The 57,671-nt window shown below is 56.7% G+C and carries 56 protein-coding genes (1 of these 56 running past the window's edge); 31 read left to right on the forward strand and 25 right to left on the reverse strand.

Annotated features, from left to right (window positions below; genetic code table 11):
* Positions 1-230: 230 nt before the first annotated feature.
* Positions 231-1,328, reverse strand: coding sequence for an RNA polymerase sigma factor RpoD/SigA (locus tag PKC29_11025; GenBank protein HML95950.1), 1,098 nt, complete (start codon positions 1,326-1,328; stop codon positions 231-233).
* A gap of 575 nt (positions 1,329-1,903) precedes the next feature.
* On the opposite strand from PKC29_11025, the gene PKC29_11030 reads away from it, so the two are divergent.
* The 3 genes from PKC29_11030 (at position 1,904) to PKC29_11040 (ending at position 3,348) form a co-directional block, all read left to right on the forward strand.
* On the forward strand, positions 1,904-2,830 hold the full coding sequence (locus PKC29_11030) for an NAD-dependent epimerase/dehydratase family protein (GenBank protein ID HML95951.1): 927 nt from the start codon (positions 1,904-1,906) through the stop codon (positions 2,828-2,830).
* A gap of 75 nt (positions 2,831-2,905) precedes the next feature.
* Positions 2,906-3,133 (forward strand): hypothetical protein, encoded by a 228-nt coding sequence (locus PKC29_11035; protein ID HML95952.1) that lies wholly within the window; start codon positions 2,906-2,908, stop codon positions 3,131-3,133.
* The gene (locus PKC29_11040; GenBank protein ID HML95953.1) at positions 3,133-3,348 is read left to right on the forward strand and encodes a hypothetical protein; all 216 of its coding nucleotides are present in this window, start codon (positions 3,133-3,135) and stop codon (positions 3,346-3,348) included. Before PKC29_11035 ends, PKC29_11040 begins: the two co-directional genes overlap by 1 nt.
* Before the next feature lie 12 nt (positions 3,349-3,360).
* Here PKC29_11040 and guaA read toward each other — a convergent pair whose 3' ends face one another.
* The 5 genes from guaA to PKC29_11065 all read right to left on the reverse strand — a co-directional run bounded on the left by guaA (position 3,361) and on the right by PKC29_11065 (position 8,657).
* Positions 3,361-4,893, reverse strand: a complete 1,533-nt coding sequence (guaA, locus tag PKC29_11045; protein HML95954.1) for a glutamine-hydrolyzing GMP synthase — start codon at positions 4,891-4,893, stop codon at positions 3,361-3,363.
* Positions 4,894-4,967: 74 nt separating this feature from the next.
* Positions 4,968-6,446: an IMP dehydrogenase gene (gene guaB, locus PKC29_11050; protein ID HML95955.1), complete on the reverse strand. Its 1,479-nt coding sequence runs from the start codon at positions 6,444-6,446 to the stop codon at positions 4,968-4,970.
* 11 nt (positions 6,447-6,457) lie between these two features.
* Positions 6,458-6,853 carry a hypothetical protein gene (locus tag PKC29_11055; protein ID HML95956.1) on the reverse strand — a complete coding sequence of 132 codons (396 nt, stop codon included), beginning with the start codon at positions 6,851-6,853 and terminating at the stop codon, positions 6,458-6,460.
* Between the two features lie 218 nt (positions 6,854-7,071).
* Complete coding sequence (locus PKC29_11060; GenBank protein ID HML95957.1) at positions 7,072-8,298, reverse strand: hypothetical protein; 1,227 nt, start codon at positions 8,296-8,298, stop codon at positions 7,072-7,074.
* 206 nt (positions 8,299-8,504) lie between these two features.
* Positions 8,505-8,657, reverse strand: coding sequence for a hypothetical protein (locus PKC29_11065; protein ID HML95958.1), 153 nt, complete (start codon positions 8,655-8,657; stop codon positions 8,505-8,507).
* A 167-nt stretch (positions 8,658-8,824) separates the two neighbouring features.
* Between PKC29_11065 and PKC29_11070 the strand changes: the two genes are divergently transcribed.
* The 9 genes from PKC29_11070 (at position 8,825) to PKC29_11110 (ending at position 19,249) form a co-directional block, all read left to right on the forward strand.
* On the forward strand, positions 8,825-10,033 hold the full coding sequence (locus PKC29_11070; protein HML95959.1) for a bifunctional 3,4-dihydroxy-2-butanone-4-phosphate synthase/GTP cyclohydrolase II: 1,209 nt from the start codon (positions 8,825-8,827) through the stop codon (positions 10,031-10,033).
* Between the two features lie 10 nt (positions 10,034-10,043).
* Complete coding sequence (ribE, locus tag PKC29_11075) at positions 10,044-10,523, forward strand: 6,7-dimethyl-8-ribityllumazine synthase (GenBank protein HML95960.1); 480 nt, start codon at positions 10,044-10,046, stop codon at positions 10,521-10,523.
* A gap of 8 nt (positions 10,524-10,531) precedes the next feature.
* On the forward strand, positions 10,532-10,999 hold the full coding sequence (nusB, locus tag PKC29_11080; protein ID HML95961.1) for a transcription antitermination factor NusB: 468 nt from the start codon (positions 10,532-10,534) through the stop codon (positions 10,997-10,999).
* A complete protein-coding gene (gene trpD / locus PKC29_11085; protein HML95962.1) occupies positions 10,996-12,012 on the forward strand; it encodes an anthranilate phosphoribosyltransferase in 1,017 nt (338 codons plus the stop codon). The genes nusB and trpD overlap by 4 nt, the downstream gene beginning before the upstream one ends.
* Positions 12,013-12,037: 25 nt before the next feature.
* The gene (trpC, locus tag PKC29_11090) at positions 12,038-12,832 is read left to right on the forward strand and encodes an indole-3-glycerol phosphate synthase TrpC (protein HML95963.1); all 795 of its coding nucleotides are present in this window, start codon (positions 12,038-12,040) and stop codon (positions 12,830-12,832) included.
* Between the two features lie 113 nt (positions 12,833-12,945).
* A complete protein-coding gene (locus PKC29_11095; GenBank protein HML95964.1) occupies positions 12,946-13,269 on the forward strand; it encodes a hypothetical protein in 324 nt (107 codons plus the stop codon).
* 147 nt (positions 13,270-13,416) lie between these two features.
* The gene (locus PKC29_11100) at positions 13,417-14,910 is read left to right on the forward strand and encodes a TolC family protein (protein HML95965.1); all 1,494 of its coding nucleotides are present in this window, start codon (positions 13,417-13,419) and stop codon (positions 14,908-14,910) included.
* Entirely contained in the window at positions 14,907-16,094 is a 1,188-nt protein-coding gene (locus tag PKC29_11105) for an efflux RND transporter periplasmic adaptor subunit (GenBank protein ID HML95966.1), read from the forward strand. Before PKC29_11100 ends, PKC29_11105 begins: the two co-directional genes overlap by 4 nt.
* A gap of 35 nt (positions 16,095-16,129) precedes the next feature.
* Positions 16,130-19,249 (forward strand): efflux RND transporter permease subunit, encoded by a 3,120-nt coding sequence (locus PKC29_11110; GenBank protein HML95967.1) that lies wholly within the window; start codon positions 16,130-16,132, stop codon positions 19,247-19,249.
* A gap of 283 nt (positions 19,250-19,532) precedes the next feature.
* On the opposite strand, the gene PKC29_11115 is transcribed toward PKC29_11110, so the two are convergent.
* The 4 genes from PKC29_11115 to PKC29_11130 form a co-directional block, all read right to left on the reverse strand.
* Positions 19,533-20,183, reverse strand: a complete 651-nt coding sequence (locus tag PKC29_11115) for an N-glycosylase/DNA lyase (GenBank protein HML95968.1) — start codon at positions 20,181-20,183, stop codon at positions 19,533-19,535.
* 55 nt (positions 20,184-20,238) lie between these two features.
* The gene (locus PKC29_11120) at positions 20,239-22,575 is read right to left on the reverse strand and encodes a LysM peptidoglycan-binding domain-containing protein (protein ID HML95969.1); all 2,337 of its coding nucleotides are present in this window, start codon (positions 22,573-22,575) and stop codon (positions 20,239-20,241) included.
* Positions 22,576-22,854: 279 nt separating this feature from the next.
* Entirely contained in the window at positions 22,855-24,117 is a 1,263-nt protein-coding gene (gene pfp / locus PKC29_11125) for a diphosphate--fructose-6-phosphate 1-phosphotransferase (protein HML95970.1), read from the reverse strand.
* 74 nt (positions 24,118-24,191) lie between these two features.
* The gene (locus PKC29_11130) at positions 24,192-24,887 is read right to left on the reverse strand and encodes a rhomboid family intramembrane serine protease (GenBank protein HML95971.1); all 696 of its coding nucleotides are present in this window, start codon (positions 24,885-24,887) and stop codon (positions 24,192-24,194) included.
* Positions 24,888-24,999: 112 nt separating this feature from the next.
* Here PKC29_11130 and PKC29_11135 point away from each other — a divergent pair, with 112 nt between their 5' ends.
* The 3 genes from PKC29_11135 (at position 25,000) to PKC29_11145 (ending at position 27,209) form a co-directional block, all read left to right on the forward strand.
* Positions 25,000-25,494 carry a hypothetical protein gene (locus PKC29_11135; GenBank protein HML95972.1) on the forward strand — a complete coding sequence of 165 codons (495 nt, stop codon included), beginning with the start codon at positions 25,000-25,002 and terminating at the stop codon, positions 25,492-25,494.
* Between the two features lie 51 nt (positions 25,495-25,545).
* Positions 25,546-26,703: a tRNA epoxyqueuosine(34) reductase QueG gene (queG, locus tag PKC29_11140; protein ID HML95973.1), complete on the forward strand. Its 1,158-nt coding sequence runs from the start codon at positions 25,546-25,548 to the stop codon at positions 26,701-26,703.
* A gap of 65 nt (positions 26,704-26,768) precedes the next feature.
* Positions 26,769-27,209 (forward strand): nuclear transport factor 2 family protein, encoded by a 441-nt coding sequence (locus tag PKC29_11145; GenBank protein ID HML95974.1) that lies wholly within the window; start codon positions 26,769-26,771, stop codon positions 27,207-27,209.
* A 17-nt stretch (positions 27,210-27,226) separates the two neighbouring features.
* On the opposite strand, the gene PKC29_11150 is transcribed toward PKC29_11145, so the two are convergent.
* Positions 27,227-31,066, reverse strand: coding sequence for a translocation/assembly module TamB domain-containing protein (locus PKC29_11150; protein ID HML95975.1), 3,840 nt, complete (start codon positions 31,064-31,066; stop codon positions 27,227-27,229).
* A gap of 143 nt (positions 31,067-31,209) precedes the next feature.
* Entirely contained in the window at positions 31,210-32,085 is an 876-nt protein-coding gene (locus PKC29_11155; GenBank protein HML95976.1) for a DMT family transporter, read from the reverse strand.
* A 318-nt stretch (positions 32,086-32,403) separates the two neighbouring features.
* Between PKC29_11155 and PKC29_11160 the strand changes: the two genes are divergently transcribed.
* Both PKC29_11160 and PKC29_11165 read left to right on the forward strand, forming a co-directional pair.
* Positions 32,404-33,243 carry an electron transfer flavoprotein subunit beta/FixA family protein gene (locus PKC29_11160; GenBank protein HML95977.1) on the forward strand — a complete coding sequence of 280 codons (840 nt, stop codon included), beginning with the start codon at positions 32,404-32,406 and terminating at the stop codon, positions 33,241-33,243.
* 30 nt (positions 33,244-33,273) lie between these two features.
* A complete protein-coding gene (locus tag PKC29_11165) occupies positions 33,274-34,269 on the forward strand; it encodes an electron transfer flavoprotein subunit alpha/FixB family protein (GenBank protein ID HML95978.1) in 996 nt (331 codons plus the stop codon).
* 28 nt (positions 34,270-34,297) lie between these two features.
* Here PKC29_11165 and murI read toward each other — a convergent pair whose 3' ends face one another.
* Both murI and radA read right to left on the reverse strand, forming a co-directional pair.
* A complete protein-coding gene (murI, locus tag PKC29_11170; protein ID HML95979.1) occupies positions 34,298-35,122 on the reverse strand; it encodes a glutamate racemase in 825 nt (274 codons plus the stop codon).
* A gap of 30 nt (positions 35,123-35,152) precedes the next feature.
* A complete protein-coding gene (gene radA / locus PKC29_11175; protein ID HML95980.1) occupies positions 35,153-36,535 on the reverse strand; it encodes a DNA repair protein RadA in 1,383 nt (460 codons plus the stop codon).
* A gap of 129 nt (positions 36,536-36,664) precedes the next feature.
* Between radA and PKC29_11180 the strand changes: the two genes are divergently transcribed.
* The 7 genes from PKC29_11180 to PKC29_11210 all read left to right on the forward strand — a co-directional run bounded on the left by PKC29_11180 (position 36,665) and on the right by PKC29_11210 (position 43,022).
* Complete coding sequence (locus PKC29_11180) at positions 36,665-37,420, forward strand: carbonic anhydrase (GenBank protein HML95981.1); 756 nt, start codon at positions 36,665-36,667, stop codon at positions 37,418-37,420.
* A gap of 134 nt (positions 37,421-37,554) precedes the next feature.
* The gene (htpG, locus tag PKC29_11185) at positions 37,555-39,405 is read left to right on the forward strand and encodes a molecular chaperone HtpG (GenBank protein ID HML95982.1); all 1,851 of its coding nucleotides are present in this window, start codon (positions 37,555-37,557) and stop codon (positions 39,403-39,405) included.
* Positions 39,406-39,468: 63 nt separating this feature from the next.
* Positions 39,469-39,840, forward strand: a complete 372-nt coding sequence (locus PKC29_11190; protein HML95983.1) for a hypothetical protein — start codon at positions 39,469-39,471, stop codon at positions 39,838-39,840.
* A gap of 165 nt (positions 39,841-40,005) precedes the next feature.
* Entirely contained in the window at positions 40,006-40,842 is an 837-nt protein-coding gene (locus PKC29_11195; protein ID HML95984.1) for a MoxR family ATPase, read from the forward strand.
* A 46-nt stretch (positions 40,843-40,888) separates the two neighbouring features.
* A complete protein-coding gene (locus PKC29_11200; GenBank protein ID HML95985.1) occupies positions 40,889-42,091 on the forward strand; it encodes a VWA domain-containing protein in 1,203 nt (400 codons plus the stop codon).
* Positions 42,092-42,093: 2 nt separating this feature from the next.
* Complete coding sequence (locus tag PKC29_11205) at positions 42,094-42,519, forward strand: hypothetical protein (protein ID HML95986.1); 426 nt, start codon at positions 42,094-42,096, stop codon at positions 42,517-42,519.
* Between the two features lie 44 nt (positions 42,520-42,563).
* On the forward strand, positions 42,564-43,022 hold the full coding sequence (locus tag PKC29_11210; protein HML95987.1) for a VOC family protein: 459 nt from the start codon (positions 42,564-42,566) through the stop codon (positions 43,020-43,022).
* Between the two features lie 273 nt (positions 43,023-43,295).
* On the opposite strand, the gene purU is transcribed toward PKC29_11210, so the two are convergent.
* The 4 genes from purU to PKC29_11230 form a co-directional block, all read right to left on the reverse strand.
* Complete coding sequence (gene purU, locus PKC29_11215) at positions 43,296-44,174, reverse strand: formyltetrahydrofolate deformylase (protein HML95988.1); 879 nt, start codon at positions 44,172-44,174, stop codon at positions 43,296-43,298.
* Between the two features lie 33 nt (positions 44,175-44,207).
* Positions 44,208-44,579 carry a metallopeptidase family protein gene (locus tag PKC29_11220; protein ID HML95989.1) on the reverse strand — a complete coding sequence of 124 codons (372 nt, stop codon included), beginning with the start codon at positions 44,577-44,579 and terminating at the stop codon, positions 44,208-44,210.
* A gap of 270 nt (positions 44,580-44,849) precedes the next feature.
* Entirely contained in the window at positions 44,850-45,461 is a 612-nt protein-coding gene (locus PKC29_11225; GenBank protein ID HML95990.1) for an ACP phosphodiesterase, read from the reverse strand.
* Between the two features lie 61 nt (positions 45,462-45,522).
* Positions 45,523-45,990 carry an FKBP-type peptidyl-prolyl cis-trans isomerase gene (locus tag PKC29_11230; GenBank protein HML95991.1) on the reverse strand — a complete coding sequence of 156 codons (468 nt, stop codon included), beginning with the start codon at positions 45,988-45,990 and terminating at the stop codon, positions 45,523-45,525.
* Between the two features lie 452 nt (positions 45,991-46,442).
* Here PKC29_11230 and PKC29_11235 point away from each other — a divergent pair, with 452 nt between their 5' ends.
* Positions 46,443-47,228 carry an enoyl-CoA hydratase-related protein gene (locus PKC29_11235; GenBank protein ID HML95992.1) on the forward strand — a complete coding sequence of 262 codons (786 nt, stop codon included), beginning with the start codon at positions 46,443-46,445 and terminating at the stop codon, positions 47,226-47,228.
* A gap of 212 nt (positions 47,229-47,440) precedes the next feature.
* Positions 47,441-48,196, forward strand: coding sequence for a 3-oxoacyl-ACP reductase family protein (locus tag PKC29_11240; protein ID HML95993.1), 756 nt, complete (start codon positions 47,441-47,443; stop codon positions 48,194-48,196).
* Positions 48,197-48,282: 86 nt separating this feature from the next.
* Here the strand turns inward: PKC29_11240 and phaC are convergent, their stop codons facing one another.
* The 4 genes from phaC to PKC29_11260 form a co-directional block, all read right to left on the reverse strand.
* Positions 48,283-49,356, reverse strand: a complete 1,074-nt coding sequence (gene phaC / locus PKC29_11245) for a class III poly(R)-hydroxyalkanoic acid synthase subunit PhaC (GenBank protein HML95994.1) — start codon at positions 49,354-49,356, stop codon at positions 48,283-48,285.
* 80 nt (positions 49,357-49,436) lie between these two features.
* A complete protein-coding gene (locus tag PKC29_11250) occupies positions 49,437-49,889 on the reverse strand; it encodes a poly(R)-hydroxyalkanoic acid synthase subunit PhaE (protein ID HML95995.1) in 453 nt (150 codons plus the stop codon).
* Complete coding sequence (locus PKC29_11255; protein HML95996.1) at positions 49,889-50,257, reverse strand: hypothetical protein; 369 nt, start codon at positions 50,255-50,257, stop codon at positions 49,889-49,891. The genes PKC29_11250 and PKC29_11255 overlap by 1 nt, the downstream gene beginning before the upstream one ends.
* 101 nt (positions 50,258-50,358) lie before the next feature.
* Positions 50,359-50,781 carry a hypothetical protein gene (locus tag PKC29_11260; protein ID HML95997.1) on the reverse strand — a complete coding sequence of 141 codons (423 nt, stop codon included), beginning with the start codon at positions 50,779-50,781 and terminating at the stop codon, positions 50,359-50,361.
* A gap of 250 nt (positions 50,782-51,031) precedes the next feature.
* On the opposite strand from PKC29_11260, the gene PKC29_11265 reads away from it, so the two are divergent.
* Positions 51,032-52,183 (forward strand): ABC transporter substrate-binding protein, encoded by a 1,152-nt coding sequence (locus PKC29_11265; GenBank protein HML95998.1) that lies wholly within the window; start codon positions 51,032-51,034, stop codon positions 52,181-52,183.
* Between the two features lie 26 nt (positions 52,184-52,209).
* Here PKC29_11265 and ccsA read toward each other — a convergent pair whose 3' ends face one another.
* Both ccsA and prfA read right to left on the reverse strand, forming a co-directional pair.
* On the reverse strand, positions 52,210-53,022 hold the full coding sequence (gene ccsA, locus PKC29_11270) for a cytochrome c biogenesis protein CcsA (GenBank protein HML95999.1): 813 nt from the start codon (positions 53,020-53,022) through the stop codon (positions 52,210-52,212).
* A 116-nt stretch (positions 53,023-53,138) separates the two neighbouring features.
* Positions 53,139-54,197, reverse strand: a complete 1,059-nt coding sequence (gene prfA / locus PKC29_11275) for a peptide chain release factor 1 (protein ID HML96000.1) — start codon at positions 54,195-54,197, stop codon at positions 53,139-53,141.
* 84 nt (positions 54,198-54,281) lie between these two features.
* Between prfA and PKC29_11280 the strand changes: the two genes are divergently transcribed.
* The 4 genes from PKC29_11280 to rny all read left to right on the forward strand — a co-directional run bounded on the left by PKC29_11280 (position 54,282) and on the right by rny (position 57,052).
* Entirely contained in the window at positions 54,282-54,491 is a 210-nt protein-coding gene (locus tag PKC29_11280) for a hypothetical protein (GenBank protein ID HML96001.1), read from the forward strand.
* Between the two features lies 1 nt (position 54,492).
* Positions 54,493-54,855 carry a cell division protein ZapA gene (locus tag PKC29_11285; protein ID HML96002.1) on the forward strand — a complete coding sequence of 121 codons (363 nt, stop codon included), beginning with the start codon at positions 54,493-54,495 and terminating at the stop codon, positions 54,853-54,855.
* A gap of 100 nt (positions 54,856-54,955) precedes the next feature.
* Positions 54,956-55,474: a 5-formyltetrahydrofolate cyclo-ligase gene (locus tag PKC29_11290; protein HML96003.1), complete on the forward strand. Its 519-nt coding sequence runs from the start codon at positions 54,956-54,958 to the stop codon at positions 55,472-55,474.
* Between the two features lie 15 nt (positions 55,475-55,489).
* Entirely contained in the window at positions 55,490-57,052 is a 1,563-nt protein-coding gene (rny, locus tag PKC29_11295; GenBank protein ID HML96004.1) for a ribonuclease Y, read from the forward strand.
* Positions 57,053-57,183: 131 nt separating this feature from the next.
* On the opposite strand, the gene ppdK is transcribed toward rny, so the two are convergent.
* On the reverse strand, positions 57,184-57,671 hold the 3' end of the coding sequence (gene ppdK, locus PKC29_11300; protein ID HML96005.1) for a pyruvate, phosphate dikinase. Its footprint extends 2,242 nt past the window's final position; 488 of the gene's 2,730 nt are visible here — the last part of the coding sequence; its start codon lies off the right edge, out of view; the stop codon is at positions 57,184-57,186.

The raw sequence follows: 57,671 nt of genomic DNA on the forward strand, positions 1-57,671 counted from the left end.
GCCAGTATATTCAAAAAAGTGTTACCTATGTCCCCGAACGTTTGTTACCACTCTCTCCGGTCTGTACAAAAGGGGGGGGTAAGGGGGGATTTATTATGCAGCTTTACTTCCCCCCGATGGAACAATTGCCTGCAGAACGCTGAGATCTTTTGTCCGGACCGCCCCAAACAAAAAAAGCCGCTCACGACGTTTCCGGCGCAAGCGGCTCCGATTTATATTCAGTTCAGTTTTTAAGCGCTTATAAAGTCTTTGAGAATCCCTCCGGTGCTGAGCTGCCGGAGCTTCTTGAGCGCGCGCCTCTCTATCTGCCTTATGCGCTCGCGGGTGAGGCTGTACCTGTTCCCTATCTCGTCGAGCGTGTACGACTCGTCGTACCCGATCCCGAACCTCATCCTCAATATATCCTCCTCCCTGTCGGTCAGGTTCTTGAGCGCTTCCTCTATCTTCTCGGACATCGAAACGGTCGCGAGGAGCGTGTCGGTCGCGGGCCTCGTGTCGGGTATGAAGTCGATGAAGCTGTTCTTCCCGTCTCCTGATGCCGTGTTCACGGCGTCGAGATAAACGACGTTCGTAGAGGTTGCCTTAATGACCTTCGATACTTTCTTCACGCTGAGCCCGGTTTCCTCGGCGACATCTTCTATGGCCGGGGCCTCACCGTTCTCGTTCCTCAGCATGTTGGCCGTCCTCGTGATCTTGTTGGCCTGCTCCAGCACCCTTACCGGGATCCTGATTACCCTCGTCTGGTCGAAGAGCGACCTCGTTATGCTCTGTATGATCCACCACGAGGCGTAGGTCGAGAATCTGTATCCTTTCGACGGGTCGAACTTCTCGACCGCTTTAATAAGACCTATATTTCCTTCCTGTATTATGTCGGCCAGTGGAAGCCCTCTCCCCATGTAGTTCTTCGCGATGCTTATCACGAGCCTGAGGTTCGATTTTATGAATTTGTCCTTGTTCTCTATTTCCTTGTTTCTGTACGCCCTGTAAAGAGCGGACATCCTGTTCAGCTTTACATCGAGCGGCATATACACGCCCGCGGCCTTGGCTTTCCTCTCTTCAAGGCTGCATCTGCAAACGCCCGAATTCTCCTTCTTCAAAATCTCTTCGGTGAGGGCGCTCACATCTTCGGCGAGCTTGTCTGCCTTGGCGTTATATTTCTTTATTTTGGTGGCTATGCGAACCTCTTGCGAGGCGGTCAGGAGCGACTCGGTGCCGACTTCCTTGAAGTAGGACTGTAAGAGCTGATAATCCTCGTCCGGAATTACCCTGTTCTTTCCGTTCATCTTGCCGCCCGACGCCCCGTTCATCAGGCCCTGATCGTACGACATCTCGTTGGCGTGCGTACTTTGTTTCTCAAAGTCCTTCCCCGAGATGCTTCCAGCTACCGAACTATCAAAAGATTCTTTCAAGTCCTGTCGACCCATGGTAGTACCCTCCAGTTTAGTCCTCCGATATTTTTGACCCGTAAACCCCATGAAACTCGCATGATATAAGCGATGCAATGTTTATGCCACCAGCTATGTATTCGCCCTAATATGCTGTATTTATTCATTTAAATCGTTATTTGATACCTGAAGTGTTTCTTAAATTGATATGACTTTCGTGACAAAAAATGTCATTCCAGTGGGGGTATGCCGGAAATTGAAAGCGTAAAATGTCCCGCGCGGGAACAAAAAATCACTCCCCGTTTCGGTAAACGACTATAACCTTAACGATTCCCGGCCCGCGTTTTTGTACTCGCGCCGACTCTCGTCAGGCGTGTGCAAGAAAATTCCGAGGACCTTTACCGCCCCCAAATTGAGGTTGACAACCCCGAATATTGAGGGGAATATTAGCAATACCGATAAGACATGAATTCAGTTCTTTTATATCTGATTACAATCCGGCTAAAGGACATCAACTAATGAAAATACTGGTTACAGGCGGAGCCGGCTTTATAGGCTCATGGGTCGCTGACTCCTACATCGGCGGCGGACACGAAGTCTTGATATTCGACGACCTCTCTTCGGGGAGGCTCGAGAACGTAAACCCCAAAGCGGAGTTCGTAAAAGGGGACGTGAGGGACCGGGGTTTAATCGACGGCGTCATGGACGGCTTTAGGCCCGACGTCGTGAACCACCACGCAGCGCAGATAGACGTAAGAAAGTCCGTCGAGGATCCGGCGTTCGACGCCGAGGTGAACATAATCGGCTCTATCAACCTCCTCGAATCGTCCGTAAAGCACGGGGTGAAAAAGTTCATATTCGCCTCCACTGGCGGGGCCATATACGGCGAGCCCGAGGACATCCCCGCCGACGAGAGCACGCCGCCGATGCCGATATCGGCGTACGGCACGTCGAAATACGCCGTCGAGAAATACATCGAATACTACAGCCACATCTACTCGCTCGACTACGTCGCACTAAGGTACGCGAACGTCTACGGCCCCAGGCAAAACCCCCACGGCGAGGCCGGAGTGGTCGCCATATTCTGCAGCCGCATACTCTCCGGCAAAACGTGTACGGTATACGGCGACGGCGGCCAGACCAGGGACTACGTCTACGTGGGCGACGTCGCCCGGGCGAACGTCCTAGCGCTCGATTCGAAATCCGGCAGCTACAACATCGGCACAGGGGTCGAAACGTCCGTGAACGATCTCGTTAGCGAGCTCGGCGTCGCCTCCGGCCAGGTGTTCAGCACGGAGCACGCCGACGCCCGCGCCGGAGAGGTACAGAGGATAAGCCTCGAGGCCGGGCTCGCCGAAGAGGTCCTCGGCTGGGAGCCGCGCGTTTTCCTCGACGAGGGGATAAGAAACACGTGGGAGTGGTTCAGGGCTTCCAATAACGGGTAACGGGCGCCGCCGTAACCACCGATTGCGTAACCCGGTTCATAGTGTATCCTTAATCCTCTCGGAGGTCCCGGACTTATGAAAAACAAGGAAGATTTTCTTTACGACGTACGAATAATCAACAGGAACATCAGGGACGGAGTCGTGTCCAAAAAGGACTACGACAAGTACCTCGACAACCTCCCCGACGTCGAAGCCAATAGCGAGCCGCTCATTATCGAAGACGAAACCGAAACGCTGAGCACCGTGCCCGACGCCGCCGACACCGAAGAAGCGGCCGGCGAAGCCGAAGAGGAAGAAGACTGATGAAGTGGGATTACAAAGTCGTCACGATTGACCAGCTTTTTCACGGAAGCGAGGATCACGACATAGCGATATCCAAGGAAGCTGCGGCGGCCAGGAGGAACAAGCTCGGGCAGGGCGTCGAGAGCACCCTCAACCAGATGGGCGGGGAATTCTGGGAGCTCGTCACGATAGCCGGCGATTTCGCGATATTCAAAAGGCCCAAAGAAAAAGCCTGATCCTCCGGACCCTCACTCCCATTCTATAGTGCTGGGCGGCTTGGTGGATATGTCGTATACCACCCTGTTGACGCCCCTCACCTCGTTAATTATCCTGACGGAAATCTTTTCGAGAATGTCATACGGTATGCGCGCCCAGCTCGCGGTCATGCCGTCGAGGCTGGTGACCGCCCGTAGGGCGACGACGCTTTCGTAGGTCCTCTCGTCCCCCATGACGCCGACCGTCTTTACGGGGACGAACACGGTGAACGCCTGCCATATGTCGTCGTATATGCCGCTGCTCCTGAGCTCCGCGATGAATATCCTGTCCGCGTGGCGGAGTATCCTGAGCCTCTCATCCGTTATCTCGCCCATTATCCTTATGGCGAGCCCCGGCCCGGGGAAGGGATGCCTGCCGAGTATCTCCGGCGGCACGCCGAGCTCGGCCCCCACGGCCCTCACTTCGTCCTTGAAAAGCTCTCTTAAAGGTTCTACGAGCTTAAGGTTCATTTTTTCAGGAAGCCCGCCGACGTTGTGGTGCGACTTTATCGTGGCCGACGGCCCCTTTACGCTTACGCTCTCTATAACGTCCGGGTATAGCGTCCCTTGCGCGAGGAACTCGGCGCCCTCTATACGGGACGCCTCTTCCTCGAAGACGTTCACGAACTCCTCTCCGATTATTTTCCGCTTCCGCTCGGGGTCCGTCACACCTTCGAGCCTCTTTAAGAACCTCTCCCCGGCGTCCACGTGAATGAGGTTGAGTCCCATGTCCCTGAAGGACGCTACCACCTCTTCGGCTTCTTTGTCCCTGAGGAGCCCGGTATCGACGAAGATGCAGTAGAGCTGGTCCGGTATGGCGTGCTGTATTATCACGGCGGCTACCGCAGAATCGACGCCCCCCGAAAGCCCGCAGACGACCTTCGAGCCGCCGGCCTTCTCCCGTATGTCGGCTATGGCCGTCTCGACGAACGACCTCGGCGTCCATGAGCCGTCGCACCCGGCGATGCCGATTACGAAGTTCGACAATATCTCTTTACCGTATTTCGTGTGCACGACCTCGGGGTGAAACTGCGTCCCCCAGATCCTTCTCCCTGCGTCCTTCATCGCGGCCGCCGGGCAGTTCCCGCTGAGCGCGATGGACTTAAACCCTGGGGGCAATTCCAGCACGCGGTCCCCGTGCGACATCCAGACGCTGCTCTCCTCCGGCACATTATAAAAGAGGTCGTCCCCGTCCGTCACTTCCAGCGTCGCCGGGCCGTATTCCCTTTCCTCCGAGCGCTCCACCTTCCCGCCGAGGAGCTTCGCCGTAAGCTGCATGCCGTAACATATCCCGAGGACGGGGATACCGAGGTCGAATATCCCGGGGTCTACTGTGGGCGAGTCCTCGTCCCAGACGCTCGACGGCCCGCCCGAAAGTACGAGCGCCTTCGGGGCGATCTGCCTTATTTCTTCGAGCGGTGTTGTAAACGGTTTTATTTCTGAGTAAACCCCGAGCTCCCTCACGCGCCTCGCTATAAGCTGCGTGTATTGAGAGCCGAAGTCGAGTACCAGTATAGTCTCACGCATTTTAGTGTCTGATATTTCAAGAAGTCCGGTAGGGTAGTGGATTTTTAAAGAAGGTGAAACGCGCGCCGTGGGCCTCACTCCAGCCTGTAGTTGGGCGATTCCTTCGTAATTATGACGTCGTGTACGTGCCCTTCCCTGAGCCCGGCGTTCGTGACCTTTATAAACTTGCCGTTACTCCTGAGCTCGCCTATGGTCTTGCATCCCGTGTAGCCCATTCCGGCCCTGAGTCCACCGATGAGCTGATAGATCGTGCCGCCTATAGGGCCCCTGTAGGGTATCCTGCCCTCTATCCCCTCCGGTACGAGCTTCGAGTCAATCATCTCGTCGCCCTGGTTCTGGGCGTACCTGTCCCTGCTGGTGCCCTTCTTCATGGCCTCGATGGAGCCCATCCCCCTGTACACCTTGTACGTCCTTCCCTGAAAGAGAATGACCTCTCCCGGGGCCTCGTCCGTACCGGCGAAAAGGTTCCCTATCATGACCGAATGAGCGCCCGCGGCGATTGCCTTGACTATGTCGCCCGAAAACTTGATCCCCCCGTCCGCAATCGCCGGAATCCCGTGAAGGTCCGATATCCTCGTTACGTCCTGTATCGCCGAAACCTGCGGCACCCCTATGCCCGCTATTATTCTCGTCGTGCATATGGATCCCGGCCCGACGCCTATCTTCACCCCGTCGACGCCGGCCTTGATTACGGCCTCCGCGCCTTCGCCCGTGCCGATGTTCCCGGCTATGAGCTCTATCCCGGGGAAGTTCGCCTTGGTCGATTTTATCGCGTCGAGCACTTTCTTCGAGTGACCGTGCGCCGTGTCGATGACTATCACGTCGCACCCGACGTCCACCAGCGCCTGTATCCTCGCTTCCCTGTCGGGCCCGACGCCTACCGCGGCGCCGCATCTCAGCCTGCCCATGCCGTCCTTGCATGCGGTGGGATATTTTTCTATCTTCTCTATGTCCTTCATCGTGATGAGCCCGCGGAGCTTGAACTCCGAGTTCACCACGGGGAGCTTTTCTATCTTGTACTTATGAAGGAGCTCCTTCGCCTCTTCGAGCGTCGTGCCCTCCCCGACCGTTACAAGCTTCTTCTTCGGGGTCATTATCTGGTCGACCCTGAATTCGAGATTCTTCTCGAACCGGAGGTCCCTGAAGGTGATTATGCCGAGAAGGGAATCGTCCTCCCTCGTCACGGGAAGCCCCGTGATATTGTGCTTGAGCATTATGTCGAGGGCTTCCCGCACTTTATGGTCGGGCCTTACGGTAAGCGGGTTGACTATCATCCCGCTCTCGTATTTCTTGACCCTCATCACCTCGGCCGCCTGCTCGTGTATGTCGAGGTTCCTGTGAATAATGCCGATGCCGCCTTCCTGCGCCATGGATATGGCGGTGATCGATTCGGTGACGGTGTCCATGGCGGCGCTGACGAGCGGGATGTTGAGCTTTATGTTTCGTGAGAGCATCGTCGAAACTTCGACGTCGTTCGGGAGGGTGTCTGAATAGGCTGGTACCAGAAGAACGTCGTCGAACGTGAGACATTCCTCTATTTTTTCGATGTTCATGGCGCTACCTTTTATTTTTTGGCGGTCGTTTTCCTGGCGGCCGGTTTCGCCGCCGTGGTTTTCTTCTTCCTGGCCGTCGTGGATGCGGAAGCGGCCGGTTTCTTCTCTTCTTTCTTGTCTTCGGCGACTGAAATCAGCCTGGCCGGGGTCTTTACGATCTCGATTATCTTCTTTCTCATCTCGGGGAGCGTAACCCCGAGCTCTATTTCTATCTCCTGGTCCTTTTCGCCGAGGTTTATAAATACGGGAAGGACCCCTACGTACGTCTTGGAATCCACCCTTTCGAAGCCGAGGGCCTTCAGCAGCTTTTTAGGTAAAGTCGGAAATTCCAGGGTTGCAATCTCCGCTGTCTCCTGCGGCAAAAGGCCGTCCTGGCTTACGCTGATTTTAAGACGGGTGGATTTCATATAGTCCCTCACCTTGCCTTTGATATAATACGACTGTTATATTTTGAATATAGGATATTTGTTTAGTCCCTAAATACCGCAATCCTGTTCCAGAAAAACGTGATCGAGTGGTAAAGCTTAATAGCCCTATTAACTAGATTATTTTACTCGAAGGCAGGGCATTTATCAAGGAATTATTGGACTTGGCGGCGCTTTTCCGGCGGCTTTTAAGGCAGGGTTCAGTCTGAAAGAGAAGTCTCGTAATCGACCACTCTAAGGTTGTATTTAAGCCCCAGCACCTTTCCCGAAGGCGGGAATACCGCGTAAAAGGGTACGGACTCCCCGGGCTTTATGTCGAAATTAAGCCCCCCCAGCTTCTCCGTATTATAAAAGTCTATATTCCCCGTTTTCTTCTTCAGCTTAAAGAGTATGTCCTGAAGCGGAAGGCCCCTCAGCTCTCCCTCCGTAAAGGTATTACCCGCGTAAACGGTATCGTTGTAAAGCACCTGCCCCGCTGATATGAACTCGCTCTCTATCCTGACGTAGCTGACGGCGCTGTCAGACCGGTTCGTGACCCTGCCGGATATAACGTAAAGCGGCCCGTTCCTCGTGTTGAGCCACCTTCCCTGGTGCTCCGTGATGACGACGTCGTTCTTCGCGGGCTCGGCCAGCATGCCCGGGACGAGCGACTTCACCGTCCCTTCCACCCGGGCCGCCATTTCGGGGGGCACGTATCCCGTGTTGAGGAGTATCACGTAAGACGCCCCGAGTATGACCGCGAGAATTATCAGCGACAAAAGGGCGTAGGCGAATGTCGTCCAGAAGCCGCCCCTTTTCCCGGGTTTCGGCCTGTATACCCTTCCAATGTCCTGCCGGGGCCGCGCCGCTTCGGGGGGAGGGACGGTGCTCCGGTATTCGTTGTGCCTGAGAGCGTCCATATTAAGGAAGAGAGCGTCCCCCCTGATATCGCGCGACTTCTCTTCCGCCGTCTCCGCCTCTCCGCCGCGATCGACGGGTTCGGGCCTCCTTCCGAGCGGAATCTCCTCGGCCTCCTCAGGCTCCTCGTCCTCGAAGAGCCTCGGCTCCCGGGCCGGGGGCTCCGGCCCTTCCTTGTCTATCTTCAGGTTCTCCCAGTTAAATTCCGAGTCCCTCTTCTTAAAGGCGTCCTCGATGCTTACCTTAAAGTCCTCGGCCACGGTCCCGGTCTTGCTGATATTTACGAACTCCTCCCAGTTCCCGCCGTCTCCGGCGACGCCTGGCCCCGCCCCCGGTGTCTTTCCTCCCCCCGGTTTGAGCTCGATACCGTCGGGGTCTATCTCCCCCATCACCTCGGACCGTATCTCGTCGAAGAGCGTTCGCCCTCCGGCTCCGTCCGCGGCGGCGCTCCCGCACTCGGGGCAAAGGGCCTCCCCGCCGGTCCCGTCGGCTTCGAACTTCGCCTTGCATTTCTCACATTCTATAATCATCCGGTCCCGCTCTCCCCCGGCTTTCGGAAGGCTTTAAACAATTATTAGTGCTGTCTTCGCGTCCAGTCAATAACCGCCCGCCCCTTCGAACCCTGCCGCCCCGGGGCGGCCCCCCGGTCTACGCTCCCTATCCCGTTAATACGTCCGAAGCGCGTTCTTCCGCTTTTTGGTATTATATACGACCGGGCGACGAAGTAATCTTCTCCTTATATAATTCGCGGTCCCGGCCCCGCGGGTTTCTTGTGGAGCAGCCTGAACGAGCGCTTCATGGCCTTCGGCGACGGCGGGATTCTCTGCAGCGATGTCTTTACGCGTATAGTCGAAGACCCGAAGCTCCCCGGCGCTTCAGGCTCGCTCAAGCCTAAGCCGCTTTCATTAATTGATTTTCGGGAATTCCGGTCCTTACTTTCCCGAGATGGGGCTCAAGGCCCCTCATTTGACAAACCCCGGGGGTACCTTATATTGTAAATCTGTTACACTATACTATAATCAAACTTTTCAATCCGTACCCAAGGAAAAAGACAATATGCCGATCAGTTCTATAGAAGATGCGATCTCGGATATCCGGGACGGGAAGATGGTTATTCTCGTCGACGACAAGGACAGGGAAAACGAAGGGGACCTCGTCGTCGCGGCCGAGTACGCAACTGCGGAAACAATCAACTTCATGGCGAAGCACGGAAGGGGGCTCGTCTGCCTCGCGCTTACGAAAGAAAACGCCGACCGCATAGGGCTCCAGCCCATAAAGCCAGAATACAACCCCGTTCCCCAGTATACGGCATTCACGATATCCATCGACGCGTGTAACGGCATCACGACGGGCATCTCCGCGTTCGACAGGGCCTCCACCATAAAACAGGCCATATCCGAAGAATCCAGGCCCGACGATTTCATCCGCCCGGGGCACGTGTTCCCGCTCATAAGCAGGGAAGGCGGGGTTCTCGTAAGGGCCGGTCATACGGAAGGCTCGGCCGACCTGGCGAGGCTCGCGGGTTTAAAGCCGGCTGCCGTTATATGCGAGATAATGAACGACGACGGCGACATGGCCAGGCTCCCCGATCTCGAAAAATTCGCCGAGACGCACAACATCAAGATAGCCTCGATTGCAGACCTCATCAGCTACCGCCTCCGCGCCGAAAGCCTCGTAAGGAGGGCGGCCTCGGCGGTGATACCGACCGAGTTCGGCGAATTCAAGATAATAGTCTACGAAAGCGAGATAGACCCCCAGCACCACGTGGCCTTCGTAAAGGGCGACATCACCCCCGACAAGGACGTCCTCGTCAGGGTTCATTCCGAGTGCCTCACGAGCGACGTGTTCGGCTCTCTCCGCTGTGACTGCGGGCCCCAGATACGCCAGGCGATGAATATAATCAACAAGGAAGGAATGGGCGTTATACTTTACATGCGGCAGGAGGGCAGGGGGATCGGCCTCATCAACAAAATAAAGGCCTACGCCCTTCAGGACGACGGCTACGATACCGTCGAGGCCAACGAAGTGCTCGGGTTCAAACCCGATCTCAGGGATTATGGCATAGGGGCGCAGATTCTCCTCGACCTCGGCGTCAGGAACATGCGTCTCCTCACGAATAACCCCAAGAAGATAAAGGGCCTCGAAGGGTTCGGGCTCAAAATAGTCGAGCGCGTCCCGATAGAAATTCCGCCCAACGGCAGGAATTCCAGCTACCTCAAGGTAAAGAAGGACAAGCTGGGACACCTGCTCTCGATGGTGGACTGAGGAGAAAGAGATGCCAAAGGTACACGAGGGCGGCCTCGACGCCAGGGGATTCAAGTTCGCGGTGGTCGTAAGCAGGTTCAACGATTTCATAACCGAGCGGCTCATGCACGGCGCCGTGGATACGCTCGTCAGGCACGGGGCCTCCGACGGCGACATCGAGATCATAAGGGTCCCGGGTGCGTACGAGCTCCTCTACGCGGTGAAGAAGGCCGCCGAAAAGAACAAATACAACGCGATAATAGCGGTCGGGGCGATAATAAAGGGCCAGACGCCCCATTTCGACTACCTCTCCTCGACGGTGACGAGCCACATAGCTTCCATAAGCCTCGAAAAGGACGTGCCCGTAGCCTCGGGGATAATAACGACGGAAACCCTCGAGCAGGCCATAGAACGGGCGGGCTCCAAGGCCGGGAACCGCGGCGCCGACGCGGCCATTTCGGCGATAGAAATGGCGAACCTCACCAAGGCTTTATCCCGCAAAGGGCAGTAGCTTTATTTATGGGTACAAGGAGACGCTCAAGGGAGCTCGCGCTCCAGTTCCTCTATCAGTTCGACACCCTCTCGGAAGCCTCGGACGGCGCGCCCGGCGTCTCGGGCAAAGGGGCCTCGCTCGACGAAGAGCTCGCGCTTTTCTGGGAAGGGCACGGCGACCGCATTCACGGCGACATGAAGGATTTCGCCGGGACGCTCATCCGCGGGACATGCGGCAACCTCTCCCATATAGACGGCATAATCTCGCGCTATTCCGAGAACTGGCGCCTCTCGCGCATGTCGAAGATAGACAGGAACATACTGCGCGTCGCCCTTTACGAGCTCGTTTACTTGAGCGGCATTCCCCCCGCGGTTACTATTAACGAGGCCGTCGAGCTCGGCAAGAGGTTCGGCACGGGAGAATCCGGCTCTTTTATAAACGGCATACTGGATAAAATCAGACTGGCGAAGGAAAACGGTGAGCTCATCAAATGATTAGGGAAGCCATAGCCAAGCTCGTCGAGCGTATAGACCTCGAAGAAGACGAAATGTCCGAAGTCATAGAGACCATGATGGAGGGCGAGGCGACGCCCAGCCAGATATCGGCATTCCTCGCGGCCCTCAGGATGAAGGGCGAATCCGTCCCCGAGATCACGGGGGCGGCGAAGGTGCTCCTCGACAAGGCCACCCGCATATCTTCGGGGCACGACGTCGTGGTCGACCTCTGCGGCACGGGCGGAGACAGCCAGGGGACGTTCAACGTCTCCACGGTCGCCGCGCTCGTAGTCGCCGGCGCGGGGGTCCCCGTGGCGAAGCACGGGAACCGCTCCGTTTCGAGCTACGTCGGAAGCGCCGACGTCCTCGAAGCGCTGGGCGTCGATATAACCCCCTCCCCCGAAATCGCCGAGAGATGCCTCCGCGACGTCGGCATCGTATTCCTCTTCGCGCCCCTTTATCACCCGGCCATGAAGAACGTGTCCGTTCCCCGGAAAGAGATCGGCATCAGGACCATATTCAACATCATCGGCCCCATCGTAAACCCGGCGGGCGTAAAGCACCAGGTGATCGGCGTATATTCCGAGGTCCTCCTCGACCCGATGATAAAGGTCCTCCGCAACCTCGGCCACAAGGGCGCTATGATAGTCCACGGCTCGGATTCGATGGACGAAATCACGGTCACGGGCAAGACGGTCATCGCCGAGCTCAAGGACGGCATGGTAAAGAAATTCCAGTTCGATCCTACGGAGATAGGAATTAAAAAGAGGAACATCGCCGAGCTCAAGGGCGGAAAGACGGCCGAGGAAAACGCGACCCTCCTCGTTTCTATTCTCAAGGGCGAGGAGAGGGAAGCCAAGAGAGACATAGTTCTCCTGAACGCGGCAGCCGCGATTTACGTCTCCGGCACGAGCCCCGACTTCGAAGATGCGCTCGGCCGTGCGGCCGAATCCATAGACTCGGGTAAGGCCTACGCCAGGCTCGAAGGGCTCATAAAGGCTACGCATAATTGAATCATCGACAGTGAGCTTGAATAAAATGGCCACAGGAACGATCCTCGACACCATAATCGAAAACACTCGCATCGAAGTCGCAGAGGCCGGAAAGTCCCTTCCCCTCGAAAGCCTCTCCCGTCTTGCGCAGTCTTCCCCGGCGCCGCGCGATTTCGCCTCGGCCATAAGCCCGTCCCGCGGGCTCAGGATTATCGCCGAGATAAAGCACGCCTCGCCCTCCAAGGGCATATTCAGGGAGGATTTCGACCCTGTCGCGATAGGAAAGGGGTACGAAGCAGGCGGCGCTTCCGCGCTTTCCGTGCTCACCGACAGGAAATTCTTCAGGGGCAGTCTCGACTATCTCGAAGCCGTCAAAAAAGAAGTCTCGATACCTCTACTCAGGAAGGATTTCATTATCGATCCTTACCAGGTCTATGAGGCCAGGGTGCGCGGTGCGGACGCGATTCTCCTCATAGTCGCGGCGCTGGAGCAGAGCCTCCTCGTCGAGCTCCAGACGCTCGCACGCGCGCTCGACCTCGGCGTTATGGTCGAGGTGCACGACGAAGCCGAGCTCGAAAGGGCCCTTTCGGCCGGGAGCGACATCGTCGGCATAAACAACCGCGACCTCCGGACGTTCGAGGTCGACCTCGGCGTTTCCGAAAGGCTGTCGCGGATGATACCCGGCGGTGTAACCATAGTGGCCGAAAGCGGCATATCTTCCGGAAACGACATCAAGCGGCTCCGGGACGAAGGCGTCCACGTCTTTCTCATAGGCGAGACGTTCATGAAAGCGCCCGTCCCCGGCGAAGAGCTCGGGAAGCTCATTCGGGAATCCTTATAATTTCAGTCCGCGTACGATGCCGCCTCGCGGCCGCATCCTGCCTTTTCCCTCTTTCCGATACTCCCGGCTGCCGCCGTTTTGTATAACTCAAAATCCGTATATATTATTGCTTCATGACAGACGAAGCGCCCGTAAAGAAAAAAAGTCCCTTGATCGCCCTGGTGCTCTCGGGGTTCGTCCCGGGGTTCGGCCAGTTATACACCCGCCAGCCGCTGAAGGGCATAATTCTCCTGGTTCTCTACATAGCCATTACCGTCCTCGGCTTCGAGCCGTTCCAGACGGTTTTTCAGGCGGTTACGGCCCCCGAAACGGCGGTTCAGGACAAGAAAGCCTTCATTCTTTTTTTCATCTACACCATGGCGACCCTGGTCCTTCTTCTCTACGCAATGTTCGACGCGTTTTCGAGGGCGAACAAGATCAACTCCGGCGCGGGGTAAAAAGATTCTCTTTTACGTCCCCGGCATCTTGACAATCGTCCGCTGTAGACATTATTATTTCGTATATTTTTCGGGCTGTTTCCTATAAAGGATCAGGAGGAGGATCTCCTGTAATTCCCATCCATTTAGAGTTCGCTGGAGACCTAATTGGCCTGTTTTAAACATGTGTATTTTTGTATAGCCCTCGCAGCGATTGTACATCTCGCTTCGTGCGCGGGCGGAGTTCCCGAATTCGACCCATACAAGGAAGCCTCCCGGGCGCCCGGCGAGGCATGGGTTCCGTCCGAAGAAGAACGCACCAAATCCTTCGAGCTCGAAGAGCTGCCTGTCATGCCCGAGGAGCTCAAGCCGGACGAGGAAAAGCTGACGCTCTCACAGCTCGTCGATTTTGCCCTCGTAAACAACCCGACGACGCAGGTCGCCTGGCAGGACGCAAGGGCCGCGGCGGCGGTGTGGGCTCAGGCTCGCGGGCTCTACTATCCCCAGATAGGGGGCACGGCGAATTACGCATACGCACGGGGCGGCGGCTCGTCCACCGGCTCCGACCCCTACCGCGAGCAGTACGGCAATGTCGGCCTCACCCTCAGCTACCTCCTGTTCGACTTCGGGGGGCGCGAAGCCCAGATAGACGCGGCGCGGCTCGCCCTTATAAATGCGAACTGGAATCAGAACGACGCCATACAGAACGTCCTCAACACCGTTGCCGTCTCCTACTATAACTACATCGGTTCAAAGGCCCTGGTCACCGCATTCGAAACCAACCTCGAAGAGGCGAAGACAAGCCTCGAAGCGGCCGAGCTAAGGCTGGAAGCGGGCGTCGGCACGCTCCCGGACGTCCTACAGGCAAAGGCCCAGCTCTCGCAGGTCGAGCTCGACCTCGTGGATGCCGAGGGCAACGTCGAAATATTCCGCGGCCGGCTGGCGACGGCGGTCGGGTGGCCGGCCAACATCTCGTACAACGTCTCCGACGAAGCGAACGAGCCGCCGGTGGCGGCGCTGAGCGACAACGTGAACGACCTTATCGACATCGGCATGAAGAACCGCCCCGACCTCGCCGCCGTCCAGGCGACCGTCAGGGAGCAGGAGGCGGTCCTGCGCGAGGCCAAGTCGCGGTTCTTCCCGACCATATCGGCAGGGGCGCAGGTCCTCGAATGGTGGGTCAAGCCCGAGGGCAGCACAAGGGATTATTTCACGAATTACCTCGTCGGGGTCCAGCTCCAGGTCCCGATATTCCAGGGGTTCACGATCATAAACTCGGTGCGCGAGGCCAGGGCCGAGCTCGAATCCGCGAAAGCCGCGCTAAAGCTCCAGGAGCAGATAGTAATTAACGACGTATGGAACGCCTATTTCAACTTTAAAACCTCGGTCCAGTCCTTAAACGCCGCCGGGAACCTTCTCGAAAGCGCGGCCGAATCCTACGATGCCTCGCTCGCCAGGTACCGGGCGGGAGTGGGCGACATAATCGAGCTCTTAAACGCGCAGACGACCCTCGCCCAGGCGCGCGCCGAGTACGTTCAGTCAAAGACGGACATCTTCACTACCTATGCCGACCTCGTAAACGCCATAGGGACGGAGCTTCCGTCCCCGGGCGCCCCGGAAGGCGGGATACCGGCCCTCGAAGGAGGAACCACAACGCAATGATTAAACGAAAGAAACTGTTTTCCGATCCTTTAAGGGCCGTACTGATCTACTCGTTTTCCCTCGCCCTCTTCGTTACGGCCGGGGGGTGCGGTAAGGAGGAAAAGAAATCCCCTCCGCCCATGCCCGTAACCGTGGCCCCGGTCGAATCGGAGACGGTCCCGATATACCTCGACTACGTCGGCACGACCGACTCGATTCAAACGGTCGATATAAATGCGAGGGTGGAGGGCTTTCTCATAAAAAGGGCGTTCGAGGACGGCGCCGACGTCAGGGAAGGGCAGCTCCTCTTCGTAATAGACCCGAGGCCCTTCGAGGCCGACCTCGCCTCCGCGCAGGCGGAGCTCGCCGAGAGCAGGGCGTCCCTCTCCTATGCTCTGGAGCAGGTAAGGCGCTACGAGCCCCTCGTCGGGAAGCAGTACATAACCCAGGACACGTACGACGGCTACGTAACCCGGGCCAGGGAGAACCGCGCGGCGGTCGAGGCCGCCGAGGCCAGCGTGACGCAGGCCAGGCTCAACCTCGGCTACTGCACGATGTACGCGCCGTTCGACGGCCGCATCGGGAGGCGCTACGTCGACGTCGGTAACCTCGTCGGCACGCCGGGCCAGCCGACAAAGCTCGCGACCATAGTGCAGCTCGACCCGCTCTACGTCTATTTCAGCGTGGCCGAGCGCGACGTGCCCAGGGTTATCAGCGCGCAGGAAGAAAAACCGCTCACAGTAAGCGTTCTCCTCCCCGACGAAACCAAAACCCCCGAGAGCGGCACTGTGGACTTCATAAACAACCAGGTCGACGTCAACACCGGCACAATAGAGCTAAGGGCCGTTGTTACGAACACGAGCGAAAGCATCCTTCCCGGTCAGTACGTAAAGGTCAGGCTCCTCCTCGGGGAGCAGCCCGATACGACCATAGTCCCCCAGCAGGCCATCGGCGAGCAGCAGGGGCAGAAATACGTCTACGTCGTCGGCGATAAAAACCAGGTCGAATTCAGGAACGTGACGGTCGGTCAGGACTACGGCAGCAAGTACACGGTAATAACCGAGGGCGTAAAAGCCGGAGAGAAGGTCATAATCCAGGGGCTCCAGAAGGTCCGCCCCGGAATGACAGTCTCCCCTAAGGCCGCTCCCAATCCGGCGCCGGGCCCGACACCCGGTCCCCGGTCCCCGGAGAAGGGGGGCGAATAGCCGGTTGCCTTCGATAGCGTACGAGGAGATTCCTATTGGTTGATTTTTTCATTCAGCGTCCGGTTCTCGCAACGGTCCTCGCGATCCTCATAACGCTCATAGGCGGCATCTCCATTCCGATACTGCCCATAGCCCAGTTCCCTGAGATCACGCCCCCGACTATCAACGTATCCGCCACGTACACGGGCGCCAGCGCCGAAGTCGTCGAGGAATCCGTAACCGACCCTATCGAAGAGCAGATAAACGGCGTCGAGGGCATGACCTACATGCAGTCCTTCAGCTCGAACGACGGCACCATGAACCTGAACGTCACATTCGACGTCGGGTACGACCTCGACATAGCCAACGTAGACGTCACGAACCAGGTACAGCTCGCGACGCCCCTCGTCCCCGAAGAAGTCAGCAAATACGGCATCTCGGTGCAGAAGCAGTCGCCGAGCCTAATACTCGTCGTTCAGCTCATATCCCCCGACGGGAGCCGCGACGACATATTCCTCAGCAACTACGCCGGCATACAGATAACCCAGACGCTCCAGAGGGTGCCCGGTGTCGGCAACATCACCGTCTTCGGCCAGCGTGAATATTCCATGCGTATATGGATGGACCCCGACAAGCTCGCCAGCCTCGGCCTCACGACGTCCGACGTGTCCGACGCCATATCCGAGCAGAACCTCCAGGTAGCGGCTGGAGCCATAGGGCAGCCGCCCGTTCCCGAGGGCCAGCAGTTCCAGTACACGATAACGACTCTCGGCAGGCTCGAAACAGCCGAGCAGTTCGGCGACATAATCCTCCGCGCCAATCCGGACGGAACGGTCGTCCGCATAAGGGACGTCGCCAGGGTAGAGCTCGGCGCCGTCACCTACAGCCAGGACAGCAAGCTCGACAACCGGACGGCCATCGGCATAGGTATCTACCAGCTCCCCGGCGCGAACGCCCTCGACATCGACAAACAGATACGCGCGACGATGGAGCAGCTCAAGGAGAATTTCCCTTCGGGCGTCGATTACAGCATAGTCTACGACACGACGGCTTTCGTCAAAGCCTCCATAGAAGAGGTCCTCATGACACTCTTCGAAGCCTTCGTCCTGGTCTTTATAGTCGTATTCATATTCCTCCAGAATTTCAGGGCGACGCTCATTCCCGCCATAACGATCCCGGTCTCCCTGATAGGCACGTTCGCTCTCATAAACGCATTCGGATTCTCCATCAACACGCTCACACTTTTCGGCCTCGTGCTGGCGATAGGCCTCGTCGTAGACGACGCGATCGTCGTCGTCGAAAACGTCTCGCGCCTTCTCGAGGAAAAGGACATATCCCCGAAAGATGCCACGAGCCTCGCCATGAAAGAGGTCACCGGTCCGATCGTGGCGACTTCCCTCGTCCTCATGGCCGTGTTCGTCCCGGTCTCCTTCATGCCGGGGATCTCCGGCCAGATGTACAGGCAGTTCGCACTGACTATTGCATTCTCAGTCGGCATATCCGCCATAAACGCGCTCACGCTGAGCCCCGCGCTCTGCGCCATGCTGCTCAGGAAGGAACCGAGCAAGCAGAAATGGTGGTTCTTCAGAAAGTTCGACGAGGGCTTCGACAAGATGAGAGCCCACTACCAGTCATTCGTAAAAACGATAAGCCTCAAGTGGAAAGTGGTGGTTCTCGTTTTCGTGGTCCTCATAGGGGTCACGGCATACCTCTTTAAAATAGTCCCGACCGGGTTCGTCCCCGAGGAGGATCAGGGGTACTTCATCGTAAACATACAGGGCCCCGAGGGCTCCTCGCTCCAGCGCACCAACCAGACAGTGGACGAAGTCTACGAAATCCTCAGGGACATACCGGGCGTAGAGCACGTGATATCGATATCGGGCCTTAACTTCCTCACGTCCACCTCCGACTCCAACGCCGCTGCCGTTTTCGCGGTCCTGAAGCCCTGGGACGAACGAAAATCGAAAGAGCTCAACGTGGACTACATACTGAACGAGGCGAGGCAGAAATTCATGGGCATAACGAGCGCCATAGTCGTCGCTTTCAACGCCCCCGCAATCCAGGGCCTGAGCTCCACCGGCGGCTTTCAGTTCGAGCTCCAGGACAGGACCGACCTGGGCATAGAGGTCCTCGCCGAAACCCTGATGAAGATGATAGAAGAGGGTGAAAAGAGGCCCGAGCTCGTCGGCCTGTTCAGCACCTTCTCGGCCAACACCCCGGGTCTCTACATCGAGCTCGACAGGACGAAGGCCAAGACGCAGGGGGTCCCGATCTCCGAGATCTTCAGCACGCTTCAAGGGTATCTGGGCTCGCTCTACGTAAACGATTTCAACCTCTTCGGGCAGGTGTACAAGGTCTTCATACAGGCCGAGGCCAAATACAGGGCATCCGTCAACGACATCTCGCGCATATACGTGAAATCCTCGAACGGCGGGCTCGTCCCCCTCGATACCCTCATCGACGTAACGAGCATAGTCGGCCCGCAGACGATCTCGCATTACAACCTCTTCCGCTCGGCGGAGATAGACGGCGACGCCGCCCCCGGCTACAGCTCCGGGCAGGCGATGAAGGCCATGGAAGAGGTCGCCGAAGAGGTGATGCCCGAGGGCATGGGCTACGAGTGGTCGGGCATATCCTACCAGGAAATCAAGGCCGGTAACCTCGCGCCCCTCATATTCTCTCTCTCGCTCATCTTCGTGTTCCTCTTCCTCGCCGCGCTTTACGAGAGCTGGTCCATGCCGTTCATGGTCATGCTGGCGGTTCCGCTCGCGCTCCTTGGCGCCATGCTCGCCCAGCATCTCCGCGGGCTCTCTAACGACATCTACTGCCAGATAGGCCTCGTCATGCTCATAGGTCTTGCGAGCAAGAACGCAATTCTCATAGTCGAGTTCGCGAAGCAGCGGCGCGACGAGGGAATGGATATTCTCCAGTCCGCCCTCACCGCGGCCGAGATAAGGCTCCGGCCGATTCTCATGACGGCGTTCGCGTTTATTCTCGGCGTCTTCCCGCTCGTAATCGCGTCAGGCGCGGGGGCCAACAGCCGCCATTCGCTCGGCACGGCGGTCTTCGGGGGCATGATAGTCTCGACGCTCCTCAGCCTCATAATCGTCCCCGTGTTCTACGTCGTGATACAGACGCTGAGAGAAGGCGGATTCAGGAAAAAGCAGGCCCGGTAAAGCTGGGGCCACGCCGCGCGCCGCCGTCACGGCGGACCGGACAGCGAGCGAGGCGGAGCTCCTCTCCTCTTTCGGAAGAACGGCCTTACGCAGATGCTGTTCGGGGCTTCGAGGGACGGCTCGGGTAGGATCATCAAGACCTGCACGAACAAGGCCGCGCTCAACGGTTGTATCCAATTGTATTGCGTGTATTGCGGCTGGGCTCCGGCTCAGGTCGATTGCACCGAACCGTCGGTTGGGCAAATCGCTGCGGGCTCCGGAGGCCGGTAACACCCCCGCGGAGCTACTTCAAAATCTCCCCGGTCTTCTCGCTCCATAAGAGTAAATCGAGCTCGTCCATCGGAATGTCTATATCCTCCGAGAATCCCCTCAGCTTCTCTTCCGTGGATATGTAACTGTCCCTCGTCGAGGGCGGCTTCGGGCCTTCTATGACGCCCATCTCGTAAAGCGTATTGAGAATATGCTTGTCGAGGATCGCATACCCCGGAAAGCCGATGTTCCGGAGGAAGTGGCTCGCCTCCTTGTACCCTATACCCTTTATGTCCCTGTTCTTCGCGAAGAAATCCCTTCTTTCTACCGGGTCGGCAAACGACAGGACGAGCTTTCTCATGCCGAGCCCGTGCTCGCGCCTTAGATACTCCCTCGTGTGCACGATATACGCCGGCCTCCAGTTGGGGAACCTGTGCACACCATGCATCCGCTCGCGGAGGTCTTCGAGCTCCCCTTCGAGGAGCACATCCCTCAGGGCCTCGACCGACCTCATCCCCATCTTCGCGCTCGCCCCCGCCGTGCAGATGCAAAAGGCGAGCTCCTCGAATATCCTCCCGTCGTCGCCCGACTCCAGAACCTCCCTGAACTCCGCGAGCCTCTCCCCGATTAAAACCCTTTTTTTGGAGTATGCACGCCTCAGCTTTTTATATTCAGCCTTTTTCATTGTCTCTGCTTTTTGAACGAATACCGGAATAAAGCTTTTCAGGAAGGAATATATTTTACTTGTAGATTGTGAGGCTCACGCCGGGCGTAAGCTCGGCCGAGTTCAGGTTGTTCCACTTCTTGATGCTCGCGACGGATACGTTGTGCCTGTTGGCTATGGCCCAGAGCGTGTCGCCCTTTTTCACTTTATAACTAACCACGTCGCTCGCGGAGCCCGACGAAGAAGAGCCGCCGCCCGGAATCACCAGCGTCTGTCCCGACCTTATCGTATTGCCGCTTATGTTGTTGGCACTCCTGAGCGAGGCGACCGACACGCCGTTCCGGGAGGCGATCCCGCTGAGCGTGTCGCCCGACTTGACGGTGTATCTGGAAGAAGAGCTGGAACCTCTGGTGCTGGTCGCGGCGACGCTCGAAGAACCGCTCCCCGCGCCCGGGATCGTCAACACCTGACCGCGCTGTACAATCGTGCCCCTGAGGTTGTTCGCGCTCTGAATGGATGCCATGGATACGCCGTGCATCTGTGCTATCTTACCGAGTGTATCACCTGCCTGTACTCTGTACGTCCCGGAGCTGCCGGTGCTCGATGCGCGCTCGACAGGTGCGCTCGCCACTGCCTGCGAGGAAGACGAAGAGCCCGGAATGGTCAGCTTCTGCCCCCTCTTTACCACGGTCCCCCTCATGTTGTTGGCGCTCTGTATGGAAGACATCGAAACGCCGTGCCTCGCCGCTATGCCGCTCAGCGTATCGCCCGGCCTTACCGTATATTTCGTGGCTCCCCTCGAAGACGAGCTCGACGCCGAAGAACCGCTGCTCGCCGAATCCGCATAAACCGCCCCGCTGCCCGCTATGTAGGGGATCGTAAGCTCCTGGCCCGCCATTATCGTCGAGCCCCTGAGCCTGTTCGCCTTCTTTATCGTGGAAACGCTTACGTTGTACCGCGACGCTATTGCACCCAGCGTATCGCCGGGCTTCACCCTGTAAGCGGTAGTTTTCGTTATAGCCGTTCCGCCCGACGGCGTGTCGTAGTAGCGTCCCGAGGCTCCCGGTATCGTCAGAACCTGTCCGGGCCTGATGAGCGAGCCTCTCATGTTGTTTGCGCCCTTTATCGAGCCTATGCTAACCCTGTGCCTGGCCGCAATCGCCCCGAGCGTGTCGCCCCTTCTGACGGTGTACCTCGCGGTAGACGTGGCGTTCTGCGAGCCGGACGAGGTCGAGGCCGTGCTTACGGAGCCCTTGAGCCCCGGTATTACGAGTGACTGCCCGACCATGATAGTCGAGCCCCTCATGTTGTTGGCCCTCTTTATGCTCGAAACGCTCACCCCATAGCGCCCGGCTATCTTCCCGAGTGTCTCGCCCCTTCTGACCTTGTGCCTTCCGGCCACAACGGTGCTCCTCTGCGCTATGGACGGGCTAACGTCCGCAAGCGCATAGAGCTCCTTGGTCTTGCCGAGGGCGACGGCCGAATAACCTTTCGGCACGTTGATGTCGTACGGTCCGCCCGGGGGCGTCGCATTGAGCAGTATCGCGGGGTTGAGCTCGACGAGCTTGTAATGGCTTACGCCTATCACCCTCGCTATGTCGCTAAGGCTCTTCTGCGGGGGGACCCTTACGGTCTCGAAGTATTCCGGCTCGTGATAATCGATGCCGACGAACCCGTATTTCTCCGGGTTCTTCGCAATTATCAGCGCCGCCATAAGCTTGGGTACGTAGTTCTTCGTTTCGGTCGGAAGCGTGTATTCCGATATCTGCCAGAAATCGTTTATCTGATACTTGTCTATCGCGGCCTGCACCCTGTCCTCGCCGCAGTTGTATCCGGCCGCCGCAAGCTCCCACGACTGGAACATCGCGTAAAGGTCGCTCAGATAATCCGCCGCGGCCTTCGTCGATTTCTTCGGGTCCCTTCTCTCGTCGACCCATGCGTCCACCCTGAGCCCGTACCTTATCGCCGTCGGCTTTATGAACTGCCACGGCCCCACGGCGGCGGCGTGCGATTCGGCCTTCACGTTAAACCCGCTCTCTATCATCGCGAGATAAACGAGGTCCGTCGGCATTCCCCTCTCGGCCAGGATCGCGCTCATGAGCGGTATGAATCTGCCCGAACGCTCGAGCCATATGCTGAACGATCTCCGCCCCTGGTTCTGGAAGTAAACCATGTAGTGCATGACCCTCTCGTTAAGCACTACCGGTATCTCGTTCTCCGTTTCGGGTACGACGTCCGGGAACTGCTCGAAAATGGTCTCTACGTAGTAGTATGTCTTCCAGCCCTGTATCTGCGGGTTAAGCATGAAAAAGCTCGACCTCAGGTCGTCCGCCTGCGAGGGCGAAGGCGAATATTCATCGACCATCTTTATGTCGGGGTGTTGCCCCCCGCTTTCGACGTCGATTCCCGGCATTGCTGACTGGGTTCTTTTCGGAGTGACAGATTTGCTTCCGCATCCTATTAGGACAAATGAAAGAGCGGCAGTAAGGAGTAAATACCTGTAAAACATTGGCTTTTTTTTATCATATTTCGAGACAAATGTCAATTTGGGCGTATGTCCCTTTAAGTATTTTTCTTAAATTTTTCAGAATGGGGCAAAAACTATATTCAATTATTTCAGGGCCTTGCGCTTTTCACGGGCAAAGCTTAAGAAATTCCTCTATCTATGCCCCGGAATCCGGTAAAAATACACCTAATATACCGCCTGTGAAAAATAGCTTTTAAATTCGGCCGGTTTCATGTTCGCGGCCCTGGCGAGAGCGGCCAGTTTTTTCCTGTCCGTAAGGTCGTCTTCCCTCAGTTTTATCATGTACCTGTCCGCCACTTCATAGGCTTCCGTCCTGACGTCGACGAACCTTATCCTGGCCCTGTCCTTAACGGGGTCTATCATCTCCGAAAAGTCTATAGGCACCATTTTTCCCGTCTGGATGGTTATGAGCGCCCCCGTGCCGCCGCCCATGAGGAACTTCACGGCGCTGTACCCGAGCTCCCGGGTGTACTTGGCGTCGAACGGAATAGGCGGGGCCGACCTCAGCTCGTACCCTATCACCTTGTCTATTACCCTTACGTCGATACCCTTTTCGGAGAGGGCCTTCATCGTCCTCTCCTTCAGGAACTCGCCGATATCCACCTCGGACAGCCTGAGGCGTCCGAACTCGTCCCTCTCCAGGTCCTGCAGCTCCTTTAAATCCTCCTCGTCGAGCTTCTCGGTAAGCCCCTCTGCGAGTATGGCGACCCCGTCCGTCCTGCCCATGGCGAGCCTCTTGATTATCGCCCCTTCGAGCTTCGTAACCAGCTTCGAGAGCCTTACCTTCCCCCTCCCGAACTCCTCGGGTATCACGGTCAGCGTCGCGCCCGACGCCTTCCCGATCCCGAGCGCCAGGTGCCCGGTGAGCCTCCCCATCGTCACGACGAAATACCACCTCCCCGTGGTCTTCGCATCCTCCATCAGGTAATGGACGAGCCTCGTCCCTATGTGCCGGGCGGTCTCGTATCCGAACGTCGGAATATACGACGGTATAAGGATATTGTTGTCTATGGTCTTCGGCACGTGCGCGACCCTCAGCTTTCCCCCGGCCGCCTTTTCGAGCTTGTTCGCGAGACACATCGTCCCGTCCCCGCCGACGGTTATCACGTACCCGACACCGAGCCCGAATAGTCCCTTCAGCGTATTTCTCATCCTCTCGGGAGAAGTCGTCGGGTTCGCCCTCGAGATGCCTATTATCGAGCCGCCCGTGTGGTGTATCCTCGAAGTGTTGTGGATGCCCAGCTTCTCCACGTGCGTCGCGTCCCCCTCGGCCAGCCACTTGAACCCGTCCCTTATCCCCACGACCTCGACGCCCCTGTTCGCGGCCTCTATGGTCGCTGCGCTTATGACGCCGTTTATACCCGGCGCGGGGCCTCCGCCTACGACTATCGCGATGCGTTTTCCCGTTTTCCTTTTAGCGTGAGCCATATGCCCTCACCCGAAATGAATTCCCTGAATTATACTGGAACGCTTCCGCCCGGTCACTCCCGAAGGCCCCCGTCTCAATGATAAAATCTCCTGCCGCCTCCGACCGCCCCGAGGCCGCCCCTGACGAAAAATCTCACGAGTATGAGCCCTGCGACGAACCCGCCTATGTGCGCCCAGAACGCGACCCCGCCGATATCCGCGGCCCTTCCGAGCGAGCTCACGCCGCTCAGGAACTGTATTATGAACCATATGAATATGAACACCGCGGCCGGGATGTGTATAAGCTGTATGAAGAAAAATATCGGCACGAGCGTAAGAATCCTCGACCTCGGAAAAAGCGTTATGTACGCCCCGAGGACGCCCGATATCGCTCCGCTTGCCCCTACCATCGGTATGACGGAATGAACGTTCGTCACGAACTGCATCGCGGCCGCCGCGAACCCGCAGACGAGGTAAAAGGCGAGATACCTGGCGTGCCCCATCCTTCCCTCGACGTTATCCCCGAATATGTAAAGAAACAGCACGTTCCCGATAAGATGGAGCCACCCCCCGTGAAGAAACATCGACGAGAAGAAGGGATATATCCTTTCGCCGGCCGAAAATCCCGGGGCGAAAACGTCCGCCGGGACGAGCCCGTAGGCGTCTATAAACGCGTTTACCCCGGCCCCGAGCGAATATTCGTAAAGAAAAACCAGAATACAAACCGCTATAAGTGTTATATTAACGAATGGGATACCCGGCGTCGAAGTGGTGTCTCTGAGTGGTATCATGTCGTTAGATTATACATATAGGGCGCACCCCGGGCCACTTGCATTAAGCGCCCGATGCCTTAAAATGCTGGGGCGGATGCGGGCTGCCCCATAAGGATTCCGTAAGGGTTCAATGTTCCAGAAGCTAAGAACGGATCTCGTAAAAAAACTCGCCGGCGTGAGGCTCGTTCTCGTAAACGCCGACGGGTTCGAACACGGTGGGGCCAACGGCAACGGCAGCCTGCCGGACGCGAAATATATTTCGGCTCTCAGGCACGGCGGCGTCGAATTCGCGGCCTTTTCCACGTCGAAGTCAAACGCTATATCGTCGGTGGCCGAAACGCTGGGTATAGAGCTCCACCAGGGCTTCCCCGGGGCCCTCGGCCTCTACGAAGCGCTAAAGTCCGAGCTCGGCGTGGCCGACAAGGACATCGCCCTCCTCTGCAGGGGGGAATCCGACATCCCGCTCATAGGCAGGGCCGGCTTCTCCGCGGCGCCGCCCGACGCCCCGCTCGGCGTTAAGGCCCGCTCCTACTTCGTAACGTATCATTCCGGCGGTTCGGCCGTGGGGGAGATAGCCTCCCTCATCTACGTCGCCAAAAAACACCCCGGCGGCTGGTCCGAATAAAAACCCGGCATTCCTGAAATTCTTCCTGCAGCCGTGTGATAAAATATCCCTATGGGAGTCAAAGACCTTACCTCCGGCATAAAACGTCACGCCCGCTCTCTCGGGTTCGACCTCGTTGGCGTATCCCCTGCGGGCCCTCTCCCCGACGGCCGGCGCTACAAGGAATGGCTCTCAAGGGGGCACGCGGGTAAGATGCATTATCTCGAGCGGCGCGTGGAGAGGCGCGAGGACGTGCGCAACATACTCCCCGGCGCAAAGTCCGTCATAACGTGCGGGCTCAACTACAACACCGATACGCCGTATTCGACGGCCTGCGGCGACAGCCGCAGGGGATGGATAGCGCGCTACGCCTGGGGCGACGACTACCACGACGTGATGGATGAGAAGCTGTCGTCCCTCTCCGGCTTCATACGCGCCGAAACGTCCGGCTCCGCCGGGATCGTGCGATACTCCGACACGGGTCCCGTCCTCGAAAGGGCGCACGCGAGATACGGCGGCATCGGCTGGATAGGCAAGAACACCTGCCTCATAAACCAGGAGACGGGCTCGTGGATATTCCTCGGCGAGCTCATAACGGACATCGAGCTCGAATACGACTCACCTGCCCCCGACAGATGCGGCACGTGCACGAGATGCATCGACGCCTGCCCGACGGACGCGCTCACCGGGCCCTACACGCTCGACTCACGTCTCTGCATCTCCTACCTCACGATAGAGCTCAAGGACAGTATGCCGTTCGATCTCCGGGACAAGACGGGCTCCAATATATTCGGCTGCGACATCTGCCAGGACGTCTGCCCGTGGAACAGGAAGGCCCCGGTAACGGACGAAGCCTCGTTCCGGCCCCGGCCCGGCCTCTATAATCCGGGTCTCGACTCCATAGTCTCCCTCGGCCCCGAAGAGTTCAGGGCGCTCTTCAAGGGGAGCCCGGTAAAGCGCGCCAAGCGAAGGGGGCTCCTCCGGAACGCCCTCGTCGCCATCGGGAATTCGGGCGACCCCTCTTTCGTCCCCGTCGTCACGGAGCGCCTAGGCGACGAAGAGCCGCTCGTCAGGACTCACGCCGCCTGGGCCCTCTGGAAGCTCGAAGGGAAGGGCGCGCTCGGCCCGCTCCTCCGCCTGAAAGTATCCGAAGAAGACCCGTCGGTCCTCGAAGAGATCGATCACCTCCTCCGGCTTATCGACGGCTACGGGCTCGAAGCCTCGGGGTAAGGTGCGCCCCCGCCGCGGCCCGGACTGGAGTCGTCCCCGGAATTCAGTAATAATCTTTTTCTCCGATGAATGAAACGTTCGACCACGAAGCCGAAGAAGTCATTTTGGCCAACGAGAAGTTTTATCTTGCCGTAAACCGGGCCGACATGGATCTTATGTCCGACGTATGGCTCGGCGGGCCCGACGACAAGTGCGTTCATCCCGGCTGGCCCATGCTCTACGGCTGGGAGGCGATTAAGGAGAGCTGGAAGAATATTTTCGGAGAGGGCGGCCCCGAAACGGTTGAGATTTCACAGGTGAGCGTCGAGGTAGCCGAAGGGCTCGCATGGGTCGTCTGCGTCGAGAAGGTGATACACAGGGCCGGGGACGATGATATGAGGATCGGCTTCGCCCAATCCACTAACGTCTTCCACAAAACCGGCTCCGGCTGGAAGCTCGTCGTACACCACGCTTCGCCCATACCTATGCCGAGGACCGAGGCGGTCTCCGACACGAATCTCCAGTAGCGGCCCGGCGTTAAAATCTAGTAGTTGAAGTTGTAGAACACGTCAACGCCCGGATTCTCGCCGCCGATGTCACCGTTTATGGAAACGTTCTTGAATATCGTATATTCGACGATTACCTTGGTCTGGGTTATCGTCGTCGAATCCGCCAGCGACTGCGTGGTCTGCCTTTCGACGGCGAAGTAGAGGTCCTCGGTCAGATACTTGCCCACCTCGAGCTCCGGCCCCTGGGTGCCGCTGCCTATGCTGACGACATCGAGCTTGAACTTGCTCCCGAGCATCTTCTCGAGCTGCGCCGCCGCCACACCGCCCGCGAGCCCCGAAGCCACTCCCTGTATGGAAGCCCTGTCGCTCGCGCCTATCTGGTCCGACGGCGCGCCGAAAACTATATACGAAACCATGTCCGTCTCCGACATCGGCGGGTCGCTCGTAAGCTCGACCACGGGCTTCTTCGCGGTCCCCGATATGTTTATGTATATCTCGACCCCCGAAACCCTGTAAAGCGCCCTTATATCGAGGAAGGGGTTAATATCGGGCGTCCCCGAGAAGCTCACGTTCCCCTGGACGATCCTGAAAAGCTTTCCGAAATTCTCGTACGTCCCCCGTATGGTGCTTATGTTCCCGACTATCCTCATGTCCTGCTCGTATTCCTTCTTTATGTCGAGGTCTCCCCTGAGCTCTATGTTCGCCCCGCGCCCGCGCACCCAGTTGTTCCTCCTCATCCTCACCCTTAGATCCATGGCAATGTTCTGCTTGAAGTAATCCGAAGGCTTGCCGGCCTGGACCGTGAACTCGTCTTCCCGCTCGTCGACGAACTTGATCTCCTCGACCTGCTTTTCCTCCGTTTCGGGAATCGTGATCCTGGCCCTCGAAACCGTGAGACTCCCCTTGAGGGCGATTCTGGAACCTTCCCCGTCGACGTCTATATTTCCGCTTAGCCGTCCGGCCATGTTCTTCGGCCTTATCAGGAAATCCTTGAGGTCGCCTTTCAGGTCGAAGGTCATGGCAGGTATGTCTATCTCGCCGGTGAAGCTCCCCGTTCCGTTCGACCCCGAATGAACGACGAGCTCTCTCAAAAATCCCTTCTGCCCGTTCATCTCGACGAGCGCGCTTTCAATCTTGAGCTCGTTCCTCAGCGACTTGATTTTAAAGATTGCGTCCTTCATCGAGAGCTGGCCGTTCGCGACGGGCCTCCCGAGCGTCCCGCTCGCTTTTAAATCGACGACCAGAACCCCTGTGGACTTTTCCACCTCCGGCACGAGCGTCGAAAGCGGGCTCAGGTCCACCCCGCTCGACGTAACCGTCAGGTTAAACGGCGCGGTCTCGATATTTCCTCCCGGCTCCTTCAGGTTAAGATCGACGTTCGAGCTCCCGCTCGCCTGCAGTATCGACGCTCCCCCGTTCGTAATGTCGAATTTGAGCGTCAGGTTCTGCTCCAGGTACGAAACATCGAGATCGATATCGTCGTTCTTAAAATCCTTGTACACGATGTTTCCGATGTTTATCTTCGCCCTCATCTGCGGCGAGGTCATTGTCCCTGAAGCGTCTATGTCGGCGGACAGCGCGCCCTCCACCTCGGCCTTCGGGGAGAATACCTTCACGACGTCGTTCAGGCTGAGGTCCTTCAGGTTCACGCTTGCCTCGACGCTCCCGTCGTAGAATATAGTCGCGTCGGCAATCGCCGAAGTGTCGTTGTAATAAAGATTGAACGAACTCAGAACGAGCGAATCCGGCGCTATCGTCAGGGATATGTTCTCCCTGTTTTCGAGCTCCGTATCCTCGAGGTCTAAAAGGAGCTTCGATATCTCGATATGCTTTTTCCTTCCGGTCAAATCGTCTATCGCAGCGTGGACGATATATTTGAAGTCGTCGTTCTCGGTTATCACCGTGTCCACGTTTATCGCCTTCCCGCCCTCGCTGTCGGCGTCGATCTCGACGCTCTCGAACTCCCTCTCGCCCACCGATATGGTCCCGGCGTTTATCTCCGCCTTTATATCCGGGTCCGAGAGATCGGGCCTCCCTTCCGCGGTTATCGTTATCGTCTCGGCTTTTATGTTGTCGTTCATCTCGAAGCCGTCCACGTCCCCGTCTATGGATATCTTCGGATTCGTTATCTCCCCTTCGACGCGCCCCTTCGCCTCGAGCGAGCCCGCGAGCTCGGTCCCCTTGGCGAACTTCGATATAAGGGCGAGGTCCTTAACTTCGAGCTCGTACCCCAGGTTGACGCCCTTCCTTCCTCCCCTTCCGTCGGTCACGTTGAGCTTAAACCCGTCGCCGTCGATCGTGAGCGCCCTCGCCGTAAGGACCTCCCTCTCGTACGTAACGTCTATCTTTCCGCTTTTAATATCGAGGTTGTAGATGTGTGAAGGCTTGATGCTCCCCTTGACGGCTCCGTGCATGCCTCGTACGACGTCGCCCTCCAGCGGCACGGACGCCTTCACGGCGAGGTCAGTCGTTACGCTTCCGTTAAGGTCCTTCTTGTTCGCTATGACGCCGGGGTTTAGCTTGTTGAGTACGGTCCTGACGTCGAGCCCGAGGGCGGTCCGCGAGTAATCCACCTTTCCGGTGAGCTTAAGCTCCCCGGCCCTGGAGCCCTTTATGTCGAGTCTCGCGATATCAGCCGATGCCTTCATGTCATCGGGCTCGATCCAGCTTCCGCGCGCCTTTATTTCGCTGTTCAAAACCGCATCGAGCTGAGTGTTTATCCCCTCGGGCCGTGTATGGGCCTTCTCTTCGAGGAGGGTGAAGACCTCTGCCGTCTTAACGTTCCTGAGCTTAAGATTTACGTTAAAGGAGTTCTCGCCTTCCTTCGTGAGTATGCGCTTTATGTCCGCTCCGCCGCTTATTTCGAGCTCCCCCGGCCCCGTGACTATCTTCCCGTCCCCGAGGTCGATCCTGGTGCCCGACATCTTTATGCCGTCGAGCCTGCCCGAAACCTTCTGCCCGTAGAGCTCCGATTCGGGGACGACGATGCCGAGGTCGGCCCTTATATCCCCGGGCCCGGCGTACCCGCCCCGTCCCTTCGCCTCGACGCTCACGGTCCCGACGTCCTTTATCTCGTATCCCTTCGCTGCTATGTCCAGCATAAAATCGGGGGTATCCTGGAGGTCCTCGGCCTTTACGTTCCCGCTTATCTCGGCCCCGTTAACGCTTACCTTCAGGTTTGCGACCTCCGCCGCGTCCGGCGAATAAAGGGCCTTCGTCGAAAGCCCCCTCACGGTAATCCCCTCGCTCACGGCGTCGAAGTCCGCGTTCTTTATGTTCGCCTCTATCTTCTCATAGATATTGCCGAGCCGTACCGAAAGCTCCGTGTCGTTAAGTAGGTATTCCGACACCTTCCCGCTCTCCCTGTCGTCCACTGTCAGCCTTACGCCGTCGAGCGCGACGCTCGGGGCGGTTATGTTCCACCGGGGCGGCCCCTTCGTTTCCTTTTCCCTGTCTTCTTCCTTTTCTTTCTTTTCGCCTATCCTGCCGAAGTTCCAGGTCCCGTCGGCGTACTTTACGAGCCTCACGTCCGCGCCCCTGAGGGTAATGCCGTCCACGAGCACGTTCCTTCCGAAGAGAAAGGTCGAATTCAGCATCGCCGGGATCGAATAGACGAGCTCCGCCTCGTCCACCGTGACGAACCCCTCGCCCTCCACCTCGAACGACACGTCCCTCAGTCTTATGCTGTAAAAGAATGTCCCCTCGACGCTTCCTATAGTGAGCTTCTGCCCCGTGGACGAGCTCACTATCTCTTCCGTCTTCCGTTTTACGAAGCCCCTGAAATATTCCGTCTGGGTGAGAAAGTACGCCCCCGTCAGGATAAGGACCAGGATCCCCAACAGGACCCCGAATATGATGGGAATCTTGTAGCGCATGGTATGAATCGGGGCTGCCCCCCGCCGTCTCGCAAATCCTTTTCTTTCTCGTGCGATTTCGTGCGATCCGGGAAGACGAGACGTTTACCAATTATACATTACGGGCAGTTCAAATAGAACCTGAAAATCGCTATGCCGGACGGTCATTTTCTGGAAACCATGTATATGCCGGCAAGGATAAAGATTCCTCCCGCAATGACCCCTGCGTCGAGCGGGTTTCCGAGCATGAGCCAGTCGAAGACGAGCCCGAGCACGGGCACCAGCATCGAAGAGAACGTCGTGATGTTTATGTCGAGCTTCTTTATGAGATAAAACCAGATCGTAAAGTCGACTGCCGACGCTATTATGCCGGTGAAGAGGAGTATGTATACGGAGTACGCCGTCCACCTGACGTCCAGCGCCCCCTGCGGGAGGGCTATGAACAGAAGGAGCAATGTCCCGAGGGTCATCTGTATGGCGCTCACGGTGTATATGTCCTCACCGGCCATCCTCGTCTTCATCCATATGTTCGCCACGGCCCACGAAACGGCTGCTCCTACGACGAATATTTCGCCCGTGAAAATTTTGATGTCCTGCTGCGTTATCACGTCGAAGCCGAGAATCGAGAGTATCCCCAGGCTCCCGAGCGCGACCCCTATCCACTTCGTCGGGCTCAGCCTGTCCTTAAGATAGAAATGAACGATAAGGATCGTCCATACCGGCATCGTGTAAAGGAGTACCGACGTCTTTCCGGCGGTTATGCGCTCCATGCCGAGCAGCATGAGCCCGAAGAGCAGTGTGGTCTGGAAGAACCCCACGGCCAGGTAATCGGGGAGCTTCCTGAGCGCCGGCCATTTGGGCCCCTTCCACCAGACGTACGCGAGAAGCGCAGCGGCCCCTATGCCGCACCTCCAGGCCGCGAAGGTGTAGGGCTTGGCATATCCGAGACCTATCTTCATCAGTATCCACGAATACCCCCACGTAACTATGACGAAGGCCAGGAGCGCAATGTTAAGAGCCGCGGAATTCATATGAACCATATAATGTAACAGGTATTCCCGTACATGGCCCGGGGAAAGGCTTTTCCCCTCGGAAAACGGAGTTTTTTATCTTGAAAACCGTGTTCATTTTCGTCTTGACAAGGAAAGGTCAATATTTATAATAAAGTACCCTTTCGGACTCGAGGGGGGAGGGCGTTTTTCCGTTCGAGCGCCGGGAAGTTACACACCACGTCGGGGTTGGAAAGAGTTCCGGCAGTGCTAAACCAGGTTGGACCGAAATGCTCTGAAGTAATCATCTTTCCATAAATACGCTTTATCGTATTTGCAGTCAACTTTCATAACGGAGGTACGCTAAAGGTGAAGATTCTCGTAGTTGTCAGCCAGACACAAGATACGGAAGCCAAGATCAAAGTATCCTCGTCGGGCGATTCCGTGGACACGAGCGGCATGAAGTGGATCATGAATCCCTACGACGAGTTCGCGGTCGAAGAGGCGATTCAAACCAAGGAAAAGCACGGCGGTGAAGTGGTAATCGTATCCATGGGCCCGGCAAGGGTAGTGGAGACGATACGTCAGGCACTCGCAATGGGCGCCGACAGCGCAATACATATCGCGGACGACAGCTTCTCCGACATCGACTCCTTCGCGGTTGGCAAGGTCATAGCCGGCGAGATCAAAAAATCGGGCGAGTTCGACGTCATCTTCACGGGCATGAAGATAATCGACGAGGAATCCGGCCAGGTCGGAGTCCAGATAGCCGAAGAGCTCGGCATTCCGCACGTCTCCCTCGTGAGCAAGGTGGTCGATATAGACCCGGCGGCCAAAAAGGCGGTCTGCCAGAAGGAAATCGACGGCGGTCACATGGTCGTCGAGGTCCAGCTCCCGTGCCTCATCACCTGCCCCGACGCCATGAACGAGCCCAGATACGCATCCCTCCCCGGCATCATGAAGGCCAAGAAGAAGCCGCTAAAGGAAGTCGCCATAGGCGACATCAACCTCGAAGAGCTCGGCCTCACGGCGGATTCCCTCGGCAAGGCCGGGGCCCGGGTCAGGACGGTCGAGATCAAGGTCCCCGAGATTCAGAGGAAGCTCAAGATCATAAAGGGGCAGGACGAGCCCATGGTCAAGGGCGCCGAAGTCGAGAACGCGGCCGAAGAGCTCGTAAAGCTCTTAAGGGAAGAGGCCAAGGTCATATAGGGCCTCATAAACACATTCAGGAGGAATCAAATGAGCAGCGAAATCTGGGTAGTGGCAGACCTCAAAATCGACGGCAGCATAAGGCAGGTCACGTTCGAGGCCCTGTCCGAGGCGAAGGCGAAGCTCGCGGGTAAATTCGGCGGGCCGGTTTGCGGCGTGCTTATCGGCGCGAACGTATCCTCCCTCGCGGGCGAGCTCGGCAAATACGGGGCCGAAAAGGTCTACGTCGTCGAAAACGAAACTCTAAAGGATTTTAACACCGAAGGCTACACGATAGCTCTTTCAGAGCTCATAAAAAAATATCAGCCGGCCGTGGTCATGACGGGCAACACCGTCTTCGGGCAGGACTACTTCCCCGGGGTCGCCGCGCGCGTCGGCGCCGGCGTAACCATGGACGCCATAGAAGTAGAGGCCACCGACGACAAGAAGCTTCAAATAAAACGCTTCTCCCATTCGAGTAAGGCGATACCGACGAAGCTCTTCCTCGATCATTATCCGATGATGACGACGGTAAGGCCGAATTCCTTTAAAGCCGTCGAAGACCCGAAGACCCCCGAGGTCATAAACGAGGCTGTAGCGATCAACCCCGGCGACATCAAAACGAAGGTTATAGAGATAAAGGCCAAGGAATCCGACAGGCCCGAGCTCACCGAGGCCGACAGGGTCGTTTCCGGCGGAAGGGGGCTCGGAAGCGAGGAGAACTTCAAGCACGTCTACGAGCTCGCCGACATACTCGGCGCGGCGGTCGGCGCCACGAGGGCGGCGGTCGACGCGGGCTACTGCCCCTACGACATGCAGGTCGGGCAGACGGGCAAGGCCGTGTCGCCCAACCTCTACATCGCAATCGCCATATCCGGCTCTGTGCAGCACTTCGCCGGAATGGGCTCCTCGAAGGTCATCGTCGCTATAAACAAGGACCCCGAAGCACCGATATTCCAGAAATGCGACTACGGCATAGTGGGCGATCTTTTCGACGTGCTCCCGCCGTTCACGGCTAAAGTTAAGAGCCTTATTTCTCAAAGCTGAAGATAAACAACCAATAGCGCGGGGCGGTCTAAACGGCCGCCCCCGTTATATCCACCATCTCGATTTTCTCTATTTTTTCACCGAGGAACCTTCCGGCGACTGAAACGAACGTATCGGAAACGTCCGTAAGGTAGTACCGCTTCGAAGACGGGCCCGTCTGCGGGTTGAGCATGCCCCTTTCCGCAAGGACCTTCTCGATCTCCCTGGCCGTCTCTTCGGCCGAATCGACTAGCGTAATACCGTCCCCCATGGTCTTCCTGATTGTCTTCTTTAAGAGCGGGTAATGCGTGCACCCGAGGACGAGGACGTCTATCCCGGATTTCCTCATCGACGCGAGGTACCTCTCGGCCGCGAGCTCCGTTATGTCCTCCTCCGTCCACCCCTCCTCGGCCAGCGGCACGAACAGGGGGCACGCCTGCGTATACACCGTAATCCCCGGCGACGCCGCTTCGAGGGCCCTCTTGTAGGCCGAGCTCTTTATGGTGGACGGCGTCCCGATGACGCCCGCCCGCCCTGTCTTCGTTGCGGCGGCCGCCTTCCGCGCCCCCGGCTCTATCACGCCTACGACGGGCACGGCGAATTCCCCCGTAAGGCTCGGGAGCGACACAGCCGACGAGGTGTTACACGCGACGACGACCATCTTCACACCCTTCGACACGAGGAACGCGGCGTTGTTCCGCGAATACGTGACGACGGTTCTTCCCGATTTTGTCCCGTACGGCACCCGCGCAGTGTCCCCGAGATATATTATGTCTTCTCCCGGGAGCCTCGCCGCTATCTCCCGGACGACGGTAAGCCCGCCTATGCCCGAATCGAATACGCCTATCGGCGCTTTGTTGCTGTTGTTTGTCATGGATTATCCCTAATGGCTCGTCCGGCAGGGCTAGAAGAATTCCTCTACCGCGCCCTCTACGGAATCGACCCCGATAAGGGCAATAGAATCGTCTCCGGGCTTGAGTCTGTCAAGGTTTATGCGGGGGAGGACGCATTTTTTAAACCCGAGCTTCCGCGCCTCGTTTATCCTCATGTCGGCGTGGGATACGCCTCTCACCTCTCCCGCGAGCCCTATCTCTCCGAAGGCCGCGACCCCCGGGTCGAAGGGCTTATTCAGAAAGCTCGACACGAGCGCGAGGCATATCGCGAGGTCTATCGCGGGCTCCTCTATCTTGACGCCCCCGGCGACGTTCATGAACACGTCCTGCCCGAGTATCTGGAGCCCGGCCCTCTTTTCCAGTACGGCCAGGAGGAGCGACACACGGCTGTTGTCGAGCCCTATGGTCGTCCTCCTCGGGACGCCGAACCCGCACGGCGACACGAGCGCCTGTATCTCGACGAGTATAGGCCGCGTCCCCTCCATGCTCGGCGTCACTACCGAGCCCGACGCGTTATACGGCCTCTCGGAGAGGAATATCTCCGACGGGTTCGTAACCTCGCGGAGTCCCGAGTCCAGCATCTCGAAAACCCCTATCTCGTTCGTCGAGCCGAACCTGTTCTTAACCGCCCTGAGTATCCTGTACGGATGGTCCTTCCCGCCCTCGAAATAAAGCACGGTATCCACGAGATGCTCCAGGACCTTCGGCCCCGCTATAGTCCCCTCCTTCGTCACGTGCCCGATTAAAAACACCGCCGTCCCGCTCGACTTCGCAAACTGCATGAGCCGCGCGGTCGATTCCCTTATCTGCCCGACGCTTCCGGGAGCCGAGGCGAAGGTCTCGGTGAACATAGTCTGTATCGAGTCTATAACGACTATCTCCGGCGCGAGCTTTTCCATCTCCTGCAGTATCGCCTCGACGGACGTTTCGGTCAGCACGTATACGTCCCCCGACGAAACGCCCGTCCTCTCGGCCCTCATCTTCACCTGCACGGGGGATTCCTCGCCCGTCACGTAAAGGAACCTGTGCTCGCCCGCGCCGCCCCGGCTCACCCTCTCGCTCACGTAATTCAGCATCTGAAGCGCGAGCGTCGATTTCCCGATTCCCGGGTCCCCGCCCACGAGTATCACGGAGCCCGGAACGAACCCCCCGCCGAGCACCCTGTCGAGCTCCCCGTTCCCGGTCGGTATGCGCGCCTCCCTGTCACTCGATATCGCGGAAATCGGACGCGGCCCCTCGGTCCGGGCGCGCCGTGCCGGGCTCTTCGCCTTCTCGACGGTCTCCTCGACGTAGGAATTCCAGCTCCCGCACTCCGGGCACTTCCCGAGCCACCTCGGCGACGGGTTCCCGCACTCCTGGCAGACGTACTGCATTACGCTTCTCGTTCTTTTCATCTGGCTATCCGGGGTTTCGTACGAGTGGACATTATACAATATTCAGGTTAATAAATAGAGCGGCCGGGGGCGTGCATCTACACCTTTTCTGCAAGGGGTGAACGAGTAGAATAAGACGAGGAGGGCGGCATGAGCGAAGACGAGAAGGAAGGGAAGGGCAAAACGCCCGGACAGGGCGGGCCCGGCCGAATAAAGGACGAATCCTTTAAGCTCTGGGGCGGCCTCCCCCGCTCGCGCGACCCCGAGGGCGGGCGGCTGAAGCGCCCGCTTTCGTGGCAGGACGCCCTCGCCGAGCTCATCGACGGCAACAGGCGCTTCATAGGCACCATGAAAGAGAGCACCGTCGAAAGAACCCCCGAGCGCCGGATGGAAGTCGCCGACGAGCAGACCCCCTTCGCCGTCATACTCTCATGCGCCGATTCCCGCGTCTCGCCGGAGATAGTCTTCGACCAGTGGATAGGAGACCTCTTCGTCATCCGGATCGCCGGCAACATAGTCAACCCCCCTCACTACGGCATACTCGGCAGCATCGAATACGGCGTCGCGACCCTCGGCGCTAACCTCGTCATGGTCCTCGGGCACAGCAGGTGCGGGGCGGTCACGGCGGCGGTTCAGGCCGTCGAGACGGGCGTGGAGTTCCCCGGCTCTATAGCCTCGATAATCGACACCATAACCCCCGCCGTTAGGAGCGCCGCGAAAATGCCGGGCGACCTCCTCCAAAACTCCGTCATGGAAAACGTCAGGCTGAGCGTCAAGAAGATCGAAACGGCTTCCCCCATACTGACCCCGCTCATTAAAAGCGGCACGGTCAGGGTCGTCGGCGGAAAGTACGATCTCGTCACGGGCGAGGTCACCCTCTATACAGACATCGATACGCCGGCTTAACGGCTTCCCGCCTCGCCGCACGGCAGCTCCATATTTCAACATCCAGCCCTTGAAATTCCGGCGCCCGTGACTATTTTTTATTTGAATTTCATACCCGAGTCCGTGCAAGGAATCACCGGAGGAATAATCTTAAAATGACAGAGCAGTCACCGAGAAAGCACGAGTTCCAGGCCGAAGTCAGGCAGGTGCTCGACATCGTAATAAATTCCCTCTACAGGGACAAGGAAGTCTTCATACGCGAGCTCGTCTCCAACGCTTCCGACGCCCTCGAAAAACTACGCCACATACAGCTCACCGAAAAAGACATTTACGACGAGGAGCTCCCTCTCGAAATCAACATCAGGACCGACGAGGCGGAGAACACCATCACCATAGAAGACCACGGCGTCGGCATGAGCGAAGAAGACCTCGTCCAAAACCTCGGCACGATAGCCCACTCCGGCTCGAAGGCGTTTTTAAAGGCCGTAAGGGAAGAGGGCAGGGCGGACCCCGATCTCATCGGCCGGTTCGGAGTCGGGTTCTACAGCGTCTTCATGGTGGCGGATTCCGTCGAGGTCCACACGCACGACTGGCGGAAGGACGGGAAGAGCCTCCTCTGGAAAAGTAGCGGCGCGGGCTCCTACGAGATCGAAACCATATCGGGCGAGAGGCGCGGCACGAAGATAGTCGCCCATTTAAAGGAAGACGCAAAGGAATTCGCCGACGCCGACCGCGTCCGCGACGTGCTCACGCACTACTCCAGCTTCGTCCAGTTCCCGATAAAGCTCAACGGCGAGCAGGTGAACACCGTCCAGCCCCTATGGACGCGGAACAAATCCGAGATCGCGGACGAGGAATATAACGAGTTCTACAAGTTCCAGGCGGGCGCCTTCGACGACCCTCTCTACAGGCTCCACTTCAGCTCCGACGCCCCGCTCGAAATAAATGCGCTCGTTTTCGTTCCCGGCGAGAACCCCGAAAGGTGGGGCTTCGGCAAGGTAGACCCGGGCGTCAGCCTCTACTCGCGAAGAATCCTCATCGATCCGAAACCCGACGGCCTCCTCCCCGACTGGCTCAGGTTCCTTAAAGGTGTCGTCGACAGCTCCGACATCCCGCTCAACATCTCGCGCGAGAGCATGCAGGACAGTGCGCTGACGAAAAGAATAGGGCAGGTCATCACCGGGAGATTCATAAAATTCCTCGAAGACGAGGCGAAGAAGGACCCGGCGAAATTCGAAGAGTTCTACAGGAAGTTCTCTATATATCTCAAGGAAGGAATAGCGGCGGACCTCAAAAACAGGGATCAGCTCGCAAAGCTCCTCCGCTACGAATCCTCGGCGACGGAAAAAGGCAAGCTCACGACGCTCGAAGAATACGCCGCCCGTATGAAGGACGGCCAGAAAGAGATTTATTACCTCTACGCCCCCGGCCGCGAAATCCTCGAGGCCGGCCCGCACATCGAGGCCTTCCGGGCCCGCGGCCTCGAAGTCCTCTACCTCTACGAACCCGTAGACGAATTCGTTATGACGAGCCTCGGAAAGTACGACGATAAAGAGCTCGTCTCGGCCGACAACGCATCGATCGATTTCGGCGACGATGGAAAAGCGCCGGAGAGCAAGGTCTCGGAAGAGGACGCGAAGGCGCTCACTGCGTGGTTCAAGGACGTCCTCGGGGACAGGGTGAACGAGGTCGTCATGAGTAAGCGCCTCGTCGACAGCCCGGCGGTCGCTCTCAATGCAGACAAGTTCATGACCCCCTCCATGCGCCGGATGATGAAGGCGATACAGCGTGAAGGCAAAATCGAGAATTCGATTAACCTCGAGCTCAACCCCGCGCACAAGCTCATCGAGGGGCTTTCCGTGCTCAGGGACAAAGACCCCGAAACTGCTAAGCTCGTCGCCGAGCAGATTTTCGACAACGCCCTCGTCGCGGCCGGATTCATGGAAGATGCGCGGGAAATGGTAGGCAGGGTCTACAGCATCCTCGAACGTGTGACGGAAAAATAGCTTACATCATCCTGCGTTCGGGTTTAATATGTGTTTCTGATAACAGTTGAACGGGGGAGTAATATGCTTACGAAAAAGCTCGCCGACCACGTCGTGGTCCATTCGCCATTTTGCGGCGAGATACGCGAAATCCTTCTCGGCGGCGATTACGACAAGCTCGGTGTCGCCGTCGCGATCGATATAAACCCCACGACGGCTCACTTTCACAAAACATTCGACGAGATATATTTCGTCCTCGACGGCGAGCTCGAGCTCGAATTTTACGACCCCGAATCCGGCAGGACGTGGACGGAATCATTATCTGCGAACGAGCTCGCGGTAGTTTCGAATGGCATTCACCACAGAGTCATTAAAGCAACGGAAAAGAACCGCCTTTGCGTGCTCAGCGCTCCCCCGTTTCACGCCGACGACGAGAACCCGTCCGATAAAATATAAAAGCCCGGCCACGGCGGGCGCATCTTCCCGGGGCCGCCGGTATTTGCCTAACCCGCTCATAAAAAGTATAATTTCTACTACTTAAGGGGTTTAGAGCCGGTCGGGGAAGAGCAGGTCCACAACCGTAAAACCAACAAAATCTAAAATACTCACGGGGCTTAATATATGAGATTCGAAGGCACGGAAAATTATATCTCGACGCGGGACCTTAACCTCGCCGTAAACGCTTCGATAACACTTCAGCGCCCGCTCCTCATAAAGGGCGAGCCCGGCACGGGCAAGACGATGCTCGCGTTCGAGGTGGCCGAGGCCCTCGGAAAGGAGCTCATCACGTGGCACGTAAAGTCCTCGACGACGGCGCAGCAGGGGCTCTACGAATACGACGCCGTCTCCCGACTCCGCGATTCCCAGCTCGGGGACGACAGGGTCAACGACATCGCGAACTATATAAAGAAAGGGAAGCTCTGGGAGGCTTTCGAATCCGAAGAGCAGATAGTGCTCCTCATCGACGAGATCGACAAGGCGGACATCGAATTCCCTAACGACCTTCTGTTAGAGCTCGACCGCATGGAGTTCTACTGCTACGAGCTCCGAAAGACCATAAGGGCCAGGGAGCGCCCGATAATCATCATCACGTCCAACAACGAAAAGGAGCTCCCCGACGCATTCTTAAGGAGATGCTTCTTCCACTACATCAGCTTCCCCGACAGAGAAACGTTAAAGGCCATAGTAAAGGTTCACTACCCGAAGCTCGAAGGGAAGCTCATCGAAAACGCCATGAATATCTTCTACGACCTCCGCGAGATCGACGGCCTCAAGAAGAAGCCCTCGACGAGCGAATTAATAGACTGGCTAAAGCTCCTCATGGTCGGGAAGATCACGGAGTCCGAGCTCGGCGCGGTGGATCTCTCCGAAAGCCTTCCGCCCTACGCGGGCGCGCTCCTAAAGAACGAGCAGGACCACGACCTCCTTTCCCGCATCAGGCTCAGGTTCAGGCGCTGATACAGGCCGCCGTAGGCGGGCGCAATTCGATTCACGAAGGTGAGAAATGTTTCTCGACTTTTTTCTGCTTCTTAAAAACGACGGCATACCGGTAACCATAAAGGAGTACCTCACCCTCCTCGAAGCGCTCGACGAAGGCATAGGCGAGTACAGCGTGGACGATTTCTACTACCTCTCCCGCACGTCCCTCATAAAGCACGAGCATCACCTCGACAGATTCGATCTCCTCTTCGGCTATTTCTTCGAAGGCGTCGAAAAAATAGACACCGAGGAGTTCATGAAGATACCCGAGGAATGGCTCAGGAAGAGCTTCGTCAACGCGCTTACGGACGAAGAGAAGGAGCTCATAAAAGGGATGGGCGGCCTCGACAAGCTCCTTGAGCGCCTGAAGGAATTAATGAAGGAGCAGAAGAAACGCCACGAGGGCGGTGGCAAGTGGATAGGCACGGGAGGCACGTCCCCCTTCGGCGCCTACGGTTACAACCCCGAGGGCATCAGGATAGGGCAGGACGAGAGCCGCCACAGAAGGGCGGTCAAGGTGTGGGACAAGCGCGAATTCAAGGACCTCGACGACTCCGTCGAGCTCCAGACGAGGAACATGAAGATGGCCCTCCGCCGCCTCCGCATACTCACACGCGAAGGAACTTCGGAAGAGCTCGACCTAGATAAAACGATAGACAAAACGTCGCGCAACGCCGGCTTTCTCGAGATCGAAATGGTCCCGGCGAAAAAGAACAACGTAAAGGTTTTACTCTTCCTCGACATCGGCGGCTCGATGGACGATCATATCGAGCTGTGCTCGCGCCTCTTCTCCGCAGCAAAATACGAGTTCAAGCATCTTGAATACTACTACTTCCACAACTGCCTCTACGAATTCGTCTGGAAGAACAATAAAAGAAGGTGGCAGGAAGCGATACCCACGTTCGAGGTTTTCAACAAGTACAACAGCGACTACAAGGTCATAATCGTGGGCGACGCGTCGATGTCTCCCTACGAGCTCCTGTATCAGAACGGCAGCGTCGAGCACAACAACGACGAGGCCGGCTTCGTCTGGCTCGACCGCCTGAAGACCCGCTACCCCGACATCGTCTGGCTCAACCCCGTCCCCGTCCCGCAGTGGAAATACACCGAGTCCATAGGCATGGTCAAGCAGTTCATGAACGACCGCATGTTCCCGCTGACGCTCTCCGGCCTCCAGAAAGCCATCCGCGCGCTCAAAGACAGAAAAATCAAATTCGAAGGGCATTGACTATGACTTTTCCCACTTTAGACAATATTGTCGCTGTGTTGGGATTATTAGGAATTGGGGGAATCATAGGGAATTATGTTCGAATTCTGTTGGAAAGAAAAAACCAAGCCCAATTACAGAAACAAGAATTTAAGGAAACTCGATATAAGTGTATTGTTCTGCTTATGTATGCTTCGTTAGATTTTGAAAAAGAAATACACAATCTCAGAAAGCATGGTCGCGATTTTGCTTCTTATGAAGAATTAATGGAAGAACTAAAAACTGAATGGTACAACATGATTCTATTTGCTTCTGACGAAGTTCTCAGAACAACTCATGCTTTTATTTTAAATCCTTCGGTTTCATTGTTTAAAAATACCGTGTTGGCGATGCGAAGGGATCTTTGGGGCGGGAAACTTTCTGAAGATCTTATTGATCTCAAGTTTTAAATCGTGTCCAAATAAAAAATCAATGTACTGTTCATAATCGGCAAATGATCCTCTCAATCGACCTCATCAACTTCGTAGTCTCCGACCTCGAAAGGTCAGTCAGGTTCTATACAGAGCTACTCGGGTTCCATGAATCGAAGCGCGCGCATCTGGAAGGCGACTGGATAGAAAAGATAGTGGGACTCAAAGGCGTCGTCGCCGACGTCGCCTTCATAATCGCGCCCGCGGGCGAGCCCCGCATCGAGCTCCTCTGCTATAAAACCCCCTCGGGTGAATCGATACCCGCAAACTCCCTCGCCAACACTGTCGGCATCCGGCACATAGCCTTCAGGGTAGACGACATTCACGCAGCCGCCCGGAAGCTCAAAGACGCCGGGGTAAAGCTCCTCGGCGACCCGGTCATCGTCCCCGAAACCGTCGTCACGCACGACGCCGGCCACAAGATGCTCTGCTACTTCCACGACCCCGACGGCATCCTTCTCGAAATCACCGAGTATAAATAGCGCGCAGCTCTTTTTTCAGGGGGGGGACTATAGTGGGGGGTACATTCAATCTGTCATTCCCAACGATTTCGAGCGAGCGAGGAATCGGACGCCTCCACATAAATCTTCGACGTTTATCCAGTACCGCTCAAAATTTGCCTATACATCGGGAATCCATTTCCACAAGCAATTTGTTAGAATTATTTGTCTTCTAATCCCTCCTTGGGAAAAGGGGGGGTGGGAGGTTTACACGTCATTGCTGGCAGAGCAGCGAAACGGCGCGCGGCAATCTCGCTAATCGAAGATCAGCGTCCTGTTCCCATAGACCAGGATCTTCCTCTTCAGGTGATACCACACGGCCTGCGACAGCACTACCTTCTCCAGGTCGCGCCCCTTTCGTATAAGGTCCTCGACACTGTCCTTGTGCGTGATGCGGACGACGTTCTGGTCTATTATCGGCCCCGCGTCGAGCTCCGCGGTCACATAATGGCTCGTCGCGCCGATGATCTTCACTCCCCTCTCGTACGCCGAATGATACGGCCTCGCCCCTGGAAATGCCGGCAGGAACGAGTGGTGGATGTTTATTATCCTGTGGGGATACTGCGACACGAAATCACCGCTCAGTATCTGCATGTACCTCGCCAGGACGACGAAGTCTATGTCGTATTCTTTCAAGAGCTCCATCTGCTTTTTCTCGGCGGCCGCCTTGTCTTCCTTCACGTTCGGCGTCACGTGAAAATTAATGCCGAACGCGCGCGCCACGGGCTCCAGGTCCTCGTGGTTGCTGATTATGAGCGGCACCTCGACGTTCCACTGATCGGACTGGGACCGCGACAATATATCGTGAAGACAGTGCGGCATCTTCGACACGAATATCGCCATCTTCTGGACGTAGTCCGAAAAATAAAGGCTCCACTTCATGCCGAACCTTTCCGCGATCAGCGTCTGAAAATACTCGCCTATCTTATCCGGGGGTATGCTGAAGTTCGTCAGGTCCCACTCGACGCGCATGAAGAACACCTTCTCCTGCGTGTCCACGTGCTGGTCGAGATAAATTATGTTTCCGTCGTTCTTGAATATGAACTCGGTGATCGCGGATACGAGCCCCTTTCTGTCGGGGCAGTGTACGAGTAATATCGCCGAGCGTACGTCCTTTCCGTTCTGTTCTGTCATGTCCTTTTCCATAAGCGCGTGAGCGGCGGCCGGTCAGTCCCTTCCCATGAGCGCATAGATTTCGTCGTCGTTAAGGCCGAAGTAGTGAGCTATCTCGTGCTGGAGCACCTCTTCCACCCTGTCCGCTATCTCTTCGTCCGTACGGCATATCTTCTCGATGTCTTTCTGGTAGAGGACGATCTCGTCCGGGAGCCTTATCCCCTCCCAGACGCTCCTCAGGTGAAGCGGCGTCCCCCTGTAAAGGCCGAGCAGAAGCCCTTCGCCCCTTATCTCCAGCTTTTCCAGGTCCTCCCGCGTGGGATAGTCCTCCACCTTGATAACGACGTTATCGATCTTCTTCCGGAACTCCTCGGGAATCCTGTCGTAGGCCTCTTCTACGAGCTGCTCGAATCTTTGCCTTTTCAAAGTCGGTTTGGTTTAACTTATGCGATTAAGTGCTCAGTAAGATTATAATAAGAACCCGAATCTTTCAATCGGAGGTGAAAGGGAAGGGCCGGGACCGTGGAAATAATCGCCCGGGATTTTTATCGTCCGTATGCCCGCCTGAGCCCGGCTATGTCCGGCTTCTCCATCTTTAAAAGGGCTTTCATAACCTTCTCCGCTTTCGACGGAACGATTTTCTGCATGGTTATAAGCCTCCCTCTTTATTCCCCCTTCCGCTTAAACAAGAAACTCTTAGCGCTGATTAGTCTGCGTTCCTTTGCTATACTCCTCGACGAACGAAACCAGCTCCGGGAAAAACGCCCTGAAATTCTCCTCCAGGGCATTGTAGTTGCGGGATATCTCATCCACAGCGCCCGGGAGGCTGTTCTTCCTCCCGAACCTCCTCTCGACCCTGACGGCTATCCTGTCGAGCGCCCGCCCGATCCCGTCGAGCCGTCTGTACGATCCGAGCCAGTCCTCTTCTATCATAAACCTGAGAACCTCTCTCGGCCTCGGGGGCATGAGCCCCGCGTTAGCGGCAAGCAGGCTGTAAGTCCTCTGGATGAAATCCCCGAGCGGGAGCTCCGAATAGTCGCCCCAGTTCAGGGCGAGAATGTGGTCGAACGCGAGGTCTACGATGATCCCCGAGAACCTTCTTCGCTCCCGGCTTACGAGCCTCTTCGAGCTAATGACGCGCTCGTGCGAATCGGTAAAGGCGTCGATCTTTCTGTGGGTTCTGATTCCCTCGGCCACGCCGGGCGGGAATTCGTCCCCTATGCGCCCCTTAACGAAATCCCCGAGCATGTTGCCGACGAGGGACTCCTCGGAATCCCCGGCCAGGTACATGTGCGCGAGGTAATTCACCGCATCCTCCCGGCTTCGTCCATGCCCGAACGCCCTGTGCGCCGTCCCGTTCCAGGGGCCGTCAGTCCGCTATATCCACGAGCTCGACGTCGAATATCAGCGTCGAGTTCGGCGGTATGACCGGGGGGAATCCCCTCTCCCCGTATCCGAGAGACGGGGGGATTATAAGCTGGCGCTTTCCGCCTTCCTTCATGTCGGCGATGCCCTCGTCCCATCCCTTTATCACCTGCCCGACGCCGAGCGTAAACTCTATGGGCTCGCCCCTCTTCACCGAGCTGTCGAAAACGGTGCCGTCCTCCAGCTTTCCGGTGTAATGAACCTTCACCTTCTGCCCCGTCTTCGGCTTCTCTCCCTGTCCTTCCTCTATTATTATGTACTCGAGTCCAGAATCGGTCTTCATAACCTTGCCCTCGCTTTTCTGTTGGTCTTTGTTCTGCTCGTCTGCATTCGCGTATGCGGTCATAAGGCCGAGGGCCATGATTGCTAATATTGCAAATGCGGTAATTTGTCCCGGATACCTCTTAAGCATTCGTGCCTCCTTTGGCGTGGGGATTGTTTCTCGTGCCTGCCCCCGATTGAGAAACTCTACCTGATTAAGCCTGTCCGGGCCAAACAATCTTCCTTCCTCCCGTGTATGGAGGGCGAACAGCCCGCACCCGCGCGCCGCATTTCAGTTGTATATATATACGGTAAGTGCCGGGAATACGGCCGAAACCCCATTATTATAAATTACCGCCGCATGTCCCCGACGCCGTCCCGTACTGTTTGCGCCGCTTTGACCGTCTCTTCCCCATTTTTCGATAATCTACGGTTTCTTATGCTCTTTTTCTATTTCGCAGCCCTCTTCGCAGCACAAAATCCGGGCGATTCTTCTCCATATTTTCTTCGCTTGTGCGAAGAAAAGCATTGACAAGCCCCCTTTACCCTGTATTAATATCACTTTAGACAGAGCCCTGCCAAACCATAATGAGGAGGAGTCTCATGGGATTCAAATACATACAGTTTCAAAAGGAGCCTAACGGCATCGGCATTCTGACCATTAACAGGCCGAACGTCCTGAATGCCCTTAACTGGGATACGCTCAGCGAGCTTAAGGTATTCCTCGAAGACATACTTCCCGGTGAGGAATTAAAAGCGCTCATCGTCACGGGTGCCGGGGAAAAGGCCTTCGTCGCCGGCGCCGACATCGCGCAGATGAACGAAATGAAAGAGAGGGACTTCCAGGAGTACGTCGATACAGCGCACAGGGTATACGAGCTCATCGAAAACAGCTCCTGCCCCTCGATCGCGGCCATTAACGGCTACGCCCTCGGGGGCGGCTGCGAGCTTGCCCTCGCGTGCGACATAAGGATAGCGTCCGAAAAGGCCCGGCTCGGATTCCCCGAGGTAAAGCTCGGCATATTCCCGGGATGGGGCGGCACGCAGCGCGTAACGAGGGTCCTCGGCCTCGGGAAAACGAAGGAGCTCGTATTCACGGGCGAGATGATCGACGCCAACGAAGCCCTCAGGATCGGCCTCGTCGAAAAGGTCGTCCCCCACGACGAAGTGATGAAGGAAGCGAGAGACCTGGCCGGCGCGATAGCCAAAAGGGGCCCCATTGCAGTCAGGATGTCCAAGACCGCCATTAACGCCGGCTCCGAAATGGACCTTCAGAAGGCGCTCCTTCTCGAAAAGACGCTCGTCTCCCTCTGCTTCGACTCCGAGGACAGGATAGAGGGCATGAACGCCTTTCTCGAAAAGAGAGAGCCCCTCTTTACCGGCAGATAATACGATAACGAGCTCGCCGGTCCGTGTCCGCACGGGCCGGTGCCCAAAGCCTTTCCTCCACCTTCCGGCGGGCTGTTCCGAGCGCCGGGATCTTTCCCCACTTGATGCCCGTTTTGCCCGCACGTATTCAGGTTGACAAAAAAACCATTAGGAATAAAATCTATAATCCTCAGTTTTCACAGCGGAAATTCACGGAGTCCGGGAGGTTTTCGATGCTTGAACAGATGCACGATTTGAGCGGCAAGGTTGCCGTAGTGACCGGTGGGTCGAGGGGTATAGGAAAGTCCATTTCCCTGGCTCTGGCCGAAGCCGGCGCCGATATACTCCTTAACTATTCCCGCAGCGACAAGGAAGCCGACAAGATAAAAAAGGAGATCGAAAAGCTCGGCCGCAAATGTGTGACGGTAAGGGCGAACGTCGCGAATTTCCAGCAGGCCCAGGGCCTCGGCCTCGCCGCGAAGAACCACTTCGGCCGCGTCGACATACTCGTCAACAACGCCGGCATCAACCGCGACAGGACGCTCAAGAGAATGACTTTCGAGCAGTGGAACGAGGTAATACAAACGAACCTTTCGAGCGTCTTTAACTGCACCAAGGCCGTCCTCGACCTCATGTCCGAGCACGGCGGCGCAATTATTTCCATATCCTCCATCATCGGCGAGATGGGTAACCTCGGCCAGTGTAACTACGCTGCGACAAAGGCGGGCATCATCGGGTTCACGAAAACGATGGCGAAGGAGCTCGCCAAGAGCAATATACGCGTAAACGCCATAGCCCCGGGCTTCGTCGAAACGGACATGCTCGGGACCGTCCCCGAGGACATCCGCGATCAGATTAAAAAGGAGATTGCGCTCGGCAGGTTCGGCACCCCCGAAGAAATCGCCATGGCCGTTGTCTATCTATCCTCTCCGGCCGCGAGCTGGATAACGGGCGTAACGCTCCGTATAAACGGCGGGCACTACATCTAAAGCTTACGAGTGGGATAATACAGGATTTAAAACTAAAGCGGCGGCTTATAAGCCGCCGCTTTTTTATGTCGGTGAAGTTACTTTTTTCAGTTAGACCTTTCTATAATCCAGTCGGAAACTTCAGGCCATAGCCCCTTTAGCGATTTTCCGCTCACGGAAAGCCCTATGTGCCCGGCGGGGAAGACGATGGTCTTCTTGTCCTTGCTTGAGACGAGGTCGTTGAAAACTATGCTCGACGCCGGCGGCACCAGGTGGTCGTTTTCGGCTATCAGGTTGAGGACGGGACACGTTATATCTTTCAGGTGAACCGGCTTTCCGTTTATCTTGAGCTTGTCCTCGACGAGCTGGTTCTCCTGATACAGGTACTTTATGAACTCCCTGTATACCTCGCCCGCGACGGGTATGTTGTCGTTGAGCCACTTTTCCATGGCGAGGAAGCTCTCCAGGAAAGCCTCGTTGTCAACGTTCTCGTAAAAGTTCACGTATTTCGAAACGAGGTTCTGTATCGGCTTCATTATAAGAAATCCCGATTGGAGGAAATCGGCCGGCGCATTGCCGTAAGCGTCGACGAACTTGTCCACGTTGAAATTCGGCCTGTCGCCCCACAAATTAAGCGTGCCGTCCACCTTAAAATCTATGCCGGCGGTCATGAGTATCAGGTTCCTCACCTCTTCGGGGTGAAGCGCGGTGTACATGGCCGACATGGTCCCTCCCATGCAGTATCCGAGTATGTTCACCTTGTCCGAGCCCGAGTGCTTCTTCACCCTCTGCACTACCTTGTGTATGTATCTGTTTATGTAGTGGTTGAGGTCGAGGTCCTTGTCCTCGTCTCCGGGCGAGCCCCAGTCTATGAGATAAACCGGGATCCCCTTTTTAAGGAGCACCTCGACGACGCTTCTTCCGGGCATGAGGTCGAGTATGTAGGGTCTGTTAACGAGTGCGAATACCAGTATGAGGGGCGTTGAGCAGGCTTCCTCCGTCTGCGGGTAATAGTGCAGGAGCCTCAGCTTGTTCTCGGTGAATATCACCTCGTGCGGGCTCGTGCCCACTTCGACGTCCGGCGGATTTAGAAGCGTTATGTCGAGCGCCTTCAGGAATTTCTCCCTCGCCTTCTCTACTTTGTCTAAAGCTGGAATGAATTTTGTGGATTTTATCGTCATTTTTTTTCGGCCTCCCCGGCCCTTGATTTTTGAATGCCGGCCGTGCGTCGTATGAAATTACGGATATGAGCGGTGCCCGTTTATTTCTTCTTCCGCGTGCTTGCGGCGGGCGGCGGTGTGCTTACATCGTCCAGCTTGTCGGTAAGATCGTTGATTTTTTCCTCGAGGTTGTTTATCGAAGAGAGCACACGCTCAATGTCGGTCTTGGTCGGGAACCTCATGTTCCTGAGCACCTTCTCGGCGGCTTCGTCGAAGCGCTTCTTGAGGTCGGACGATCCCTCGACGGCCTTTCCTATGTTTGCGGCGAAAAGGGGGCTGTTCACCCACTTCTCCAGTATCTCCGAGGACGATTTTTCCCAGGCGTCGTAAAACTTTTTATACTGCTCCATGGGGTCGTAATCTTCCGCCTCTTCGACGCCGGTTTTTACGATCGGGTTTTTCTTCCACACGTCCATGGCCTCGGACATGGTCTTTTCCCACGCCTCGTAAAGTTTCTTGTATTGCTCTGAATAATCGAAGCTTTCGCTGCTCATTATTTCTTCTCCTTGGCTTTTCTCGCCGGTTTCTTGGCCGCGGTTCTCTCGGTCGCGGTCTTGGCGGGCCTCGACTCAAGGCCCGCTATCTTCTGTTCGAGCTCGGCTATTTTCGCTTCGAGCGAGTCTATCGTATCAACCAGGCGGTCCATCTCCATCCTTTGGGGCGAGCACCTGGTTTCGAGCGTCTGCTCTATAAAGCCGTGTATGTAGTCCTTGAACTCCGACGATTTTTCGACAGCCCTGTCCATGAGCGGGCTGTTCATCCATACGTCCATCATCTTGTTCGTGGACTCTTCCCACGATTCGTAGAGTTTCTTGAAGTATCCGAAGTAATACATTTCGGCGTACTCTTTCTGTTTGCTCACTACTTACCTCCGGCCCGATCGGCCATCCGATTTTATAAACTCGCTACCTATATTATACTATATAACCCCGTCCGGGGAGAAACCCCCGGGCCAGGTCTTATTTAATGCGAGAGCGAGCTCACGAACCTGTCCATGGCGGAAAAAGCCCTCTCCGCCGACTTCTGATTCAGGTCCAGTAATTCCTTCGTATAATTGTCGGAGGCTTTCTTAACGGCCGCGAAGCATCTGTTCTGGATTTCGAGCAGAAGGTCGAGCCCTCCGCCGATGTCCCACCTGGGGTACTCGCCGGGCATCGAGCCGATTGCGGACTTGACCTGCTCGGCGTATTCCTTCTGTATCCTGTTCAAATGCTCCAGCTGCGAATCCATGAACCGCTTATTCTCCTCTATCAACGAATGAGCAGCGTCGAGTCCTATGAGATAGTTTTCCTTTGCTATCCCGCTTATCTCTTTAAGAGCCTCACCGGAATTTCCGTTTGTAACCACTTCCGGGGTTACCGTCTTCTGCGCTTTACTTTTCGGCATGTGTTGACCTCTCCTTCAGTACAAATATAATCCGGCGAGGTCTTTTGTCAAGATTTTAGTTAGCAGTTGCACAATAATATTTCGTAATGATAGATATAGGATGCGTGCCGGGCTTTTCTCCAATCATAGCATTAGCGTAATTTCGGGATTTCTTGTGGATACGTGTGTAAACCTTGTTCGGCAGGCCCCGAAAACTGCATATTTGCCGCCGTCCCTGTAAATGCAGCCTCAAAACGGTAACCATATACCCATGATCCGGCTCCTTCCAGGCCTTGTCCTCCTTTTCGGGCTTCTGATTCACGCCGCACCGGTGCACTCCCAGCCGGCGGCTCCGCCCGGGGCGGCCGCCGATACCGGGCTTCCTCCCGGCGGCGAAACCTCCGTCGGGTGCCTTCTTCCCCTTAGCGGAAAGTACGCGCCCGTCGGCGAGAGGGCGCTCAAGGGCATACTCACGGCGGCGGCGCAGGGCCCGGACGGTTACAGGCTCATAGTGAAGGACATCGGCAGCGAGGGGCAGAACCTTGCGTCGGCCCTCGACGAGCTCCTCGCCGTGCCCGGCCTCTCCTTCATAATCGGCCCCATCCCCTCTTCCTACGCCGCCGCCGCTGCGCGGGCCGGCCGCGCAAAAGTCCCCATGATAATATTCCCCGCCTCGGAAAGCGAATCCCGGGGCGGCCCGTATGTCGTCGAGTTCTTCTACCCGCTCGAAGAGCAGGCGAAGGTCCTCTCCTCCTACGCGGCCCGCGATCTCGGGGCGCGCGCGTTCGGAATCCTCTACCCCGAAACCCCCGCCGGAAGGGAGCTCGCCGCGCTTTTCAGGGAAGCCGCCACGGGATCGGGCGGTAAGATAGTCTACGAAAAGGGCTATCCCCCGGGGGCGGCCGACCTCTCCGGCGAAGCGGAGTGGATAGCCTCCATAAAACCCGACGCCATGTTCATACCCGACGGGGCTTCGGTCTCCGCCGAAATCATACTCCGCCTCAAGCAAAACCCCCGCCTCTCGGACGTCCTCTTCCTCGGCCCCGCGACGTGGAACAGTCCGCTCTTCCTAAAGCTCGCCGGCGGCGGGATCGACGGCTTCGTCTACAGGGCCGTCTATACCGACTTCTTTCACTTCGGCGACGGCGGCTGGCTCCGCTTCGGTAAGGATTTCGAGACGCAGCACGGTGAGAAGCCGGGCTCATTCGAATACCTTATATACGGCGGCGTTTCTCTCATGTTAAAAGCGGCGGACGGCGGTGGCGGCGACGGCCGGTCGTTCCTCGAATCGCTCGAAAAGCTCGCTTCGTCTCCGGAATATAGAGTAAAGAGGGATAAGGCCGGGAGCCTTCGAATATCCCCCCTCCCGAGGATCCTCTCCGTTAGCAGGGGAGAGATTATCGAGATAATGAAGGTGAGGTAAAAGCGGGAGCGGAATGGCTCGCCGGACTAATACTCCAGGAAATCGTGCTGGCCCGGCGATATATAGCCGATTACGAATAGCGTGAACAGGATTATCCCGAAGCCGAGGACGGCGCCGAAGGCCGCCTTCTTCCCTTTCCAGCCCGAAGACAGCCTGCCGTGAAGGAGTATCGCGTAAAGGAGCCAGGTCACCATCGACCAGGTCTCCTTCTGCCCCCACACCCAGTACTCTCCCCATATCTCCTTTGCCAAAAGGAGCCCCAGCGCAAGCCCGAGCGTCAGCAGCGGAAATCCGGAAAGAAGGCATATGTGATTTATCCTGTCTAGCGTGGTGAGCGACGGCAGTTTCCGGAGGAAGCTGCCCACGTGCTTCGATTTAATCTTCCTCTCCTCGAATATGTACAGCACCCCCGATATGAAAGCCACCGTGAAGAGCGCCTCTCCCAGGAGTATAAGCACTATATGCACGAGCACCCACGGGTTCGTGAGCGAGGGGTCGTGCTCTATCATCCCCTTGGGCAGTATAACGTGCGGCAGCGTCATGATAAAAGCCAGGGGCGAGACGAAGGTCCCGATTATGGGGGCGTTGAACTTAAGCTGCGATCCTATGAACGCTATGGTGATGAAAAGGGCGAAGAGGTAAAGCGTGGTGTCGAGCCCGCCGGCTATGGGGATGCCCCTCACGAATAATATGCCGAGGCTCGCCGCCTGAAATACGGTCCCGAGGACTACTATGTAGAACCCTATCCTGAGCCCGCTTTTCTGGTTCATGAAAAGGTAGCCCATGTAAAATAAGGTGGCCACGAAGTAGCAGAGAACAGGAATCCAGTAAAAGTCCATGTCTATATTCTATTAATCGTTGTCGTTAAATACAATAAAAGCTTCTGAATTATGAAACTTTCAGGTCTGTCCGGCGCCGGGCGGGACTGCCCGGAATGGCGGGTGGCGCGTGCCGGTCAGGAATACGCCGCCTGTTTCAGGATTTCGGTCTGGTAATAGGCCGTCAGGGCATCGACCAGCTCGTCGAGCTCCCCGTTCAGTATAGCCTCTATCTTATATAAGGTAAGCCCGATCCTGTGGTCCGTTATCCTGCCGTCCCTGTAGTTATAGGTCCGTATCTTCTCGCTCCTGTCCCCCGTACCGACGAGGCTCTTTCTCGCGCTGGCTATCTCGTTCCTCCGCTTCTCCTCTTCCATCTCGTAGAGCTTCGCCCGGAGCATCCTCATCGCGTGGGCCCTGTTCTTGTGCTGAGACCTCTCGTCCTGGCACTGTACGACTATTCCCGTCGGGAGGTGCGTTATCCTTATCGCCGAGTCGGTCTTGTTCACGTGCTGCCCGCCCGGCCCGGACGCCCTGTAGGTGTCGATCTTGAGCTCCTTCTCGTCTATGTCCACCTCTACCTCGTCCGGCTCGGCAAGGATCGCGACCGTGGCGGTGGACGTATGGATCCGCCCGCTGGTCTCCGTGGACGGCACCCTCTGCACCCTGTGCACGCCGCTCTCGTACTTCATGCGGCTGTAGACGTTCTTCCCCTCTATCGCGGCCACCACTTCCTTTATCCCGCCTATGCCCGTCTCGCTTATGCTTATCACCTCGACCTTCCACCTTCTGGCCTCGGCATACTTCGAGTACATCCTGAAGAGGTCCGCCGCGAACAGGGCCGCCTCGTCGCCGCCGGTGCCGGCCCTTATTTCGAGGAAGACGTTTTTTGCGTCGTTAGGGTCCTTCGGCAAGAGCAGTGTCCTGAGCTCGTTTTCGAGCCGGGCCAGCTCTCCCTCCAGCTCCTCGAGCTCCTCGCGCGCAAGCTCCCCGAGGTCCCTGTCCTTCAGAAGGGCCCTGTTCTCCTCTATTGTTTCGAGCGTTTTCTTATAGCTCCTGTACGTCTCGACTATCTCGTCGAGGTCCGAAAGTTCCTTGGAATACTTATGAATTTCCGTCGGACTGATGTCGGGACTGTTTAAATTTCGCTCTATTTCGAGGTACTTTTGCTCGACTTCCTCGAGCCGCTTGAGCATACCGGTTTCTGGCATTTCAGCCTAATATCATCACACATCTTGCATAAATTTCAAGATAAGATTAAACTTGTGATGTGTAAGACAATGGAAACAATGGATATTCTAGAAGGCAAAATCAAAGAGGCTTTGTCGAGGAAAACAAAGCTCGAGGTGGAGCATAAAAACCTACTTGAGGAAGTGTCGAAACTCAGGGATAGTGTGAAGAAACTGGAAAAGGAAAGAGACGAAATAAGGCAGAAGCTCGACAGGGTTATAGAGAAGGTCGAGATATATTTGAGCAGGTCAGAGGCATAGGTTGAAGCGTCTTAAAATAAAGTTTTTCGACATCGAGTATTTCATTAAAACAGATGCCGAAGAGAGTTACGTTCAGGAGATAGCTTCTTATCTCGAACAGAAGATAAAGGAAATCTCCGGCCAGGAGGGCGGCGCCGCCGTGCCCAGGCCGGTTTTGCTTGCCATGCTGAAGATTACAGACGATTACTTCAAGCTACTGAAGGACTTCAAGGAATTTAAAGAAAGTGCAGAAGAGAGATCTAACAGATTGGTCAAAATATTGGATAACTCCCTCAACGATAAAGAAACATTCGGTTTGGACGAAGGCGTTCTTAGAGAAGGGCTCGGAAGAGAAGAGCTGGAAGACTCGTATAAATACAGATGATTTTGAAAAGGCTGAAGAGCTCCATTCCGTTCCCGAGGCAGGGGGTTTAAATCTTTCCAGAGAGAAAGATTCCGTCCGCTCTTTTGTTCTGGATCTGAGGATAAACAGCCGCCGTGAAGACCTCGCGCTCAAAAGCGGGTCCATATTCCGGAGGCTCGCCGCACTCGAATGCTACAGGGCAGCGGCCCGCGTAGCCCTTTATTTTCCAGTCAGAAACGAAGTCGATACATCCGCAATTTTCAGCGACGTAATCGCCTCCGGCAAGGAGGCTTATTTCCCCGTAGCCCGGCAAGGTAATCTCGTATTCCGGAGGGTGAGCGATTTGTCCGGGCTCTCCCCCGGCGCTTACGGTATTCCCGAGCCGCCGGCCTCGGCCCCGGCGGCCGACGTCTCGGGGCTCGACCTCGTCCTCGTTCCCGGCGTGGCTTTCGACGTTTCGGGAAACAGAATCGGCTACGGGAAGGGATATTACGACCGCGCGTTGTCCTCGGTCCCGCGCGGAAAGAGAATTGCCCTCGCGTACGGCTTTCAGGTGCTGAAATCCGTACCCCTGGGGGAGCATGACCTTGGCTGCGGTATGGTAATAACGGAGTCGGGGGTGTTTATTGCAAGAGAATAACAGGAGGTAGCCAAAATGTCTGCATGGATAATAGCGGCCGTGTTCGCGGCCGTGGCTTTCGTGCTGGGTTTTTTGCTTCATCACCTTTACAGACAAATGGAACTTAAAAAGAAAATTGGTCTAAAAAAGGACGAAGCCGAAATCATCATCGAAAATGCCAGAAAGGAAGCGGAAAAGGTAAGGATTCAGGGTGAATTAAAAGCAAAGGAGATAGTAGAAAAGAAGACGTCGGAAATAGAGTTCGAGGTAAGGGAGAAACAAAAAGAGCTGTTCAAGGCCGAAAAAAGGATCCAGAAGCGTGAAGAGGTACTCGACAAGAAGTACGAAGCGGTAGAAAAAAGGGAATCCGAAACGGCACGAAAAGAACGTGACCTAATCTCCAGGGATGAGGCCCTTTCCGACAAGCAGAAGGAGCTCGATTCCGTAATAGACGAAGCAAGGAAGAAAATAGAAGACATAGCCGGCATGACGCAGGAGGCCGCGAAGAACGAGCTCGTAAACATCATAGAAGACGAGGCACGCCACGAGGCCGCCAGGAAATTAAAACAGATAGAAGAGCAGCTCAACGAGGACGCCGAGCGCAGGGCCAAGGACATAATCGCCCTCGCCATACAGAAATACTCCGGCGAGTACACGAGCGAAAAGACCATCTCCGTCGTAAACCTCCCGAACGACGACATGAAGGGGAGGATTATAGGCCGCGAGGGCAGGAACATAAGGTCGATAGAGGCGAGAACCGGGGTAGACATTATAATCGACGATACCCCCGAAACGGTGGTCGTCTCGTCGCTTAACCCCATAAGGCGGGAAATAGCGAGGATATCCCTCGAAAAGCTCATCAACGACGGCAGGATACACCCGGCCCGCATAGAAGAGATAGTCTCCGACGTCGAAAAGGAAGTCGAGCGCGAGATCCAGAAGGCCGGCGAGGCGGCGCTCTTCGACCTCGGCATCCCGTCGATGCATCCCGAGCTCGTAAAGCTCGTCGGAAGGCTCAAGTACAGGACGAGCTACTCCCAGAACATACTTAACCACTCCATAGAGGTCGCGTTCATTTGCGGCATACTCGCCGCCGAGATCGGGTACGACGTAAAGCTCGCCAAGAGGGGAGGGCTCCTTCACGACATCGGCAAGGCCGTAGACCACGAGATCGAGGGCTCCCACGTCGACATCGGCGAGGACCTCGTCCGGAAATACGGCGAGCCCAAGGAGATAATAGAGGCCGTCGCCATGGCGCACGACCCTCACCCGCAGCTCCTCCTCGCCATTCTCGTCCAGGCGGCGGACGCCATCTCGGCCGCCCGTCCCGGCGCGAGGAGGGAGACGTACGAAGCCTACGTCAAGCGTATCAACGACATCGAGAGCATCGCGGGCTCGTTCCGCGGCGTCGAGAAGTGCTACGCCATACAGGCGGGCCGCGAGGTCAGGGTGATAGTCGAAAGCTCCAAGGTCAACGACGAAGAGGGCGCGCTCCTCTCGCACGAGATAGCGAAGAAGATAGAGCGCGAGGTCGCCTACCCGGGCCAGATAAAGATAACGGTAATAAGGGAAGTGAGGTCCACGGCCTTCGCGAGCTAAATATAAGGCCGTCCGTAAATACCGGAAAAACGCCCGCGGCAGTCACCAGCCCGGCCCTAAAATACAAAACCCGCCGGTCTCTCATCAGAGGCCGGCGGGTTTTTTTGTTGTCTGTTTTTTATTCGTTCGGGTTATACCGCTTTCTTGCCGAGCGCGCCCTTGGCCGCCGCGAGCCTCGCTATCGGCACCCTGAAAGGCGAGCAGCTCACGTAATCGACGCCGACGGCGTTCGAATACTCTATGGACTGCGGGTCGCCTCCGTGCTCGCCGCATATTCCGACTTTAAGCCCCGGCCTTACGCTCCTTCCCTTCTGTATGGCGAGCTTCATGAGCTCTACGACGCCCATGTCGAGCGTCAGGAACGGGTCCTTCTCCATTATCGTGACTTCCTTTCCGTTGAGCGCGACCTTGTTGTTCATGTAGGTCTTTATTATCTTCCCCGAGTCGTCCCTCGAAAGCCCGAACAGCATCTGCGTAAGGTCGTTCGTCCCGAAGGAGAAGAACTCGGCCTCGGTCGCTATCTGGTCTGCGGTAACGGCGGCGCGCGGCACCTCTATCATGGTGCCTATCTTGTACTGGATTTTCTTCTTCGAGCCGGCGAGGACTTCCTTCGCCACCT

Source organism: Thermodesulfobacteriota bacterium (assembly GCA_035325995.1).
GTDB lineage: Bacteria > Desulfobacterota_D > UBA1144 > Nemesobacterales > UBA2774 > JADLGH01.

Coding starts and splice junctions, on each gene's coding strand:
- murI (HML95979.1), bottom strand. CDS start 35,122: ATGACAAACAACAGCAACAAAGCGCCGATAGGCGTATTCGATTCGGGC.
- PKC29_11190 (HML95983.1), top strand. CDS start 39,469: ATGCTTACGAAAAAGCTCGCCGACCACGTCGTGGTCCATTCGCCATTT.
- htpG (HML95982.1), top strand. CDS start 37,555: ATGACAGAGCAGTCACCGAGAAAGCACGAGTTCCAGGCCGAAGTCAGG.
- trpC (HML95963.1), top strand. CDS start 12,038: ATGGCCACAGGAACGATCCTCGACACCATAATCGAAAACACTCGCATC.
- PKC29_11060 (HML95957.1), bottom strand. CDS start 8,298: ATGATTATAGAATGTGAGAAATGCAAGGCGAAGTTCGAAGCCGACGGG.
- PKC29_11150 (HML95975.1), bottom strand. CDS start 31,066: ATGCGCTACAAGATTCCCATCATATTCGGGGTCCTGTTGGGGATCCTG.
- PKC29_11235 (HML95992.1), top strand. CDS start 46,443: ATGGGATTCAAATACATACAGTTTCAAAAGGAGCCTAACGGCATCGGC.
- PKC29_11130 (HML95971.1), bottom strand. CDS start 24,887: ATGATACCACTCAGAGACACCACTTCGACGCCGGGTATCCCATTCGTT.
- PKC29_11145 (HML95974.1), top strand. CDS start 26,769: ATGAATGAAACGTTCGACCACGAAGCCGAAGAAGTCATTTTGGCCAAC.
- PKC29_11055 (HML95956.1), bottom strand. CDS start 6,853: ATGAAATCCACCCGTCTTAAAATCAGCGTAAGCCAGGACGGCCTTTTG.
- phaC (HML95994.1), bottom strand. CDS start 49,356: ATGACGATAAAATCCACAAAATTCATTCCAGCTTTAGACAAAGTAGAG.
- PKC29_11205 (HML95986.1), top strand. CDS start 42,094: ATGACTTTTCCCACTTTAGACAATATTGTCGCTGTGTTGGGATTATTA.
- PKC29_11240 (HML95993.1), top strand. CDS start 47,441: ATGCTTGAACAGATGCACGATTTGAGCGGCAAGGTTGCCGTAGTGACC.
- PKC29_11025 (HML95950.1), bottom strand. CDS start 1,328: ATGTCGTACGATCAGGGCCTGATGAACGGGGCGTCGGGCGGCAAGATG.
- trpD (HML95962.1), top strand. CDS start 10,996: ATGATTAGGGAAGCCATAGCCAAGCTCGTCGAGCGTATAGACCTCGAA.
- PKC29_11030 (HML95951.1), top strand. CDS start 1,904: ATGAAAATACTGGTTACAGGCGGAGCCGGCTTTATAGGCTCATGGGTC.
- nusB (HML95961.1), top strand. CDS start 10,532: ATGGGTACAAGGAGACGCTCAAGGGAGCTCGCGCTCCAGTTCCTCTAT.
- PKC29_11120 (HML95969.1), bottom strand. CDS start 22,575: ATGCCGGGAATCGACGTCGAAAGCGGGGGGCAACACCCCGACATAAAG.
- PKC29_11105 (HML95966.1), top strand. CDS start 14,907: ATGATTAAACGAAAGAAACTGTTTTCCGATCCTTTAAGGGCCGTACTG.
- guaA (HML95954.1), bottom strand. CDS start 4,893: ATGCGTGAGACTATACTGGTACTCGACTTCGGCTCTCAATACACGCAG.
- PKC29_11135 (HML95972.1), top strand. CDS start 25,000: ATGTTCCAGAAGCTAAGAACGGATCTCGTAAAAAAACTCGCCGGCGTG.
- PKC29_11115 (HML95968.1), bottom strand. CDS start 20,183: ATGAAAAAGGCTGAATATAAAAAGCTGAGGCGTGCATACTCCAAAAAA.
- PKC29_11265 (HML95998.1), top strand. CDS start 51,032: ATGATCCGGCTCCTTCCAGGCCTTGTCCTCCTTTTCGGGCTTCTGATT.
- PKC29_11165 (HML95978.1), top strand. CDS start 33,274: ATGAGCAGCGAAATCTGGGTAGTGGCAGACCTCAAAATCGACGGCAGC.
- PKC29_11180 (HML95981.1), top strand. CDS start 36,665: ATGAGCGAAGACGAGAAGGAAGGGAAGGGCAAAACGCCCGGACAGGGC.
- queG (HML95973.1), top strand. CDS start 25,546: ATGGGAGTCAAAGACCTTACCTCCGGCATAAAACGTCACGCCCGCTCT.
- PKC29_11210 (HML95987.1), top strand. CDS start 42,564: ATGATCCTCTCAATCGACCTCATCAACTTCGTAGTCTCCGACCTCGAA.
- PKC29_11195 (HML95984.1), top strand. CDS start 40,006: ATGAGATTCGAAGGCACGGAAAATTATATCTCGACGCGGGACCTTAAC.
- PKC29_11070 (HML95959.1), top strand. CDS start 8,825: ATGCCGATCAGTTCTATAGAAGATGCGATCTCGGATATCCGGGACGGG.
- PKC29_11095 (HML95964.1), top strand. CDS start 12,946: ATGACAGACGAAGCGCCCGTAAAGAAAAAAAGTCCCTTGATCGCCCTG.
- rny (HML96004.1), top strand. CDS start 55,490: ATGTCTGCATGGATAATAGCGGCCGTGTTCGCGGCCGTGGCTTTCGTG.
- PKC29_11040 (HML95953.1), top strand. CDS start 3,133: ATGAAGTGGGATTACAAAGTCGTCACGATTGACCAGCTTTTTCACGGA.
- PKC29_11230 (HML95991.1), bottom strand. CDS start 45,990: ATGCTTAAGAGGTATCCGGGACAAATTACCGCATTTGCAATATTAGCA.
- guaB (HML95955.1), bottom strand. CDS start 6,446: ATGAACATCGAAAAAATAGAGGAATGTCTCACGTTCGACGACGTTCTT.
- pfp (HML95970.1), bottom strand. CDS start 24,117: ATGGCTCACGCTAAAAGGAAAACGGGAAAACGCATCGCGATAGTCGTA.
- prfA (HML96000.1), bottom strand. CDS start 54,197: ATGCTCAAGCGGCTCGAGGAAGTCGAGCAAAAGTACCTCGAAATAGAG.
- PKC29_11260 (HML95997.1), bottom strand. CDS start 50,781: ATGCCGAAAAGTAAAGCGCAGAAGACGGTAACCCCGGAAGTGGTTACA.
- purU (HML95988.1), bottom strand. CDS start 44,174: ATGACAGAACAGAACGGAAAGGACGTACGCTCGGCGATATTACTCGTA.
- ribE (HML95960.1), top strand. CDS start 10,044: ATGCCAAAGGTACACGAGGGCGGCCTCGACGCCAGGGGATTCAAGTTC.
- PKC29_11280 (HML96001.1), top strand. CDS start 54,282: ATGGAAACAATGGATATTCTAGAAGGCAAAATCAAAGAGGCTTTGTCG.
- PKC29_11035 (HML95952.1), top strand. CDS start 2,906: ATGAAAAACAAGGAAGATTTTCTTTACGACGTACGAATAATCAACAGG.
- PKC29_11200 (HML95985.1), top strand. CDS start 40,889: ATGTTTCTCGACTTTTTTCTGCTTCTTAAAAACGACGGCATACCGGTA.
- PKC29_11250 (HML95995.1), bottom strand. CDS start 49,889: ATGAGCAGCGAAAGCTTCGATTATTCAGAGCAATACAAGAAACTTTAC.
- PKC29_11155 (HML95976.1), bottom strand. CDS start 32,085: ATGGTTCATATGAATTCCGCGGCTCTTAACATTGCGCTCCTGGCCTTC.
- ccsA (HML95999.1), bottom strand. CDS start 53,022: ATGGACTTTTACTGGATTCCTGTTCTCTGCTACTTCGTGGCCACCTTA.
- radA (HML95980.1), bottom strand. CDS start 36,535: ATGAAAAGAACGAGAAGCGTAATGCAGTACGTCTGCCAGGAGTGCGGG.